Annotated in this window: 51 protein-coding genes and 2 pseudogenes (1 of these 53 running past the window's edge); 25 read left to right on the top strand and 28 right to left on the bottom strand. The window is 58.5% G+C overall.

What is annotated here, in order from left to right:
- The 6 genes from rfaD to OKC27_RS14095 form a co-directional block, all read left to right on the top strand.
- Positions 1-106, top strand: the 3' end of a protein-coding gene (gene rfaD / locus OKC27_RS14120; RefSeq protein WP_075113788.1) for an ADP-glyceromanno-heptose 6-epimerase. Its footprint begins 854 nt before the window's first position; the window shows 106 of its 960 coding nt (coding positions 855-960); its start codon lies off the left edge, out of view; its stop codon occupies positions 104-106.
- A gap of 64 nt (positions 107-170) precedes the next feature.
- Positions 171-1,355, top strand: coding sequence for a glycosyltransferase (locus tag OKC27_RS14115; RefSeq protein ID WP_182938522.1), 1,185 nt, complete (start codon positions 171-173; stop codon positions 1,353-1,355).
- A complete protein-coding gene (locus tag OKC27_RS14110) occupies positions 1,352-3,118 on the top strand; it encodes a polysaccharide deacetylase family protein (protein WP_182938521.1) in 1,767 nt (588 codons plus the stop codon). Before OKC27_RS14115 ends, OKC27_RS14110 begins: the two co-directional genes overlap by 4 nt.
- Entirely contained in the window at positions 3,115-4,317 is a 1,203-nt protein-coding gene (locus tag OKC27_RS14105) for an O-antigen ligase family protein (protein WP_270806413.1), read from the top strand. Before OKC27_RS14110 ends, OKC27_RS14105 begins: the two co-directional genes overlap by 4 nt.
- Positions 4,318-4,319: 2 nt before the next feature.
- A complete protein-coding gene (locus tag OKC27_RS14100; RefSeq protein ID WP_182938519.1) occupies positions 4,320-4,985 on the top strand; it encodes a glycosyltransferase family 25 protein in 666 nt (221 codons plus the stop codon).
- A complete protein-coding gene (locus OKC27_RS14095) occupies positions 4,982-6,067 on the top strand; it encodes a glycosyltransferase family 9 protein (RefSeq protein WP_232093588.1) in 1,086 nt (361 codons plus the stop codon). The genes OKC27_RS14100 and OKC27_RS14095 overlap by 4 nt, the downstream gene beginning before the upstream one ends.
- A 27-nt stretch (positions 6,068-6,094) precedes the next feature.
- Here OKC27_RS14095 and OKC27_RS14090 read toward each other — a convergent pair whose 3' ends face one another.
- A complete protein-coding gene (locus OKC27_RS14090; RefSeq protein ID WP_182938518.1) occupies positions 6,095-7,156 on the bottom strand; it encodes a glycosyltransferase in 1,062 nt (353 codons plus the stop codon).
- A gap of 236 nt (positions 7,157-7,392) precedes the next feature.
- Between OKC27_RS14090 and OKC27_RS14085 the strand changes: the two genes are divergently transcribed.
- The gene (locus OKC27_RS14085; protein ID WP_182939811.1) at positions 7,393-8,625 is read left to right on the top strand and encodes a 3-deoxy-D-manno-octulosonic acid transferase; all 1,233 of its coding nucleotides are present in this window, start codon (positions 7,393-7,395) and stop codon (positions 8,623-8,625) included.
- Positions 8,626-8,673: 48 nt separating this feature from the next.
- On the opposite strand, the gene OKC27_RS14080 is transcribed toward OKC27_RS14085, so the two are convergent.
- A complete protein-coding gene (locus OKC27_RS14080; protein WP_232093586.1) occupies positions 8,674-9,147 on the bottom strand; it encodes a hypothetical protein in 474 nt (157 codons plus the stop codon).
- A gap of 308 nt (positions 9,148-9,455) precedes the next feature.
- Between OKC27_RS14080 and OKC27_RS14075 the strand changes: the two genes are divergently transcribed.
- The 6 genes from OKC27_RS14075 to OKC27_RS14050 all read left to right on the top strand — a co-directional run bounded on the left by OKC27_RS14075 (position 9,456) and on the right by OKC27_RS14050 (position 14,797).
- Positions 9,456-10,214 (top strand): substrate-binding periplasmic protein, encoded by a 759-nt coding sequence (locus tag OKC27_RS14075; RefSeq protein ID WP_270806412.1) that lies wholly within the window; start codon positions 9,456-9,458, stop codon positions 10,212-10,214.
- Positions 10,215-10,274: 60 nt separating this feature from the next.
- Positions 10,275-11,096: a helix-turn-helix transcriptional regulator gene (locus OKC27_RS14070; protein ID WP_182938515.1), complete on the top strand. Its 822-nt coding sequence runs from the start codon at positions 10,275-10,277 to the stop codon at positions 11,094-11,096.
- Between the two features lie 40 nt (positions 11,097-11,136).
- Positions 11,137-11,772 carry a LysE family translocator gene (locus OKC27_RS14065; protein WP_075113781.1) on the top strand — a complete coding sequence of 212 codons (636 nt, stop codon included), beginning with the start codon at positions 11,137-11,139 and terminating at the stop codon, positions 11,770-11,772.
- A 57-nt stretch (positions 11,773-11,829) separates the two neighbouring features.
- Positions 11,830-12,960 (top strand): ABC transporter substrate-binding protein, encoded by a 1,131-nt coding sequence (locus tag OKC27_RS14060; RefSeq protein WP_270806411.1) that lies wholly within the window; start codon positions 11,830-11,832, stop codon positions 12,958-12,960.
- A 389-nt stretch (positions 12,961-13,349) separates the two neighbouring features.
- Entirely contained in the window at positions 13,350-14,015 is a 666-nt protein-coding gene (locus OKC27_RS14055; RefSeq protein ID WP_182938514.1) for a DUF3313 domain-containing protein, read from the top strand.
- Between the two features lie 269 nt (positions 14,016-14,284).
- Positions 14,285-14,797 (top strand): cupin domain-containing protein, encoded by a 513-nt coding sequence (locus tag OKC27_RS14050; RefSeq protein WP_182938513.1) that lies wholly within the window; start codon positions 14,285-14,287, stop codon positions 14,795-14,797.
- 103 nt (positions 14,798-14,900) lie between these two features.
- Here the strand turns inward: OKC27_RS14050 and OKC27_RS14045 are convergent, their stop codons facing one another.
- Positions 14,901-15,401, bottom strand: coding sequence for a DUF1993 domain-containing protein (locus tag OKC27_RS14045; protein ID WP_182938512.1), 501 nt, complete (start codon positions 15,399-15,401; stop codon positions 14,901-14,903).
- Between the two features lie 312 nt (positions 15,402-15,713).
- Between OKC27_RS14045 and ydfZ the strand changes: the two genes are divergently transcribed.
- Positions 15,714-15,911, top strand: coding sequence for a putative selenium delivery protein YdfZ (ydfZ, locus tag OKC27_RS14040; protein ID WP_042018422.1), 198 nt, complete (start codon positions 15,714-15,716; stop codon positions 15,909-15,911).
- 186 nt (positions 15,912-16,097) lie between these two features.
- On the opposite strand, the gene OKC27_RS14035 is transcribed toward ydfZ, so the two are convergent.
- Entirely contained in the window at positions 16,098-17,234 is a 1,137-nt protein-coding gene (locus OKC27_RS14035) for an anthrax toxin-like adenylyl cyclase domain-containing protein (RefSeq protein ID WP_269475276.1), read from the bottom strand.
- 279 nt (positions 17,235-17,513) lie between these two features.
- On the opposite strand from OKC27_RS14035, the gene OKC27_RS14030 reads away from it, so the two are divergent.
- The 3 genes from OKC27_RS14030 (at position 17,514) to OKC27_RS14020 (ending at position 20,229) form a co-directional block, all read left to right on the top strand.
- Positions 17,514-17,951 carry a DUF2846 domain-containing protein gene (locus OKC27_RS14030; RefSeq protein ID WP_182938511.1) on the top strand — a complete coding sequence of 146 codons (438 nt, stop codon included), beginning with the start codon at positions 17,514-17,516 and terminating at the stop codon, positions 17,949-17,951.
- Between the two features lie 212 nt (positions 17,952-18,163).
- The gene (locus tag OKC27_RS14025) at positions 18,164-18,694 is read left to right on the top strand and encodes an REP-associated tyrosine transposase (RefSeq protein WP_182938510.1); all 531 of its coding nucleotides are present in this window, start codon (positions 18,164-18,166) and stop codon (positions 18,692-18,694) included.
- A gap of 245 nt (positions 18,695-18,939) precedes the next feature.
- Positions 18,940-20,229, top strand: a complete 1,290-nt coding sequence (locus OKC27_RS14020) for a hypothetical protein (RefSeq protein ID WP_270806410.1) — start codon at positions 18,940-18,942, stop codon at positions 20,227-20,229.
- 110 nt (positions 20,230-20,339) lie between these two features.
- Here OKC27_RS14020 and uvrD (OKC27_RS14015) read toward each other — a convergent pair.
- The 4 genes and pseudogenes from uvrD (OKC27_RS14015) to OKC27_RS14000 form a co-directional block, all read right to left on the bottom strand.
- Positions 20,340-20,651: pseudogene (gene uvrD, locus OKC27_RS14015) on the bottom strand (DNA helicase II); the annotation flags it as partial.
- Positions 20,652-20,770: 119 nt separating this feature from the next.
- The gene (gene uvrD, locus OKC27_RS14010) at positions 20,771-22,942 is read right to left on the bottom strand and encodes a DNA helicase II (RefSeq protein WP_182938508.1); all 2,172 of its coding nucleotides are present in this window, start codon (positions 22,940-22,942) and stop codon (positions 20,771-20,773) included.
- A 68-nt stretch (positions 22,943-23,010) separates the two neighbouring features.
- Positions 23,011-23,412 carry a hypothetical protein gene (locus OKC27_RS14005; RefSeq protein ID WP_182938507.1) on the bottom strand — a complete coding sequence of 134 codons (402 nt, stop codon included), beginning with the start codon at positions 23,410-23,412 and terminating at the stop codon, positions 23,011-23,013.
- Between the two features lie 64 nt (positions 23,413-23,476).
- A complete protein-coding gene (locus tag OKC27_RS14000) occupies positions 23,477-25,408 on the bottom strand; it encodes a hypothetical protein (protein WP_182938506.1) in 1,932 nt (643 codons plus the stop codon).
- A 643-nt stretch (positions 25,409-26,051) separates the two neighbouring features.
- On the opposite strand from OKC27_RS14000, the gene OKC27_RS13995 reads away from it, so the two are divergent.
- The 4 genes from OKC27_RS13995 to OKC27_RS13980 all read left to right on the top strand — a co-directional run bounded on the left by OKC27_RS13995 (position 26,052) and on the right by OKC27_RS13980 (position 30,787).
- Complete coding sequence (locus tag OKC27_RS13995) at positions 26,052-27,050, top strand: BMP family lipoprotein (protein ID WP_042059443.1); 999 nt, start codon at positions 26,052-26,054, stop codon at positions 27,048-27,050.
- An 85-nt stretch (positions 27,051-27,135) separates the two neighbouring features.
- The gene (locus OKC27_RS13990) at positions 27,136-28,701 is read left to right on the top strand and encodes an ABC transporter ATP-binding protein (RefSeq protein WP_042656569.1); all 1,566 of its coding nucleotides are present in this window, start codon (positions 27,136-27,138) and stop codon (positions 28,699-28,701) included.
- Positions 28,701-29,819 (top strand): ABC transporter permease, encoded by a 1,119-nt coding sequence (locus OKC27_RS13985; protein ID WP_042656568.1) that lies wholly within the window; start codon positions 28,701-28,703, stop codon positions 29,817-29,819. The genes OKC27_RS13990 and OKC27_RS13985 overlap by 1 nt, the downstream gene beginning before the upstream one ends.
- A 2-nt stretch (positions 29,820-29,821) precedes the next feature.
- Positions 29,822-30,787 (top strand): ABC transporter permease, encoded by a 966-nt coding sequence (locus tag OKC27_RS13980; protein ID WP_005342529.1) that lies wholly within the window; start codon positions 29,822-29,824, stop codon positions 30,785-30,787.
- A gap of 84 nt (positions 30,788-30,871) precedes the next feature.
- Here OKC27_RS13980 and mgtE read toward each other — a convergent pair whose 3' ends face one another.
- The 14 genes from mgtE to argS all read right to left on the bottom strand — a co-directional run bounded on the left by mgtE (position 30,872) and on the right by argS (position 48,439).
- On the bottom strand, positions 30,872-32,296 hold the full coding sequence (mgtE, locus tag OKC27_RS13975) for a magnesium transporter (RefSeq protein WP_182938505.1): 1,425 nt from the start codon (positions 32,294-32,296) through the stop codon (positions 30,872-30,874).
- 146 nt (positions 32,297-32,442) lie between these two features.
- The gene (cysG, locus tag OKC27_RS13970) at positions 32,443-33,843 is read right to left on the bottom strand and encodes a siroheme synthase CysG (protein WP_182938504.1); all 1,401 of its coding nucleotides are present in this window, start codon (positions 33,841-33,843) and stop codon (positions 32,443-32,445) included.
- A gap of 12 nt (positions 33,844-33,855) precedes the next feature.
- Positions 33,856-34,668: a nitrite transporter NirC gene (gene nirC, locus OKC27_RS13965; protein WP_182938503.1), complete on the bottom strand. Its 813-nt coding sequence runs from the start codon at positions 34,666-34,668 to the stop codon at positions 33,856-33,858.
- A 57-nt stretch (positions 34,669-34,725) separates the two neighbouring features.
- Positions 34,726-35,043 carry a nitrite reductase small subunit NirD gene (gene nirD / locus OKC27_RS13960; protein ID WP_042012373.1) on the bottom strand — a complete coding sequence of 106 codons (318 nt, stop codon included), beginning with the start codon at positions 35,041-35,043 and terminating at the stop codon, positions 34,726-34,728.
- Positions 35,043-37,589: a nitrite reductase large subunit NirB gene (gene nirB / locus OKC27_RS13955; RefSeq protein ID WP_182938502.1), complete on the bottom strand. Its 2,547-nt coding sequence runs from the start codon at positions 37,587-37,589 to the stop codon at positions 35,043-35,045. The genes nirD and nirB overlap by 1 nt, the downstream gene beginning before the upstream one ends.
- Positions 37,590-37,895: 306 nt before the next feature.
- The gene (locus tag OKC27_RS13950; RefSeq protein ID WP_005355575.1) at positions 37,896-38,984 is read right to left on the bottom strand and encodes an ABC transporter permease; all 1,089 of its coding nucleotides are present in this window, start codon (positions 38,982-38,984) and stop codon (positions 37,896-37,898) included.
- A gap of 3 nt (positions 38,985-38,987) precedes the next feature.
- Complete coding sequence (locus tag OKC27_RS13945; RefSeq protein WP_043821453.1) at positions 38,988-40,097, bottom strand: ABC transporter permease; 1,110 nt, start codon at positions 40,095-40,097, stop codon at positions 38,988-38,990.
- Positions 40,094-41,863, bottom strand: coding sequence for an ATP-binding cassette domain-containing protein (locus OKC27_RS13940; protein ID WP_182938501.1), 1,770 nt, complete (start codon positions 41,861-41,863; stop codon positions 40,094-40,096). Before OKC27_RS13940 ends, OKC27_RS13945 begins: the two co-directional genes overlap by 4 nt.
- A complete protein-coding gene (gene hlyD, locus OKC27_RS13935; protein WP_182938500.1) occupies positions 41,860-42,828 on the bottom strand; it encodes a secretion protein HlyD in 969 nt (322 codons plus the stop codon). The genes OKC27_RS13940 and hlyD overlap by 4 nt, the downstream gene beginning before the upstream one ends.
- Positions 42,825-43,466, bottom strand: a complete 642-nt coding sequence (locus OKC27_RS13930; RefSeq protein ID WP_270806409.1) for a TetR/AcrR family transcriptional regulator — start codon at positions 43,464-43,466, stop codon at positions 42,825-42,827. Before OKC27_RS13930 ends, hlyD begins: the two co-directional genes overlap by 4 nt.
- A gap of 259 nt (positions 43,467-43,725) precedes the next feature.
- A complete protein-coding gene (hslU, locus tag OKC27_RS13925) occupies positions 43,726-45,054 on the bottom strand; it encodes an HslU--HslV peptidase ATPase subunit (RefSeq protein WP_042059467.1) in 1,329 nt (442 codons plus the stop codon).
- A gap of 68 nt (positions 45,055-45,122) precedes the next feature.
- Positions 45,123-45,656, bottom strand: a complete 534-nt coding sequence (gene hslV, locus OKC27_RS13920) for an ATP-dependent protease subunit HslV (RefSeq protein ID WP_005340772.1) — start codon at positions 45,654-45,656, stop codon at positions 45,123-45,125.
- Positions 45,657-45,844: 188 nt separating this feature from the next.
- Positions 45,845-46,690: an SPOR domain-containing protein gene (locus OKC27_RS13915; protein ID WP_182938498.1), complete on the bottom strand. Its 846-nt coding sequence runs from the start codon at positions 46,688-46,690 to the stop codon at positions 45,845-45,847.
- Between the two features lie 3 nt (positions 46,691-46,693).
- Positions 46,694-48,439, bottom strand: coding sequence for an arginine--tRNA ligase (gene argS, locus OKC27_RS13910; protein ID WP_270806408.1), 1,746 nt, complete (start codon positions 48,437-48,439; stop codon positions 46,694-46,696).
- 311 nt (positions 48,440-48,750) lie between these two features.
- Between argS and OKC27_RS13905 the strand changes: the two genes are divergently transcribed.
- From OKC27_RS13905 to OKC27_RS13895, 3 genes are all read left to right on the top strand, one after another.
- Entirely contained in the window at positions 48,751-49,317 is a 567-nt protein-coding gene (locus OKC27_RS13905; RefSeq protein WP_182938496.1) for an LON peptidase substrate-binding domain-containing protein, read from the top strand.
- 141 nt (positions 49,318-49,458) lie between these two features.
- Positions 49,459-50,028: a sigma-70 family RNA polymerase sigma factor gene (locus tag OKC27_RS13900; RefSeq protein ID WP_005355542.1), complete on the top strand. Its 570-nt coding sequence runs from the start codon at positions 49,459-49,461 to the stop codon at positions 50,026-50,028.
- Positions 50,021-50,716, top strand: a complete 696-nt coding sequence (locus tag OKC27_RS13895) for a ChrR family anti-sigma-E factor (protein WP_182938495.1) — start codon at positions 50,021-50,023, stop codon at positions 50,714-50,716. Before OKC27_RS13900 ends, OKC27_RS13895 begins: the two co-directional genes overlap by 8 nt.
- Before the next feature lie 77 nt (positions 50,717-50,793).
- On the opposite strand, the gene bacA is transcribed toward OKC27_RS13895, so the two are convergent.
- The 5 genes from bacA to galE form a co-directional block, all read right to left on the bottom strand.
- Positions 50,794-51,609: an undecaprenyl-diphosphate phosphatase gene (gene bacA / locus OKC27_RS13890; RefSeq protein ID WP_182938494.1), complete on the bottom strand. Its 816-nt coding sequence runs from the start codon at positions 51,607-51,609 to the stop codon at positions 50,794-50,796.
- Between the two features lie 113 nt (positions 51,610-51,722).
- The gene (galM, locus tag OKC27_RS13885) at positions 51,723-52,712 is read right to left on the bottom strand and encodes a galactose-1-epimerase (RefSeq protein WP_182938493.1); all 990 of its coding nucleotides are present in this window, start codon (positions 52,710-52,712) and stop codon (positions 51,723-51,725) included.
- 64 nt (positions 52,713-52,776) lie between these two features.
- Entirely contained in the window at positions 52,777-53,925 is a 1,149-nt protein-coding gene (galK, locus tag OKC27_RS13880) for a galactokinase (protein ID WP_182938492.1), read from the bottom strand.
- Complete coding sequence (locus tag OKC27_RS13875) at positions 53,922-54,980, bottom strand: UDP-glucose--hexose-1-phosphate uridylyltransferase (protein ID WP_182939809.1); 1,059 nt, start codon at positions 54,978-54,980, stop codon at positions 53,922-53,924. Before OKC27_RS13875 ends, galK begins: the two co-directional genes overlap by 4 nt.
- A gap of 60 nt (positions 54,981-55,040) precedes the next feature.
- Positions 55,041-56,054 (bottom strand): UDP-glucose 4-epimerase GalE, encoded by a 1,014-nt coding sequence (gene galE, locus OKC27_RS13870; RefSeq protein ID WP_182938491.1) that lies wholly within the window; start codon positions 56,052-56,054, stop codon positions 55,041-55,043.
- A 202-nt stretch (positions 56,055-56,256) separates the two neighbouring features.
- Here galE and OKC27_RS13865 point away from each other — a divergent pair, with 202 nt between their 5' ends.
- The gene (locus tag OKC27_RS13865; RefSeq protein WP_182938490.1) at positions 56,257-57,264 is read left to right on the top strand and encodes a substrate-binding domain-containing protein; all 1,008 of its coding nucleotides are present in this window, start codon (positions 56,257-56,259) and stop codon (positions 57,262-57,264) included.
- 173 nt (positions 57,265-57,437) lie between these two features.
- Here OKC27_RS13865 and OKC27_RS13860 read toward each other — a convergent pair.
- Positions 57,438-57,671: pseudogene (locus OKC27_RS13860) on the bottom strand (IS4 family transposase); the annotation flags it as partial.

Here is a 57,671-nt window from a genome sequence, read left to right as displayed (position 1 = left end):
CACCCAGGCTGACATGACCAAGCTGCGCAGCGTGGGTTATGACGCCGAGTTCAAAACCGTTGCCGAAGGGGTAGCGGATTACATGGCCTGGCTCAACCGGGCCTAATTATTTGCTTTTGCGGAATGGCCGCCAATCAGGCGGCTTTTTCGTTATTTTCTATGTGGTTAGCATGAAGAAAAAAGTTTTATTTATAATGGAAACATTGGGCGGAGGAGGCGCCGAAAAGGTCCTTATCGAAACGCTTAAGCGTTTGGATTTTAGTAAATACGCTATTACGCTGCTGTTATTAAGGCGTGAGGGCGTATACTTATCTCAAGTTCCAAAAAATGTAACAGTGGAATTTCTGTTGCCGACCGAACCATCGGGATTGTTTCAGCGTAGAATTTTTTTCTCTATTAAAAAACGCTGGTGGAATTTTGTGTTAAATAACAAGTGGTTAGCAAGTATCATATTTAATGAACGATATGATGTTGGTATCGCATTTTTGGAAGGGAATAGCTCTCTGTTGTTATCTCATCTGAATTCTGTTGTGCGAAAAATCGCATGGGTCCATATAGACTTGTTGTGCCATCAAATTCTTTCCAGAAAAGTTGAACGTACCGTTTATAAAAAAATGGATAACATTGTCTGTGTCTCTAAAGGTGCACAGAATGCATTGTTGAAATTGTATCCTGAAGTGAAACCATATACTCAAGTGGTTTATAACCCGGTTGATATCGAAGGCATAATTCGGAAAAGTCATGAGCCTATTACGAGTGAAGGGCAAATAAAAGTTATTGCTATCGGACGGCTATGCAATGCACAAAAAGGATTCGACATCTTACTGGCTGCTCATAAGATAAATATTGATGCAGGGGTTAAATATCACCTTGCTATTTTGGGGGAAGGTGATGATAGAGCTGGGTTAGAGGCATTTATTAATATTAATAATATTGGTGATAGTACGAGATTACTTGGGTTCAAGGAAAATCCATATCCATATCTTGCTGATAGCGATCTATTCATTATGTCCTCACACTATGAGGGTTACCCGGTTGTACTCGTAGAGGCGATGGCGTTGGGGAAGGCCATTGTATCAACAAATTGTACTGGACCTAGTGAAGCTCTCGATGGCGGAAAATATGGTGTTCTCGTTCCTGTCGGGGATGCAAATGCGCTTGCACTGGCAATACGCAAAATGATTGAAAATAAAAAAATGCTATCAACATATAGTTCCTTATCGAAGGAGCGAGCCAAGATTTTCAATCTCCGGGAGAGTATGAGGCAGATCGAGCAATTATTAGATGGGGAGAGTAAACGTCCTTCCAGCTGCATTGTTCATTCAAGTCTCGCCAATGGAGGGCGCCTAGGATGAATATATTGATGGCGCTCTCCCAGCTCGAAGTCACGGGCGCCGAGGTCTATGCCACTACGGTCGGTAACGAACTGACCCGGCGTGGTCACAACGTTTTTTACGTTTCAGACACCCTGACCAAACCGACCCTTGGCCCCGTCTTCACGCTGAGATTCAACAAGCGCAGCATTCTGCGCCGCTTCTGGCACGTCTTCTACCTCATCTATCTCATCAAGAAGCACCATATCCAGTTGGTGCATGCTCACTCCCGCGCCTCCGGCTGGAGCAGCTATGTCGCCTGCAAGCTGACTAGCACCCCGATGATCACCACGGTGCATGGTCGCCAGCCGGTGCATGCTTCGCGCAAAGCGTTCCATGCACTCGGCTATCGAGCGGTTGCTGTTTGTGAGGATATCGCCCATCAGATTGTCGACAATCTGGGGGTCGATCCTGCGATCGTGCAGGTGCTGCGTAACGGTATCGAAACTGACAAATTCCAGCCTGTGCCTGCGCCGGACAATGCCAAACCAGTGATCGCCATCATCGGGCGTCTGAGCGGCCCCAAAGGGGAGCTCTGTTACCGCTTACTCGACGAAGTGCTCGATCTCGATGCATGCAAGGTACGGATTGTCAGTGGTACCAAGGTGCCGGAGCGCTTTGCCCGTTTTGAAGAGCGCGCCGAGTTTGTTGGCTATGTCGACGATGTGCCCGCGCTGCTGGCGGGTAGCGATCTGGTGATCGGCGCTGGTCGGGTGGCGATGGAAGCCCTGTTGTGCGGTCGTCCGGCGTTTGCCATCGGCGAGGCCAAGGCCATCGGGCTGGTGACTGAACAGAATCTGGACGAGGCGCTGGCCAGCAACTTTGGTGATATTGGTCCCAAAGATTTGGCTATCGATTTTGCTGCGCTGAAGGCAGAGATTGCATCCGCACTGGCCAGTAAAACGGTGCCGGAGACCATTCGTCAGCGCATTCAGGACGAGTACGGCTTGCAGGGTGTCGTCTCCGGGCTGGAGTCCATCTATCAAGATGCGGTGGTGGAAACCCTGCGCCGCGAGATGCCGGTCATCATGTACCACCGCTTTATCGAGCAGGATAGCGAGAAAGGGGTGCACGGCACCTGGATGCCGATCGCCATGTTCGAGAAGCATCTGCGCCTGATGAAGTGGCTCGGCTATGAAACCCTGACGTTCCGTGATTTGGCGGACAAAGGTTTTATCCACCGTCTGCAATACGGCAAGAAGTACCTGATGATCACCGCCGATGACGGCTATCAGGACAACCTGACCCGCATGCTGCCGCTGCTGGAAAAATATGGTTACAAAGCTGTGGTGTACGTAGTCACCGGTGAAGGCTATAACCGTTGGGATGTGGAGCATCCGACCAATCCCGATACCAAGGTTTCGCTAATGAGTGGTGAGCAGGTCAAAGCGCTGGCCGCCAGTGGCTATGTGGAGATTGGGGGGCATACCCTGACTCATCCCCGCTTGAGTCAGCTCACAGCCGAACAACAAGCCCATGAAATTCAGGAGAATAAACGCCAACTGGAGACCCTGCTTGGCCATCCGCTGCTCTCGTTTGCCTACCCTTACGGAGATATGAACGACAGTGCCAAGGAGCAGGCTATCGCCGCCGGGTACCGTTTTGCCGTCGCTACCAACAGTGGCCCCAAAGCAATGCACCAGGACCCTTTCCAGATCCGCCGGATCGCCATCTTCCCCCGCACCGATGTGTTCGGGTTATGGCGAAAAATTCGCGGTAATTATGTGTTCAGGAAATCAAAGTGATATTAAAAAGCATTATAAATGTGGAGCGATTTACTTTTCTTATTTTTTCGCTCACCCTGCTCTTCGCATTCAGCGGAATGTTTTTCTTTATTGATGGCAAAACATATCTATCTAACCTTATTGTCATTGCATCCTTAATAGGTATGGTTTCTTTTTTCGTTCATCGCTATCCTGTGGGTATTAGAAATCGTCATATATTATGGTTTTTATTATCCTATGCCATTTGTCTTTTTGTAAACAGACAGATTCATGGTGACCAATATGGAATTATGCGTGCCATAATTTATGTCACATGTTTCGCATTTTTAATGCCACGGCATACTTTTTTACTAAAAGCTGGTTATTGTGGCATTATTTTGGGTGGGTTTGGATTGGGGGTTATTAGTATATGGCAGTATACTCATGGAGTAGCTAGAGTCGAGGGTTTTACAAACGCGATTATTTTTTCTCAAGCTGCCCTGACATTAGCAATTCTCAATATGTGGATTTCTTTTTCTTTCTCGGATACTTTTCTTGAAAAAGGGTTGTCTATCATCTCGGCACTATTCTCTCTGTGTGCACTATATCTTTCACAAAGTCGTGGTGTTTGGCTGGCGTTCATAGTTGTGATTACCTACCTGTTACTTGTTAAAATAACAAAAAAACCATTGAAATATATTTCAATCACGCTAGGGTTGTTGTTGGTATTCGGAATGCTATATTTAAACAGCAGTATAGTGAAAAATAGAATTGATGCTGGTTTTTCTGATGTTGTAAACATGGGGAATGGAAATTACAGCACATCTCTTGGGCTCAGAGCTGTAGCATGGAAAAGTGCTTGGTTAGGCTTTATCGAGTCACCATTAATAGGCGTGGGCACCGATGGTTTTGATGCGTTAAAGCAAGTGCAAGTGAAGCAAGGTCTTGTGCCGCAAGCGTTGCTAAGCCCTGAGCTAGCGCATGCACACAATCAGTATTTGCAGACTTTGGTTATTCGGGGAGGGATAGGATTCATTTTCTTGCTGGGCATGCTTATATTACCGGCAATATTTTTTGCGAAAGAAATGGGGATTGTGTCTGCTGGAGTGTTTATCCCTATATCATTCGCTGTTGGAGCTGTGTTTGATGTACCTTTTGAACACCAAAGCATGATGTATTTATACTCATTAAGCCTAATCTTTATTTTATTTTGTCATGAAATTAAGCAGGATTTATTATAACTATGATACCCGTATTTATTATTAGTTTGACACGTAGTGCTGACAGGCGGGCCATGGTAGAGCGCCAAATGTCTCATTTGGGGGTTAACTTTGAGTTTTTCGATGCTGTCGATGGCAAGTCATTGGCATCAGATAGCTTGGCGAAAGTGGATTTCAATCTGGCAAGAGAGACTTGCGGTCATGACCTTAGCTTGGGTGAGGTCGGTTGTGCCATGAGTCATATCAATATATATGAAATGATGGTGGAGAAAAATATTCCTCGTTGTGTCATTTTAGAAGATGATATTTACGTCCACATGCATTTCAAAGCTATCACCAACGAGATCATTAATAAAAACAATTCTGACATTGTATTCTTGCATCATGGCAAGGCGAAACACTTCCCAATATACTCATCTTTGCCAGAAGGATATCGTTTGGCAAAATATTTAACACCCAGTAAAAACTCACAACGAGGAATTATATCTACAGGCGGATATATTCTTACGCTGGCAGGCGCTCACAAACTGCTGAAAATAGCTTATCCAATCAGAATGCCTGCTGATTATCTCACTGGGCGGCTGCAGTGGAATAAAATGAGTGCCGCTGGTGTTGAGCCGTGCTGTCTGGATGTTGGACTATTCCAATCGACTATTGATGACAGAAATTATGGTCAACATATAGAATGATGGAGGTGATTGCTGTGATTAAAACCTTTCAATTATGGAGGGATGTCCTTCGCCGCAAGCTGGGTATTTTACTTTTTGATCGTCATCCATCAGTAAGATCGTCATCGCATGGTGTCACGGTTTTTGTTAGGTGGGATGCCAAGCTTGGTGATGCAATCGTCTCTTCCTGGGTGGCAAGGGAGATTAAACATAAATTTCCAGATCGGAAAATCTACGTTATTACCAGCACGGAAATGGCTCCGTTGTTTAGAGATTTTTTTAATTTTGATTACGTCTTTGAAATACCAAAGAGAGCTGGCTATATGGAGCTCAAAAAATTAGCAAATGAAATGGGTGATGTAGATTATCTTGTGCATTTTAGCCAAAAAATGAAGATGAAGGATCTTTATTTCATCTCCAAAGTTAGGAGCAAAAATGTAGCAGGACTCGATGATGAGCTTGACTGTATTAATATCAAGCTGGGCCAAAAAACAGCAGGGATGCACTTCGCTAAAAAATTTAAGGTGCTGTTGGAGCATATGGGGATTGCTAACCCTGATACCAGTTATATAGTGCCTTTGTTCAAGGATTCTGAGGATAGGGTTGGCTCTTGGTGGCCAAGTAATAGAACGTTGTGTTTCAATCCATATGGTAGTGGGGCATCTCGTTGTTTCAGTGTTGAGAAAAATATAGAGCTAATCAACACAATGCTTGATGCATCAAATTACAGCATTTGTCTGTTGTATCCACCTGGGCGTGAGAAGGACGTTGAACGCCTTGTATCTCATGTTTGTGACCCAGCCAGGGTTATTATTGATCATGAGAAACCGTCTCTGGCGGCGCTCTTTGCACAGGTAAGGCATTGTGCCGGTATGGTGTCTGTGGATACTGCTACAGTGCATATTGCAACAGGTTTGAGTAAACCTGTTCTTGGTATTTACAATGATAATTTCGGGATGCCAGAAAATGTGGAGTGGCATCCAAATAATCCTCACTCAAGTGTTATCTACGCAGAAACCAGGTCTGCACAACAAGACGTGAATTTTATAAATGTTGCTGAATTTAAAACAGTATTTGAAAAGTGGGTGGCTGATTATCTATAGAGAGTTGGGGTTTTCCCCAACTCTTTCTCATAAAGAGATAAATTCTTCGGTCACACTTTCACTAGAAAAAAGTTGATAATAGTTTGAATTAACGGGGATTCTTCTTTGATCCACACTTGTAATTGCCATGGCCAGTCCATTGATATCTCCCATAGGGATTAGAAATTTATCGAGTGGTGTCGTCAATATCTCTGCAGGCCCAGACGGACAATCTACACTGATAATCGGTGTATGGCATATCAGAGCTTCAATAAGCACAGTTGGCAGCCCTTCAGCATCTGATGTCAGGATAAGTGCCTGGGCAGCTTTGATATAGGGATAGGGATTCTTCTGAAAATCTATGATTTTCACCTTGCTGGCAAGGCTCATCTCCTCGATCATGGCTTCAATATGAGGACGTCGTTCCCCTTTGCCCATCAGGATGAGTGGCGTATCAACGCCACTTAGCTGATATGCCTGCAAGAGACGATCGTGGCGTTTTCGCTCTTCGAAGGTGCCGACATGGATAAAATACTTGTCGAATGGCTTGCTGAAAGGCTCATCGGCCAACGCCTGAATTTTCTCGATATCAAATGGGTTGTAGATAACCTGACATGATTTGGGGGTGGCTTTTACATTGTGCAAAATGTCGTCTGCTATACCACGGGATACACAGATCAGTTTTTTGCCATTATAGAAGCGCTTGAATTTTTCATATCCTTTGGCGTTGTTTTTGGCAAAGCCGGTGACATTACCATGGATCCAGTAATAGATATTCAGTGTTTCAGGCAGGTGTCTAGTAATTTTGTCACATGAGCATGAGATGATGACGTTAGGTGAAATCTCTTTGATTTTTTTGAGGATCAGCGACGCTTGTATTTTTTCAACCGCAATATTGGATATGGCTTTGGTCAGTTTTGTGACAATGCCAAGATCAATCGGATGAATATTGTCGGGCAACGTATGATCTATTTTTTCCCGCAAGGTAAACAAGGTTACATCGGCACCGGCATCTTTTAGTAATGATGCGGTATTGAGCAGAACCTTTTCCGCACCACCACCATACAAGTCTTCAACAATGAATAAAAACTTTTTAACTGGTGGGGTCATAATTGCTCCGCGGGTCTCATAACTGACTGGTAAATCTACTAAAAATGTGAATCGTAAACGAGCAAAATCAGGTGGCAACTGTTAAAGTCGTTAGCAATTTTTTCAATAGGTGTGGATCAATGATTGGTCTTAGTGGGCGCTACCATAACGCATTATTTGCGGCCTGTATATTTGCCGGGCTGCTGCTTTCCTGGTTGTTTTCCGATCACCAACTCCTCACCGGCGACCAGACCCAGATGCTTCACAAGGGCTACCTGGGGGCTTATGAGGGGGTCTGGCTCAGCTATGGCAATGCGGCGAGTGCGGTGGGCAATGTGCCGGGGAGTCTGTCGGCCTGGCTGATTGGCGGGCCGCTGCTGCTGTGGGATTCACCTTATGCGCCCATGCTGCTGCTGCTGGCGATGCGGTTGGTCGGTTTCCTGCTGTTTGATGCGGTGATCCGCCAGGTGTTTGATGACCGTGCATTGAATGGCAATGTATTGAATAGCAATGTGGTGCGGTTGCTGTTTTTGGTGCTCTGCTGGCTCAACCCCTGGTTCCAGTACGAGAGCCTGCTCTACAACCCCTCCTATCTGTTCCTCTTCTCCGCCATGCACTGCTGGTCGGCCTGGCATATGCGCGAGCGGGCCTCCTTCTGGCACATGATCATTCACCTGTTGGCCATCGGCATGGCGATGCAGTTGCACTACTCCTGGCCGCTGCTGGCGGTGATCTCCACCTATCTCTTCTGGCGCCGCATTCTCAAGGTGAGCTGGAGCGGGGTGGTGGTGGCGGCGCTGTTGATTGGTGCATCCCTTATCCCTTATGCCATGGAAGTGATGAGCAACAGCCACATCACCCAGAACGTCGATCCCGAAGCGCGGCAGCGCTATATCGGCTGGGGGCTGGTACACGTCTATCCGGTGCTGAAATCGGTGATCTACTGGCTGCGCTACGGCTCCTGGCTGTTTGCCAGCAAGCTGGTCAACGACACCCAGTTTATCTGGCTGGCGGGGCACGAATATCTGCAACTGGCGGCGGTCTGGTTGTGGCGGGTGGTGATCTACGGGGTAGGCTCGGCGACCGTGCTGTTGGCAGCCAAGGCCAACTGGCAACTGTGGCGTGAACTCAAGCCGCGCCTGCTGCGCAGTGATCGGGCCGAAGTGAATGGCGAGAGCTGGCTCGGTCTCTATGCGCTTGCGGCGGTGCTGGCGGTGCTGGTGAGTGCGGCGCTCTCGCCCATCATCTTCAACTACTGGCACCTGATGCTGATCTTCCCCTACGCCCTGTTCCCGATGCTGCTGTTGCTGGTGCGTTGGAGCCGTCGTTATCCGCAGTGGGTTGGCAAGGGGCTGCTGGCAGCAACTCTGTTCTGCACCGCGGTGAACCTGATTGCGGCGTGCGACAGCACCAAGTTCTCCTATCAGGCGGACTACAAAACCCAGGTGCTGGAGTATCTGCACGAGATGAAGCTGCAACCCAAGTTGTAACCTCTGGCCTGCCAGCGCCCTCGCTGTGAGGGCGCTGGCAATGGTTCACTATTCGAAACGATCCATATGGGCGAAGTTTTTGGCTTCGGCAACCCAGCCTTCACGTCCCTGCCTGTCCCTGATCTTCACCCACCACTGGCTCTTCGGCGTGGCACCATATTTGATCTGGTTGCGCTCGTAGTCATAGTCCAGGGTGTAGGTCTTTCCCTTGTACCAGAACTGCATCGCCCCTTCCCCGAGGCTGGCCAGCGTATACAGCTGTTCGCCCGCTTTCAGCTTGAGCTGCGGGCCTTCACCCTTGTCGTTATAACCGAGCGTGACCGGTTTCAGAACCTTGACTATCCCCGGCTTTTCGACGATGACCACACCGGTCAGTCCCTCTACATTCTGGCCGCGCGGCACCTTGAACAGGGTTTTGGCGGTCAGCGAAGGCTCGGCTCTGGCGACCACCTCCTGTTTGGTGGTCCATTGCTGATAGGTGCACCCTTCAAACGGACAACCGCCCCAGTCATAGTAAGGCACGGGGGGTTTTTCATTGGCGCTGGCAGTTGCAGCAAAAAAGGACAAAGCAATCAGTAACAGTCTCATAAAGATACCGGCCAAGCGGAATGGATGAATTGAGGTGGCAATATATCCAATGAGAAAAAGCCAAGCAAAACAATGATTTTGTTGATCTCATTGACAATAGTGAGTGTGGTTGATGTCGGTGGAAATTGGGGGGAACAGGGACCACAGAACGGCGGGAGCAGATAGCCCGCCCCTTTGCCTTGTGCCATGCTGATGGCTATCGGGGCATCGGGTCGGCACTTATGGGCATCTCTCGTTCGGGTATGCGTTTGGTATTACTGCTATCGGCACTTCTTCTCCCTTTTATGACCATCAGCCAAGCCGTTGCGGTCAACGCGCCACTGCGGGGATGCGCCTTCCAGCTGGCGCCGCTGGTCACCATCGATCAGCAGGGCAAGGTCTCCGGGCCGGTGATCGACTACTTTCGTCGCCATATCGAACCCGCGATCGGGCGCACCATCGAGTGGCAGGGGCTCAATGTGGCGCGGCTGCTCAGCAACCTCGAGAATGGCGAGTGCGAGCTGACCCCGCTGCTGAGTTACAGTCCCGAGCGGGCTCGCCACTTTCACTATATCGACCCCCACCTGTTGCTGCTGCGGCCGGTGCTGGTGGTACTGGTGCCATCGCGACTTCACTCGGTCGAGCGGCAGGAAGATCTCTACGGCACCACCATCGGCTGGTCGAGTCAGGCGATCGTGCCGCCGCTGTTGCAGCATCCGCAGATCCATATCGACACCCTCTCCCAGCTCAGCTGGGAGCATGGCAACATGCAGAAGTTGCTGCGCGGGCGCATCGATGCCGCGCTCTTCTCCAACGATATCTCCGCCAACCATTTTCGCGCCCGGCTCTCTGCGGTGACCCGCCTCATCTACCTTCCAGTCACTCCGCTGGAGGTGCATATCGTGCTGACCAAGTCGCTGGGGGATGCCAATCCCGAGCTGGTGCAGCATATGCGTCAGGTGGTGGAGCGGGTGCCGCTCGCTTCGCTGGTGGAGTCGACCCCGCGGCTGTGGGGGCGTTGAGAGGGGGTTGCGTGCAATAATCTACAAGTCCAACGCCCGCTTCTGGTGTATCTATAACCCATGAATACCACCGATTCCCTCATCCGCTATTGGCAATCCCCGCACCTGCCGGGTGTCGAGCTGTCGCACTCCCACCACAGGGCGTTCAGCTACGGCCGCCATGTCCATCTCGATTACCATATCGGGCTGGTGCAGCGGGGTGGTCAGAAGTTTATCCACAAGGGAAACAGTCACCATCTGGTGCGCGGGGTGCTCTCTACCGTCAACCCGGATGAGGTGCACGACGGCCTCAGCCTGCTGCCGGAAGGGTACGAGGTGCGGGTCTTCGCCATCGATCCGCAGCAGCTGGCGCTCTGGCTGCCGGAGCAGCCGGAACCCTTCTTCGACAAGGGATTGCAGAGCAGACCCGACCTTTATCAAGGCTTTGCCCAGTTGCACGGCTATCTCGACAACCCCAAGGCCGATGGCCTGCTGATCGAGAGCCAGCTGCTGGCCCTGCTGGGGGAGCTGCTGCATCTGGCCCCCGAGGTACACCCGCTGGCCGATCCCCAACTGAGATTCCTGCGCGACTACCTGATGGCCGCCCTCGACGAACCCCACTCGCTGGAAGAGCTGGCGGGGCTGCTCGGGCTCGACCGTTTCGCCTTCCTGCGCCAGTTCAAGAAACGCAGCGGCATGACCCCCTACGCCTGGCTGAAACGGCTGCGGCTGGAGCAGGGCAAGCGGCTGCTGGCGAGCGGGATGGCGGTGAGCGAGGTGGCGCTGGCGGTCGGCTTCTTCGATCAGAGTCACTTCCACCACGGCTTTCGCCAGGCATTCGGTCTGACGCCCGCCGAATTTCGTGCCCAGATGCAATCTTTTACAAGCCGCGCCCCCCGCTGATCCGCCATGCTGACTCTCCGTCGTTAAAGCGAGAGTTGTTATGCTGACCAGTCTGTTCGTTACCCTCGGCCTGATGCACCTGATTGCACTGGCCAGCCCCGGCCCCGATTTTGCCCTGATCCTGCGCACCAGCCTGCACCGGCCGACCGCCCTTGGCGCGGCGCTGGGCATCTCGCTGGCGATCATGGTACACGCCACCTTCAGCCTGACCGGGATCAGCATGCTGATCGCCAGCCACCCGCTGCTGTTTATGGTGATCAAGTGCTGCGGCGCCCTCTATCTGGGCTGGTTGGGGTGGGGCGCCTTGATGGCGGCCCGCCAGCAGAGCGGCACCGTGATGGCCAGCGCCGCCAACGAGCTGCGCGGCTGGGGCAGGGGCGTGCGTGCCGGTATCGCCACCAATCTGCTCAACCCCAAGGCGCTGGTGTTCTTTATCGGTCTGCTGGCCGCCATGGTGACGCCGCAGGTGGACGGGGTGACCCGCGGCCTGCTGGTAGGCGAGCTCTTTATCATCTCCCTCTGCTGGTTCGGGTTGCTGGCGTGGAGCCTCTCCACCGATCGCGCCCAGCGCCTGCTGCTGCGGGTGCAGCGGCCACTCAATCTGGTGACTGGCGTGTTGTTTGCGGTAGTCAGCCTCTCCATTCTGGCGAGCATGGGGGCCGAGCTGGTGGCCTGACGAGTCGGCGCAGGGGCCTATACTCCATCAAGGTTTACCTGTCAGGAGTGTCCGGCCATGCGTCTACTGCCTCTTTGCTGGTTGTTGGGGATGGCCCCGGCGCTGGCGGCCCCGGTTCAGCTCAGATTGCTGGAGTGGGGCTATCTGCCAGCGGGTTATGAACAACAGTTTGCCGACTACGCCAAAGCCCATGGGGTGGAGGCGACGGTCAGCCGGATCGAGCCGCTGCTGACCGATTTTGACAGCGTCTACCGCGCCCTGCGCACCCGCAGCGCCGATGTGGTGCTGCCGACCAGCTACTTCTACAAGGCCCATCACCAACCGCTGTTCAAGCTGTTGCTCCCTATCGATTTCAGTCGCCTGCAACACTACGCCGAGGTGAAGCCCGCCCTCAAGAACACCGAGTATGACAAGCAGGGGGAGCGCAACTACTCGGTGCCCTTCTCCTACGCCATGTTCAGCCTCGCCTACGACAGCAAACAGGTGCCGCAAGCGCCCACCAGTTGGCAGGTGCTCGCCAGCAGCCCGCCGTCGGGCCAGTTTGCCGAGTTCTGCGACCAGTTCGAACCGCTGCTGTTTTCGGTGCTGCTCTCCCTTGGCAAGTCGCCCGCCCTGTTTGCCAGCGGCGAGATGCTAGCCGACAAAACGTTGCAGCAAGAGGTGGAGCAACAGCTCACGCAGCGGCTGCAAGCCAGCCGTGGCTTCTGGTTCAATCAGGCCAACCGCTGTGAGGATCTGCGCCAGCAGACCTTTGCCACCACCTGGGGGTTGGAGCTGGTGGAGTGCAACAAGCAGTACGACCAGCAGTGGCGGATCGCCATGGTGCAGGAGGGGGCCATCTATGCCCTCGATGCGCTCTCCATCGCCCGCCATGTTGGCGATGATCCCGCACGGCTCAAGGCCGCCTACCTGCTGGTGGATTTTCTGCTGAGCGCCCCGTTGCAACGCCAGATGCTGGTGGGCACGCCCACCATCTCGGCCAGCAATGTCGGCTCCCGTCCGCCCCTCAGCCCGCAGGAGCAGGCGGTGTTGCCGGATCGCCCGCTGCCGGAGTTTGATGAGCGGCTGCTGGTGCCCGCGCTGCCTGCCCATATCAAGAATCGCTACAAACGGATGGTGCAGCAGGCGATCGTCGCCAGCGGCAAAGAGGGGCTGGTCAAGCAGTGCCCCTGGGATCTGGATAACTGATGAGTGGGTCTGCCGCGTGTCCGGCGGCAGGCCCGTTGCGCAGGATGGCTGGTGATCGGTCATCGTGGGTTCTGATGCATTCCCCCGTTCAACTCACGCCGCTCGCGGGCTCGCATCGTTTGAAAAAACTGAGCGCTTGCCGCAGCCCCATTTAGCCGGATTAAACAACCGAACCCTCGCCAGATTGCCATTCATACCCTGCCCGACCCTGTACAAACGCGCCGCAATTGTGACAACTTGGATGTGAGCTGAACAATCTTGATCTGTCGCTTGTGAGAAGGTGGCGAATAGGTTATTTCTCTGTGACATTGGCGGCTTCCGGCACGGGATCTCCAGCCATGTGGTGCGAAATCCACAGCAAAAACAAACAGTAAAATGCAGGAGCAAATATGAAAAAGGTCGTGATGGTTGCCGTGGCTGCGGTCCTTCTGGGTGGCTGCGCCGTCAAAAATCAGGTCTCCTACAGCTTGCAGTCACTGCAAACTGTTCCCTTCAGCGCCTTCCAGCCGAGCGAGAGCAACCCCAACCAGCGCGTCTACAAGGAGCCGGGTGTTGATCTGCGCCAATACAACGAGGTGCTGCTTGATCCGCTGCAGTTTATCCGGCAGGAGAATGGCCAGTGGTATCTGCTGACCGCCAACGACCAGAACCAGATTGGCCGCTACTACCACGACACCTTCCAGCGCGAGCTGATCAAGCACGGCGTCAAGATTGCCAGCGCCCCCGGCCCTAAGGTCATGCGGATCCAGGCGGCTGTCACCAACTTCGACCTGACCCGTCCCGACCCGAAACTGCGTGACCTGCTGCCCGCCAAGATCGCCATCAACGTCACTCGTGAAGTGATCGGCAAGGAGCCCTACCTGCTCAAGGTGGGCAGCATGGCCCAACTGCTCGACTCCCAGAGCGGCAAGCTGCTGGTGCGGGTGATGGATGCCCGCGAAAGCCCGGACACCACCCACAAGGATTCGCCTATCACCGCCGGGGAGATGGAGAAGATGATCGACCAGTGGGCGGCCAATCGTGCCAAGCAGCTGGCGGACAATCTTGGGAAATAAGAGTGGGAAATAGGTATCCGAAAACAGGTGCCGACAAGATCGAGAGAGGGAGCCAGCGGCTCCCTCTTTGTTGTCTGCATTTTTGTCCGCGCCACTGTCGCTGGCATGGCCGCACAGCCCTCGCCAGCCATGCGATCAGCTCGCAGCCGAGTCCGCCTTTTTGCCGTCAGCTGAGGAATGCGCCCGCCGATTTCTGCTTTTCTCCCCCGCATTCTGGCAGTTAGGATGACACTTCCCGTGACCGTATCCTCATAGCATAAGGAACCACTATGACCCGTCACCCCTGCATCAAACACTGGAGCGAGCTGCAAGAGCAGACGCCGCGCTACTACTCCGGCAGTCAGGAGCCCCTTTCTCGCGGCTGCGCCCTCGGCAAGCACTTCGGTTTTAGCCGCATCGGCATTCACCACGAGATCGTCGAGCCCGGCCATCGCACCAGCTGGCCCCATGCCGAAAAGACCGAGGACGAGTTTGTTCACGTGCTGGAAGGAACGCCCGACGTCTGGCTCGATGGGGTGCTCTATCGGCTGCAACCGGGGGATTCGGTGGGCTTCAAGGCCGGTGACGGGCTGGCCCACGCCTTTATCAACAACACCGAAGAGAGTGTCCGGCTGCTCTGCATCGGCGATACCGATCGGGAGGACAACCGCATCCACTACGCCGTCCACCCCAAGCGCAATATCACCCTCGGCCAGCTGCACTGGGATGACGTGCCCGAGCGTGAGCTGGGGGATCACGACGGCCTGCCCGACAAACTGCGCGAGAGCAACGGCCCCTTCTAGGGCGCTTGTCCTTCTGCGCACCAGCCCTGCACCACCCGACATAAAAAAGCCTGCCGCGTGGCAGGCTTTTGCTATCAGTTTGCCGCCTGTGGCGGCGCGGCGCTTATTGCAGGTTGAGCCCGCCCAGATAGTCGCGCTTGCCGAGATCGACTCCGGCGCGGCGCAGCAGGGCATAGGCCATGGTGAGGTGGAAGTAGAAGTTGGGAATGCCGTACTCATGGACGCAGGTATGGCCATCCATCCCCTTGCCGCCCGCCCAGTGGGGCACGTAGCGACCGCTGGCGTACTGGCTGTAGTCCGCGTCCAGCTTGCCCTGCAGATAGCTGATGGTCTTGCCGATATGGGCGCGCAGATCGGCGATGGTTTTGGGATCATCGCCCATGGCCGGCAGCTCGCTGTGGCTGGCGGTGGCGACCACGGCGCGGGCCGAATCGCAGCAGATCAGCACCTGCTTGGCCAGCGGCAACATATCGACGATCAGCCGCTCGCCGAAGAAGTTCTCCACGTTGAACTGCTTCGCCGCGGCGTGGGCTTCGGCCTTGGCCAGACAGTGGTCGAGGTTGGTCAGCATCTTGATAAACTGGGCGGTAATGTCGCGATTCATGGGCACTCTCCATCTTGTTGAAACAGCGGCCCGCTTGAGCGGCCACGGTGAATGAGACTGGCTAATCGGCCACCAATATACCCCATCCCCTGACAGGTTCGAGCCTGCCACGACGAAAAGGGCAGGGGAGGCGCTACTTCGCGCGACAACCGCTGGCCAAGCGGCCATGCTCGCTTTTTGAACCTGCGAGTCCCTTATCGCCCCTTTTTTGATCTGTGACATAAATCACCTTTTTTCAGGGGCGTAGGCTGAATGCCGTTGTCCTGGACACACGCCTGCGCATCCGCCAGGACACAAGAAAAGGAGAATGACATGAAGATCTATGACCGGAACCGAAATGTGCTGAACCTGGGTCAGCGCGTGATGATTGCCGCCACTGGCGCAGTCGATTTTTTGAAAGAGGCCCACACCGACCACATGACCCCCTATCAGGCGGAGCATGAGAAGTGCGTGCTGCTGGCAAACACTCAAGAGCGTTACGCGCCCATCGAGTTGATTAGACTAGGCTGATCCCTTTCCCTGTCACCCTACTCTTTACAATTCACCCGGCCGCCGGCCCCATCTGGCGGCCGGGTTTCTGATGCCGCGGCATTGTGCTGCCGCCACAGGGTTGGGCATAGGTCCGATGAGGATTCATCAATCGTTCCTGTAGCTTTGTACCGAGTGGGCAGCCCGGATGTGCTAGCCGGAATGCAGTCAGACCTTGCCGTTGAAGAAGGCGACAGCTTCCTGAAAACTGGGTCGCTGAGGTACCTGCCAATCGGGATGGGCGTTGAAGTGGTAGCCATTCCCCTTGATACACTCGACCAACAGGCTGAAGCTCTGCTGGTCCGGCACGACACATACCTCATCAAAGCGCACCACCTCATTACCATTGCGATGTTCCATGGCCCGTGGCAGATAGAAGGTGGCCGGGAAGTTATCACCCATTGACGAGACCGGGCTGCCTGCATCATCGCTGTGATGAAACATCTCTCTGTGCTCTCCTCGCCCCAGCGTGCCATTGAGGGTATCGACCAACTGCAGAGTTCGTGAGGTGATATTGCCCCGGGTAGTGTCTTCCCGGTTGTAAAAACTCGCCATGGTATGGGGATCGTTAGGCAGGGGTTGGTACTTTACCGCCGTGTTGGGTCTGGCATCACGCCCGCCATTTCCATACTCCTCGAGAGGAGGGGCCACCAGAAAAAGGTCGTAGTCTGCCGTCATGGGCAAGCCGCACTCGGGATTGGCCAGGACTTGAATTGCCTGTTGCTCCCCCTGTCGGCTGATCCGGTAGAGGCCATCGTCCTCCTGTCGGGCCACGAATTCATAAGGGGTGCCACTGGGCCCTTCGGCTCGCAGCAGGCGCACCGGCCCGACCCCCTCACCCTTGAGACCAAAATCCTGAATCAACTCCCCGATACGCTGATGGCTGATCCTGAGGTCGGCCTGGGTATAGGCACCGCTTTTCATCCCCTTCGCCACCGCCTGGTTGAGTTTGTCTATCTCGGCCGCATCACGATTTTCCCGTTTGCTCAACAGCTGATCGACACAGATAAAACCGGCCTGTGGCCCCCAGTTCGCACTTTTTCCTTTGACCGAGAACCCCTTGGTCGGATAGCCCTCTTCAATCAGAGTGGTCACCATTCCTTCAACCGGACGAATGCCAAAGACAGTATCTTTCTCCTTGGCTACCGCTTGCATACGCAGCGCATGTTCTGGCGGGATTCCCACGCCATGAGAGGTAAACAGGCTCTTCACGGCTTGAAGATCCAGACCCGCCGGACGAGTTTTCCCCTCGGGTTGCTCTACTGCTGCTGGCTGCACGTCACGAACGCCATCAATACGCATCATCTATCCCTCCACTGTGAATCAGGGGTCAGTCTAAGAAGTCGCGGAGGGTGGGGTATTGCAGAATTGGTCGTCATTTATTGAATTTTCCGGCGATATCCTGAGAAGAGAAGCTGCGCACAGGAGGGCTATGGCCGATTTAGCGGTGGTGCGTGACGTGTACGAAGCAGCCAAATGCCGAAAGATTGAACCGGGTCACACCCCGACCGATATGACCGATTGTCAGCCAGTGAAGGCTCATGCGAACCTTTATTTCCCATTAACCCACTAAAAATAAAAACTATGTTCAGGCAAATAATGATGAGTGCCGCCCTGCTGTCGGCGGCGCTGCTTTCCGGTTGTGCTTCCGTGCCCATGGCCGATGCCACCGCAGATGCGCAGGCCAAGCAGTTTGTGGCCCCCAAGGATGCGGCCAACCTCTATATCTATCGCAACGAGACCTTCGGCACGGCCGTGAAAATGCCGCTGCTGGTGGATGGTTCTGCCGTAGGCGATACCGTGGCTCACAGCTATATCCTCAAGCAGGTGACGCCGGGCAGCCACACCATCACCTCAAAGTCGGAGAACGATGCCACCCTGACCCTCAGCACCGAGGCGGGTAAAAACTACTACGTCTGGCAGGAGGTCAAGATGGGCCTGCTGATGGCCCGCTCCAAGCTGAGTCAGGTCAGTGAAGAGGAAGGCAAACAAGGGGTGATGGAAAGCAAGTTGGTTAAGTGATCAGATACCTTCACCTAACAAACACGGCGTAGCCTTATCAGCTACGCCTTTGCCCGAAAGTGGGTGTTCCAGATTTCCTGTCCATGTAGGTTCGATTAGCGAAGCGTAATCGGACGATCGCGTAATGGAACATCCGCACCATCACGACCCGCAAGCAGATCGAAGTGAGGCAAGGCTATGCTTGGCTTTTCGGTCTCAACGAGGGTAAAAGGATGGCCAATTGGCGGCGGGCATGGTGGCCCGGAGGAACCTGGTTCTTTACCGTCAACCTGCTGGAGCGACGCAACAACCGGTTGCTGGTGGAGCAGATCGACTTGCTGCGTCAAAGCGTTACCAAGGTGCAGCAGGCTCACCCCTTCGCCATTCACGCATGGGTGGTGCTGCCCGACCACCTCCACTGCATTCTATCTTTGCCGGAGGGAGACACTGATTTTCCCCTGCGTTGGCGGCTGATCAAAAGCCACTTTTCCCGCGCCCTGCCGGTCAATGAGCGGCGCAACCAGACCCGGCTACGCCACGGGGAGCGGGGCATCTGGCAGCGCCATTATTGGGAACACCTGATCCGGGATGAGCAGGATTACCGCCGCCATATGGATTACGTCCATATCAACCCGCTCAAGCATGGTCATGTTACGCGGGTGGCCGATTGGCCATATTCCACCTTCCATCGTTATGTGGCGAGTGGCATCTATCCGCAGGATTGGTGCGGGTCGGTGGATGGGCCGTTGGGGGGATTGGAGTAAACCCCTAACAGGGTTGTTCCGTTGTAAGCGTCCGATTACGCGAACGTCTTACGCGATCGTCCGATTACGCTTCGCTAATCGAACCTACGGCCCTTCAATTAAAGAAAACGGCGTAGCTTCACCAGCTACGCCATCTACTAAAAGATCGATGTCACAGATTTTATGTAAATATATCATAAGATTAGGCGTATTTTTGTTACATTAACAATCCGAAATTAAAACTGTTTTTGCCGATGGGAGTGAGAGTGGGAATATTAGAGGATATATGGAGTTCCATTAAAGGTAATGCCAGAATAAGGGTTAAAGACCCTATAATTGGCACCTTTATTTTCTCTTGGTGTATATGTAACTGGGATAAGTTGGCAACCCTCTTTTTAGGAACAGCCTCAATTGATGAAAGAATAAAATACATGGTTGATACCATGCACATCACAAATCTACTTTATGATGTAGATCTGATAATCCTTCCATTAGTGCTGACGCTATTATATCTGTTTGTATTTCCACATTTATCACTATGGGTAAAACAAAAACAGAATGCCGTTATTTTAACACAGCACAAGCAAGCTATAGAATTGGATATTAACCAGGCAAAGGCTCAGAAACAACTTAACAAAGTCAGGCTTAGAGCAAATCCTGAAAAAGAGTTTCTTACTCAAGAAATTGAAATGGATCTTCAAGAGGAGATGCGGAAAAGTGAACGCCGTAACAAGATAATGGAATATATCGATTTAAAGACAAAAAACAAACGTGCAGAGTTGGAAATAAAAAGTTCTCAGGCAGAGAAGTTACGTGTCGAGCTTGAAGTGAAAAAACGACAAGAGGACACAGAAAAAATGAAATTTGAAAGGCAAGCCGCAATTCATAGGGCAACGTTAGCTTCAAATCGCTTTCCTATCTTGTATCAATGGATGAATTTGCTTTCAAATAGCATCCAACAAGATGGCGTGACCATGAGCCTTAGTGGATTAACTAACACTATCGCTGCCATGTTTGGGTATGACACCATAGATATGCTGATCAATGATAAAAATTTCAACAACTCAAAGTTAGATGAAATAAAATTCATCTATCACGATTCAGTATATTTGGCTGATAAGCTTAGCAATATAGCAAGCGCTGAAAATGACAATGAAGAAATAATATCTGGAGAGTTACTTTTTGATCATTTTCAGATGATATTGGAGGGTTTCAACATAGATTTGTTATCTGCTGATGAATTAGCGGAAAAGATATGTGATATGGTCAATGAAACAAGTTATGACATTCTTAATAGTGAGGAATTATCAGGCCCAATGGCTGAGACTGACACTATATTTGATGACCTAGAGATAGCCGTCGATAGTTTTAAATTTAATGACGAATTTGAAGTCTCAATGAGTGGTTATGCTAGTGGTCATCATCGAAAAGAAGATGATGTTATCGGTCGAGAATTGTCAGTTAATATAATCGCTAGTTGTACACCAAAGATAGGTAGATTCGGTTTGTCAGATTACAAATTAACTATTAGTGGTTCGCCTAGAGATTATGAGTGAGTTAGCAACTTTGGATTTTTCTTATAAATAAAAATTATTGCATAATAAAGCTATGATATATAAACCAACCCGGCCTAAGCCGGGTTGGTTGTATCAAAAGACGGGAAAAATCACAGCGCCTCAAGGCGGGCATAGGCCGTAACCAGCCACTTGGCGCCGACGTCGTCGAACTGGATCTGCACCCGGCTCTGCTGGCCGACCCCTTCGAAGTTGAGTACCACCCCTTCGCCGAATTTCGGATGGAGCACCCGCTGGCCGAGCTTGATGCCGCTGGCGTCAAAGCTCTGCTGCACCTCGTTCTGGCTGAAGCGGCCGTACTGGGTGGGGCGGCTGACCTGAGTGCGCAGCCGGATCTCTTCCAGACACTCGGCGGGCATCTCGCGGATAAAGCGGCTCGGCTTGTGGAACATCTCGCGGCCGTAGCCCGTAGGTTCGAATAGCGAAGCGTATTCGGACGATCGCGTATTTAACGTTGTCGCGATAACGAATATAAAAATCAACCCGGCTTAGGCCGGGTTGATTGCATCAAGAACGGGAAAAATCAGAGCGCTTCCAATCTGGCATACGCCGTCACCAGCCACTTGGCGCCGACGTCGTCGAACTGGATCTGCACCCGGCTCTGCTGGCCGACCCCTTCGAAGTTGAGTACCACCCCTTCGCCGAATTTAGGATGGAGCACCCGCTGGCCGAGCTTGATGCCGCTGGCGTCGAAGCTTTGCTGCACCTCGTTCTGGCTAAAGCGGCCGTACTGGGTGGGGCGGCTGACCTGAGTGCGCAACCGGATCTCTTCCAGACACTCGGCGGGCATCTCGCGGATAAAGCGGCTCGGCTTGTGGAACATCTCGCGGCCGTAGATGCGGCGGCTCTCGGCATAACAGATGTAGAGCTTCTCCATGGCGCGGGTCATGCCGACGTAACAGAGGCGGCGCTCTTCTTCGAGGCGGCCCGACTCTTCGGTCGATTGCTGGCTGGGGAACATACCCTCTTCGACGCCGACCAGCAGCACCAGCGGGAACTCCAGCCCCTTGGCGCTGTGCAGGGTCATCAGCTGCACCGCATCGGCATATTCGTCCGCCTGATTCTCGCCGGATTCCAGCGCCGCGTGGGCGAGGAAGGCGGAGAGATCGCTCATCTCTTCCAGCTCGTCCGGGCGCTGGTACTGGCGGCAGGCGGTGACCAGTTCGTCCAGGTTCTCTACCCGCGCCTGGGATTTCTCGCCTTTTTCCGCCAGATACATCACCTTGAGGCCGGAGTTCTGGATGGCGATATCCGCCTGCTGGTGCAGCGGCAGCATGCCGACCTGCTCCTCCAGCGCGTCGATCAGCTCGACAAAGCCGCGCACCGCGTTGCCGGCGCGACCGGTCAGCACCTTGTCGTTGAGCAGCGCCTTGGCCGATTGCCACAGGTTGAGCCCCTGATCGCGGGCGTTGCCGCGCAGGATCTCGAGGGTGCGATCGCCGATGCCACGGGTCGGGGTGTTGACCACCCGCTCGAAGCTGGCGTCGTCGCCACGGTTGTTGATAAGACGCAGGTAGGCCATGGCGTCCTTGATCTCTTGCCGCTCGAAGAAGCGCAGGCCGCCGTAGATGCGATACGGCATGGCATCCTGCATCAGCGCCTCTTCCAGCACCCGTGACTGGGCGTTGGAGCGATAGAGGATGGCGCAGTCGGCCAAGAGGCCGCCCTTTTCTTTCCAATCCTTGAGGCGGCCGACCACGAAGCGGGCTTCATCCACCTCGTTGAAGGCGGCATACAGCGAAATCGGCTCGCCCTCGGCCCCTTCGGTCCACAGCTCCTTGCCAAGGCGCTCGGCGTTGTTGGCGATGACGCTGTTGGCGGCTTTGAGGATATTGGCGGTGGAGCGGTAGTTCTGCTCGAGGCGGATGGTCTCGGCCCCCTGATAGTCGGTCAGGAAGCGCTGGATGTTTTCGATCTTGGCGCCGCGCCAGCCGTAGATGGACTGGTCATCGTCGCCGACGATCATCACCTTGCCGCTGTTGCCCGCCAGCATCCGCAGCCAGGCGTACTGGATGCCGTTGGTATCCTGAAATTCGTCCACCAGGATGTTCTGGAAGCGGTCGCGGTAGTGCTCGAGGATGTGCGGCTTGTTGAGCCACAGTTCGTGGGCGCGCAGCAGCAGCTCGGCAAAGTCCACCAGACCGGAGCGATCGCAGGTCTCCTGATAGGTCTTGTAGATCTGCTGATAGGTGCGGGTGACGGGATCGCCGTAGAGGTCGATGTCGCCGGGGCGCAAGCCCTCGTCCTTCTTGCCGTTGATGTAGCTCATCACGGCGCGCGGGGCCCAGTGTTTCTCGTCGAGGTTGAGCGCCTTGATGACGCGGCGGATCAGCCGGTACTGGTCGTCGGAGTCGAGGATCTGGAAATCCTGCGGCAGTCCCGCATCCAGATGGTGGGCCCGCAGCAAACGGTGGGCGATGCCGTGGAAGGTGCCGATCCACATGCCGCGCACGCCGTCGCCAATCACTTTCTCGACCCGGCCGCGCATCTCGGCCGCCGCCTTGTTGGTAAAGGTGACCGCGATGATGGAGAAGGGTGAACAGCGTTCCACCTGCATCAGCCAGGCAATACGGTGCACCAGCACCCGGGTCTTGCCCGAACCGGCACCGGCCAGCACCAGCAGGTTGCTGCGGGGCGCCGCAACGGCATCTCTTTGCTTGTCGTTGAGCCCGTCGAGCAGGGTTGAAACGTCCATCACCACTCCTGTTTATTTATACAGGCGGGGATTATACGGCCTGAGCGGCCAGAGACCAACCAGCAGGATCAACGAAGGGGGCGGTGATAATCTCGATATTGGCCCAACACATCGCCAGAAAAGCTCAATAACATGGCGCGTGGGGAATCCAGCACTTGATGAACGGGATCAAAACGAAGGGTAGTTGCGTGCAAACGGCCTTCAGGTAAGGTCACTTCCGTGTTTCCCATTATGAGCTGGCCATCTTGATAATGCCCATGCTGGAAGTGCACGATGACGTCATTCACCATCAAAGAGCCTTGCTTCAGCTGCAATGACTCACGCTGCATTTCTCGCAACTCAAAGAGAGTGGACAATGAGGGACGCCCGTTGGGCATCCATTGCACATATTCACGGGTGGTTAATTGATATTGCAATTGACCCTGACGATCGAAGACACGCTCCCGATAATCCTTGTAGCGTGCCAACATACCGGTAGCTTGCGCCGTCGGTATCAGCAAAAAGAGCGCCCCCAGCAGGAGCGCTCTGCATTGTTTACAGCTGATCGGCACAGCTGACCTTGTTTCCATCCAGATCGGTACAAGATACAAAGACCTTGTCAAAGGTCGAACCGGTCAGCGGCGTCATCTGAGTTGACCAGTCATAGCTCACTCCCTTGGCATAAATGGTAGTGTGGCTGTTTTGAGCTTCTTGCATCCAGCCGATGTACTTCAGTGCACCACGACCGTTTTGGGCAAGTGCCTTGAACTCGTCGCTTGAGATAAGGCACATGGGTTCTCCGATTGCTTTGGACAGTTCGGAGTCTCGTGTACCCACGTCGCCATTACATGCGCCAGTCACCTTGATGGTCATATCGCCGCGATCCAGCATTTCGTCAAAGAACGGGATGACGTTGATGTTGAACTTGATGCCTACCTCTTTGGGTTCCCAGAACATACCGGTATTGAAGTACTTGATCTTGCTATTTTTCCACTCAACAGTGGGCTCTTTGCCTGAGAAATGATCCGCCAGTTTTGTGAGAAGAGTGGTGTTGGTGGCTATCTCATCCTGGGTCAAAGAGTCGTCAAGCTTGCCCTGATCGATGGTCAGTGCGATACCCACCGCATCCTTCAGCTGAGCTTTGGCCTTACCCAGACGCACTTTGGCGTCATCGGTCAGACGGAAGAAATCTGCGTGGTTCACCAGGTGGTCCGGTTCGATATCCATTGGGCTGAACTGGGTCTGGAAGGTGCTGGCGCTCTCTTCATAAGTGGTATGGGGTTGTTGCTCCAGTCCCCAGCTTTGCTTGATATGCATGCGAGGCAAAGTTACTTCTTCGTTCTGGGTTGCATAGGCATTATCCGGGCCGTATTGGTAGGATGCGGCAATATTGAGTGCCGATGCCATCGCCATGGCTGAGGCGCGCAGGGCCTTTGCGCTATCGAAGTTGAGGGTGATGGCGTCGTTCTCACCATAGCGCGCGTTGTACTCCGGGTCCTGGATATCGGCCAGGGTGGCGGCGACCTTGTCCATGCTGTCGGCATAGGTACCCATCAGCTTGGCTACGTCACGGGTATATCCTTTGCCATCTTTGAGAGCCACGGACGGGGTGTATGGCGTGTGGATGATGACATCGATCACTTTAGCCAGGTTGGTGCTGTAATTAACGCCGATGTCAGAAGATGTAAAGCCAAGACGTTCTGTAACAACAGGGTCGTTGGTTACTTCGAGCATGGCCAGCGCGGCCAGCACGATCTGGCGGTCAATCTTGCCATTATCTGTGGTTTCAGCCAGCAGAGTGTCTTTGTACTCCTTGAGTTTCTCTTCAACGTTAAGGGTCTTCAGGTCGGTCAGCGCTTGTAAATCCGAGAGCACCTTGTCGACCGCGACAGAGCGGCCATTAAGCACTGCCAGTGACGCCTTCATATGTGCTTCGGCTGCTTTGGTATCAACCACTTTTTTGTCGATCTGCGCCTGTTTCAGGGCTTCATTCAGGCTGGTATTAAAAGCGTCATCGCTGTCAAATTTGATCGTGTTACCCAGTTTGACAACATCTGCGGACTTCAGGGTAATGGTTTCAGGTGTTGTATCTGCATCCATGGTTTGCAGCAGGGCCGCGATACGAATGGCGCGATCTTTGTCACCCTTTTCGGCGATGGTGTATGGGGTTACCAGGGTCTGACCCTTTTTAACCTGAGTTTCTCCCAGCGGGATTGAGCCCAGTTTGAAGGCACAGGTGTCACCGTCATTAAAGAGGAACTGGCCATCTTTATCGGTGAGCGAGCTGTAGCTACCGCAGGTGTAGTTCAAACCGGCTACCGCACTATCAATAAAGGTGGCGGTCAATGCAGGTTTGGTGGCGTTTCCACCATTGCCACCGTTATTGCCATTATCGGTGCTGGCACCGTCGCCACCACCGCCACAACCTGCCAGCGCCAAGCTGGATAACGCCGTCACAACCGATAAAGCCAGAATATTTTTTTTCATTTTTATTTTCCTGAAACAACGATGCATATGTCACCGGCACCTGGCTGAGGAAGTCAGAATGGGTGGCATGAAGTGATGCAAAAGAAGCCCAATTGATGTTTTTGTCAGTTTCATTTGAGGTCTATGCGGCGGGCATCATACAGGGGCTCATATGGTTTTCAACTTGATCTGGATCTCGAGTTCACATGAATTGTGAGCTTGCTCAACAAAGTGGCGTTGAGTGGGGATTGTTGGTAAGCGAATGTTGACTGGAGCGTATTCGAGAAAGGGGCTGTGAGCTTTGGTCGTTTCCAGCTGTAGCCAACCCTTGCTCGCGTGGTTTGTGGGGATTTTGCGAGCCGGATCACGGGCTGGCAGGGGGGGCGGATGAATAAAAGGGGAAAACGGTTTACAGTAAGTTGCTGAACAATAAGTGAAATGTCGTTTGGGTCTTTTTGTTGGTAGCATAAAAAACTAAAAAGCAGCTAAAAAACAACTGCTTATAAGGTTATTTGCTTATAATTCAAACCGTTAACGCAAACGTTTTTCCCTTATCATTTGCTTGACCCGCATCGGGGCTGACTTAGAGTAAGCCTGCGTGCTAGATAGCCTGCTCTGACAGGCAAGCAAGTTCCCTCACTTAATAACAATCAAGGATACGATCGTGACTAAAGTGCTCAAGCTGGCCACCGTGGCCTCCCTCACTCTCGCTGCTCTCTCTGCTCAGGCTGCTTCCGAGCCAGCCGTCATTTATGACACCGCGGGCAAATATGACAAATCATTCAACGAAGCCGTGTTCCGTAACGGCGTCGAGCTCTACAACAAGGACAAAGGGGTCAAGGTCAAAGAGTTTGAACCCCAGAACGAAGCCCAGCGCGAGCAGGGTCTGCGTCGTCTGGCCAGCCGTGGCAACGGCCCGATCGTCGCGGTCGGTTTCAACATGGGTTCTGCCGTCGAGAAAGTGGCGACCGAGTTCCCGAAAACCCAGTTCACCATCATCGACATGGTGGTCGACAAGCCGAACGTCCAGTCCGTCATCTTCAAGGAGCATGAAGGTTCCTTCCTGGTGGGCGCGCTGGCTGCCATCGCCTCCAAGAGCGGCAAGGTCGGCTTCGTGGGCGGCATGGATATCCCGCTGATCCGCAAATTCCAGTGCGGTTACGAGCAGGGTGCCAAGTACGTCAATCCGAAGATCGAGGTGTACCAGAACATGGCGGGCTCTACCCCGGCCGCGTTTGCTGACCCGGCCAAAGGTGCCGAGCTGGCCAAGTCCCAGTTCGCCAAGGGCGCTGACGTGGTTTATGCCGCCGCAGGTGGCACCGGTATCGGTGTCTATCAGGCAGCCAAGGACAGCGGCAAGTTTGCCATCGGTGTGGACTCCAACCAGAACCACCTGCAACCGGGCACCATGCTGACCTCCATGGTCAAGTCTGTGGGTCTGGCCGCTTACCAGACCTGGGATGACGCTGCCAAAGGCGAGTGGAAGCCGGGTATCAAGAACCTGGGTCTGGCCGAAGGCGGTGTGGATTGGGCGCTCGACAAGGACAACGAGAAGCTGATCACCCCGGAAATGAAAGCCAAGGTGGATGCCATCAAGGCCGAAATCATCTCTGGCAAGGTCAAAGTTCATGACTACATGAGCGACAACACCTGCAAATACTAATTAGATAGTTGCTACGACTCTCAACGCACCACCGGCCCGCACGGGCCGGTTTTTAGTCTTATTTCATGAAACGCAGGGCTGCATCATGGACCAGACAGATCGCTATGCCATCGAATTAAGAGGTATCGATAAGCGGTTCGGCGAAGTGTACGCCAACAAGCTGATCGACCTTAAGGTTCGCAAAGGCAGTATCCACGGCATTGTCGGCGAAAATGGCGCCGGTAAGTCCACCCTGATGAGCATCATTTATGGTTTCTACCATGCCGACAAAGGCGAGATGCTGATCGACGGGAAACCGTTCAATCCCCATGGCTCACAAGATGCGATTGCCGCAGGCGTGGGCATGGTTCACCAGCACTTCATGCTGGTCAATAACTTTACCGTATTGGAAAACGTCATCCTCGGCGCTGAGAACGGCTGGCACCTTCAGCAGAGTGTGGCGTCAGCCGAAAAGCTGCTGGGCGAGCTGGCACGGGATTATGGCCTCGACGTGCCGTTGCACGAGAAGGTTGAAGATCTGCCGGTTGGCTTGCAACAGCGGGTCGAAATTCTCAAGGCGCTCTATCGCGGCGCCCGCATCCTGATCCTCGACGAGCCGACCGGGGTACTGACCCCGCAAGAGGCGGATCACCTGTTCGAGGTGCTGAAAAAGCTGCGGGATCAGGGGGCAACCATCATCCTCATCACCCACAAGCTGCGGGAGATCCTGGCCATTACCGATCAGGTCTCCATCATGCGCCGTGGCGAGATGGTGGCACACGTCGCCACCAAGGATACCGACAAGGAGCAACTGGCCGAACTGATGGTGGGCCGCAAGGTGCGCCTCAAGGTCGACAAGGGGCCAACCCAGCCCGGTGAAGCCAAGCTGAAGATCGAAGGGCTCAGCTACTTCGACGCCAGCAAGGTGGAGCGGGTCAAATCGGTCAGCTTCGAGGTGCGGGCCGGTGAAGTGGTCGGCATCGCCGGGGTATCCGGCAACGGTCAGTCCGAACTGCTCAGCCTGCTTGGCGGCATTCTCAAACCGAGCAAGGGTGGCTTCACCATCAGCAGCCGCAGCGGCGTACACAAGGTGAGTGCGGAGCAACCGGCCGATCCCGAGCTGGTGCGCAACTATGGCCTCGGTCATGTGCCGGAAGATCGCCACAAGATGGGGCTGATCAACCGCTTCGAGGCGAAAGAGGCCTTCATTCTCGGTTATCACCGCCGCCCGCAATACAACAAGGGGTGGCTGCAGAACAAGGAGGCGATCCAGCAGGATTGTCAGGCCAAGATGGAGAAGTGGGACGTGCGCCCGCCCCATCCCGATCACAAGACCGCCAACTTCTCCGGTGGCAACCAGCAGAAGCTGGTGATCGCCCGTGAAGTGGAGCAGGACCCGGATGTGCTGTTGATCGGCCAACCGACTCGCGGGGTCGATATCGGCGCCATCGAGTATATCCACCAGCAGATCATCGCCATGCGCGACAAGGGCAAGGCTGTCTTGCTGGTCTCGGTGGAGCTGGACGAGATCATGAGCCTCGCTGACCGGATTCTGGTCATTGCCGATGGTCGCATCGTCGGCGAGCTGGATGGTGCCAAGGCGGATGAACGCACCATTGGTTTGATGATGGCGAACATAGTGCCGGACGAAGTTGCCAAGGAGGCCCACTGATGAGCCAAGTACGTATTCCTGCCTGGGTCTCCGTAGGCGTCTTGTCTGCGGTCAATATCCTGCTGGCCTTCCTGGTGTCGGCCATTCTGTTCTACTACCTCGACATCAACCCGGTCGATGCCGCCAAGATCATGTGGTACGGCGCGTTCGGCACCGGTGAAGGGGTCGGTTTCACCCTCTACTACGCAACCGGCTTTATCTTTACCGGTCTGTCGGTGGCGGTCGCCTTCCACGCCGGTCTGTTCAATATCGGTGGTGAAGGTCAGGCCTATATCGGCGGCCTCGGTGTCGGTCTGGTCTGTCTGACGCTCGGCGATGTGCTGCCGTTTGCCTTGCTGTTGCCGCTCTCCATCATTGCCGGTGGTCTGTTCGGTGCGGCCTGGGCCTTTATTCCGGCCTGGCTGCAAGCCAAGCGCGGCAGCCATATCGTGATCACCACCATCATGTTCAACTTCATCGCCGCCTCGCTGATGGCCTATCTGCTGGTGGAGGTGTTCAAGCCCCCCGGCTCGATGGCGACCGAGAGCAAGGTGTTTGCCGAGGCAAGCTGGCTGCCCAAGATGAGCGGGATGGCGAGCCTGTTCGGGATGGATATCCCCAACAGCCCCCTCAACATCAGCTTCTTCTGGGCGCTGATCTGTGCGGCGCTGGTGTGGGTCTTTATCTGGCACACCCGCTGGGGTTACGAGATCCGCTCGGTTGGCGCCAGCCAAAGCGCCTCCGCCTATGCCGGTATCTCCTATCCCAAGGTGGTGATCCTGGCGATGGTGATCTCTGGCATGCTGTCGGGCTTCTTCGCTCTCAACGTGCTGCAGGGTGAACTGCACCAGATCAAGCTCAACTTCGTGGAAGGGTTCGGCTTCACCGGTATCGCGGTGGCGCTGATGGGGCGCAACCATCCGGTCGGCGTCATCATCGCCAGCCTGCTGTTCGGTTTCCTCTATCAGGGGGGCGCCGAGCTCAGCTTCGAGTTCGGTGTCGACCGCAACATCGTCGTGGTGTTGCAGGGTCTGGTGATCCTGTTCTGTGGCGCCCTTGAGCACATGATGCGTCCGCGCATCGAGCAGCTCTATCTGGCATTTGCCAACCGCTCAGCCGCGCAAGCTAAAGGAGTCTGATCATGTTTGAAATTCTGATCCTGATGCTGGATGCGACCATCCGTACCGCGCCGCCGCTCATTCTGGCCGCCATGGCGGGCATGTTCTGCGAGCGCTCCGGGGTGGTCAACATTGCGCTGGAAGGCAAACTGCTGGCGGCAGCGTTCGCCAGTGGTGCGGCGGCTGCGGTCTCCGGTTCTGCCTGGGTAGGTCTGGGTGCCGGGGTGGGTGTCTCCATACTGTTTGCCCTGATGCACGGCTTTGCCACCATCACCCACCGCGGTGATCAGGTGGTGAGCGGCATGGCCATCAACATTCTGGCGGCCGGTCTGACCGTGACCCTGGGCCGTTACTGGTTCGATCAGGGTGGCCAGACCCCTGCGCTCTCCGGTGATGCCCGTTTCGCCCCCATCGATCTGCCCTATGCCAAGGAGCTGTGGGATGTGCCGGTGATCGGCCAGCTCTACAGCGAGCTGTTGAGCGGCCACTCCCTGCTGGAGTACGTGGCGTTTGCCTGCGTGCCGCTGGCCTGGTGGGTGATGTTCCGAACCCGCTTCGGTCTGCGTCTGCGGGCGGTGGGCGAGGCACCGGCTGCGGTCGATACTGCCGGTATCTCGGTGGTGCGGATGCGCTACACCGCGCTCATCATCGGCGGCCTGCTGGCCGGTATCGGTGGCACCTATCTGGCGGTTGCCCAGACGGCTCAGTTCATCCCCAACATGAGTGCGGGCAAGGGCTTTATGGCGCTGGCGGCGCTGGTGTTCGGTAAATGGCGCCCCTGGAATGCCATGGCTGCCTGCCTGCTGTTCGGCTTCCTCGATGCAGTCGCCATCCGCCTGCAAGGGGTCAGCATCGGTGGCTTCGCCATTCCGGTGCAGGCCATCGAGGCACTGCCCTACATCCTGACCGTGTTCCTGTTGGCCGGCTTTATCGGCCGTGCGGTAGCACCCAAGGCGCTCGGTACACCTTATGTGAAGGAGCGGGAGTAGCGCCTTTTATCTCGATATTCCCGACCACACAGATAGCAGCAGGCCCACTTCGGTGGGCCTGTTTTTTATGGATTGAGTGACTGGTTATAGCAGGAAAATGGTCGCCAGCCCGAGGAAGATAAAGAAGCCACCGGTGTCGGTAATGGCGGTGATCATCACGCTGGCCCCCACTGCCGGGTCGCGGCCGAGGCGGGTCATGGTCATGGGGATGATGACCCCCATCAGGGCCGCCACCAGCAGGTTGAGCATCATGGCCAGGGTCATCACCGCGCCGAGCGCCGCATCCTGATAGAGCAGATAGGTGGCAATGCCCATGGTGCCGCCCCACACCAGCCCGTTGATAAAGGCGACCCCGAGTTCCCGCAGCAGCAGGAAGGAGAGGTTGCCCGCCTGAATGTGCTGCAGCGCCAGCGCTCGCACTATCATGGTGATGGTCTGGTTGCCGGTGTTGCCGCCGATCCCGGCGACGATGGGCATCAGGGCTGCCAGCGCCACTAGCTGGGAGATGGTGTGCTCGAACATGCCGATCACCCGTGAGGCGACAAAAGCTGTGCAGAGGTTCAGCGCCAGCCAGGCCCAGCGGGTCTTGACCGCCTTGGAGACAGGGGCGAACACGTCCTCATCCTCGCTGATACCCCCCATCCGGCGCAGGTCGGTGTCACTCTCCTCATAGACCAGATCCACCACCTCTTCGACGGTGAGGCGGCCCATCAGCTTGCCCTTGCCATCCACCACGGCGGCGGAGAGCAGGTCATCCCGCTCGAAGGTGCGGGCGGCTGCTTCATCGTTATCTTCCGGATCGAAGGTGACCGGATCCCGCTCCATCACATCGCTCACCAGGGTGGCGGGCTTGTGCAGCAGCACTGTGGTGAGGGCCAGCTCCCCCAGCAGGTGGTTACGCCTGTCGATGACGAACAGCTTGTCGGTGTTGGCGGGGATCTTGCCGCGCAGCCGCAGATAGCGCTGCACCGTGGCCAGACTCACCTCGGGGCGGATGGTGATGATCTCGAAGTCCATCATGGCGCCGACGGTGTGCTTGCCGTAGCGGATCACCTCCCGCACCCGATCCCGCTCCTCGGGGGCCATATAGGTGAGCAGCCGCCCCATCAGGTTGCGCGGCAGGTATTGGCCCAGATAGATCTGGTCGTCGATATCCAGGGTGCGCAGGGCGTGCAGCAGTTCCTTGTCGCTCATCCCGCTGATCAGGCTGTCCCACACCGTCTCCGACGCCTCGACCAGAATCTGGCCGCGCTTCTCCTCCTCCACCAGCGCCCAGAGGGCATGACGCTCATCGGGCGGCAGCGACTCCAGCGCATCGGCGACGTCGGCGGCGGGCAGCCCGTTGACCAGCGCGGTGAGTTCGCTGGTCTGATCGCGCTGCTCGGCATCCTGCACCACCTGCGGGTCGAGCAAGCTGTCGGTGAGGGCGTCATCGCGCAGCAGCAGGGTGAGAATGCGAGATCTGTCATCCGCGCGCTGCCTGGCGCTGTTCTTGATGGGAAGAGACATGGGATGAATTCCTGAGAGGGTAGCCAAGGGCTCAATGCCCATAGGATACCAGACTTAAAACAGCAGGTTATGACCGTGATGGGAGAAGAGGGAGGTAAAAGTGAGGCCACCTGCAGGTGGCCTCATTGTTATTTGCCGAGAATCCCTCAGGCGAGGGCTCGCTGGCACTGTGGTGCCGCGCCAAACCAGGCGAGCCGGTCGGCCAGGGTCACCACCGAGCCCACCATGATCAGCGCCGGACTCTCGACCCCCACCGCCAGCGCGGGCAACTCTTCGAGAGTGCCGCGAATGACCCGCTGGCAGGGTTGGGTGCCGCGCTCGATCAGCGCCACCGGCGTGTCGCCCGCCTTGCCGTGGGCCAGCAGCTGTTCACGGATGGTGGCGCAGGAGGAGAGCCCCATGTAGAACACCAGCGTCTGCCGATCTTTGGCCAGCAGTGGCCAGTCGAGATCCCGGGCGCCCCCCTTGCCGTGAGCGGTGACGAAGCGCACGCTCTGGGCGTGATCGCGGTGGGTCAGCGGAATACCGGCGTAGGCGGCGCAGCCACTGGCCGCGGTGATCCCCGGCACCACCTGAAAGCCGATGCCGCTGCCGACCAGCGTCTCCAGCTCCTCGCCACCACGGCCGAAGATAAAGGGGTCGCCTCCCTTCAGCCGCACCACTCGCTGGCCCTTCTTCGCCTCCTCCAGCAAGAGCTGGTTGATCCCCTCCTGCGGTACGCAGTGGTTGCCCGCCTGCTTACCGACGAAGATGCGTTTGGCATCGCGGCGCACCAGCGCCATCACCTCGTCGGAGACCAGTCGGTCATAGACCACCACGTCCGCCTGCTGCATCTGGCGCAGGGCGTGCAGGGTGAGCAGGCCCGGATCGCCGGGGCCAGCTCCCACCAGTACCACCTCGCCAGCGCTCTGGCTCTCGTCGGCAAACAGGCTGTCGGCTAGCTGGTGGGCAGAGGCGCTATCCCCCCGCGCCAACGCCTGCCCGAGTCGGTCTGCCCCGAGCAGCCGCTCCCAGAAGCGGCGCCGCTCGCCCATGGTGGTGAAGCGGGCCTTGACCCGATCCCGCAGGCTGCCAGCGAAGGTCGCCATGGCGCCCAGATGTTGCGGCAGCAGGGCTTCCAGTTTTTCCCGCAGCAAGCGGGCCAGCACCGGCGTCTTGCCACCGGAGGAGATGGCCACCATCAGCGGCGAGCGATCGATGATCGACGGCATGATGAAGCTGGAGCGTTTCGGGTCATCCACCACGTTGGCGAAGATCCGCGCCTGATTGGCGCTCTGGTAGACCAGCGCGTTCACCTCGCGCCGATCGGTGGCGGCCACCACCAGCCACTTGCCCGCCAGTTGCTGCGGCGCGAATTCACCGGCCAGCCACTCGATGCTCCCGTTGGCAGCCAGTTCCGCCAGCTCGGGGTCGAGCTCGGGCGCGACTACTGTGAGCTGGGCACCGGCATCCAGCAGCAGGCGCGCCTTGCGCTCCGCCACCTCGCCGCCGCCGACCAGCAGCACAGGTTTGTTGTCGAGTCGGCAAAAGATGGGCAAGTAGTCCATGGGGCCTCCTGATCAGGCGGTTTGGGTCTGGCTGGCGGTGGTGGTGGCGTTGCTCACCGCAACCGGGCGCTCAGCCTTGGGGGTGGCATACCAGTAGCCGAGGCCCATAAAGAGGGCGCCGGAGACTGTGTTGCCCAGGGTCACCCACAGCAGGTTGTGGCCGATGCCGCCCAGGGTGTAGGCCTCGGAGTGGGCGCCAAACCAGGAGAGAGCGAACAGGGTCATGTTGGCGATGGAGTGCTCGTAGCCGGAGGCGATAAAGGCCAGCAGGCACCACCAGATGGCGATGAACTTGGCGGCCCCTTCGGTGCGCAGCGCCATCCAGATGGCGAGGCAGACCAGCCAGTTGCAGAGGATCCCCTTCATAAACAGGGTCAGCGCCGGTGCCTGGGTCTTGGCCAGCGCCACCTTGTGGGCCAGACTGCCCGCGTCCGGCAGCAGGCTGCCGCCGTAGGAGTAGATGAGCGCCACCACGATGGAGCCAATCAGGTTGCCCGCCCAGGTCTGCGGCAGGATGCGCAGCAGGTCGGTCATGGTGATCTTGCCGGTTTTCACTCCGAAGGTGAGGAACATGGTGTGGCCGGTAAACAGCTCCGAGCCGGCGATGATGACCAGCGTCAGGGCGATGCCGAAGGTGGCCCCCATTACCAGCGGACGCACGCTGGCATCCACCAGATTGCCGAGGGTGAAGATCACGATGATGCCGAGGCCCACATAGGCCCCTGCCATGGCGGAGCTGAGCCAGAAGCCGAGCTTGTCATCCCGCTCGAAGCGGTTGATGCGGGCCGCGTTGGCGGCGCACTTGTTGATGGTTTCCGTGTACATCTTGTGAGTCCTTGAAAGGGCTACCCTCTGGCAGCCCGAAAGAGAGTGAATTTGGTTTTAGACGGCGACCCAGACCTGCTGGTCGCGCACGTCAACGGGGTAGCTCTGCACCGACATCGCAGGGTTGTCGAAACAGTGGCCATCGCTCAGGCGAAAGCGCTGCTTCTTGAGCGGGCTGGCCACCCAGAGCTCACCGTCGTGTTCGCAGATCAGGCCCCGCGACAGCACGTTGGCGGCGAAGAAGGGATCCCGGTTGTCGATGGCGAACACCTCGGCGGCTGCGCTCGGGCGGAACAGGGCGATCTGGCGCCCTTCCAGCAGGGCGCAGACGCCGGTTCCCGGCAGGATGTCGTTGAGTTGGCAGGCTAGTTTCATCATTTGGTTTCCACCTCAATCTGGTAGACGGGGATGCGCTCGGCCGGGGTCGCCGGTCGGTGCTGGTCGCGCTCGGCGACGAACTGGACGTCCGGATCGCGCTTGTCGCTGTTGATGAAGTGGCTGAAGCGCTTGAGCGCCTCCTCTTCGTTGAGGGTGCGCGACCATTCGCACTCGTAGCTGTCGATCAGGGTCTGGATATCGCGCTCCAGCGTCTCGGCCAGTCCCAGCTTGTCGTCGACGATCACCTCGCGCAGGTAGTCGACGCCCCCTTCCAGATTGCCGAGCCAGACCGAGGTGCGCTGCAGTTTGTCGGCGCTGGTGACGTAGAACATCATAAAGCGGTCAATCAGCTTGATGAGGGTCTCGCGGTCGAGGTCAGAGGCCAGCAGGTCGGCGTGGCGCGGCTTCATGCCGCCGTTGCCGCCCACATAGAGGTTCCAGCCCGCGTCGGTGGCGATGATGCCGACATCCTTGCCCTGGGCTTCCGCACATTCGCGGGTGCAACCGGAGACACCGAACTTCATCTTGTGCGGGGTGCGAATGCCCTTGTAGCGGTTCTCGAGGAAGACCCCGAGGCCGACGCTGTCCTGCACGCCGAAGCGGCACCAGGTGCTGCCGACGCAGGTCTTGGCCATGCGCAGCGCCTTGGCGTAGGCCTGACCGGTCTCGAAACCCGCCGCCAGCAGCTTGCGCCAGATGGCGGGCAGATCATCCTTCTGGGCCCCGAACAGACCGATGCGCTGGGCGCCGGTGATCTTGGTGTAGAGCTTGTAGTCGCGGGCCACTTCGGCCACCGCCAGCAGCCCTTCCGGCGTCACCTCGCCACCGGCCATGCGCGGGATGACGGAGTAGCTGCCGTCCTTCTGCATGTTGCCGAGGAAGATGTCGTTGGTGTCCTGCAGCGGGATATTGCGCGGGCTCAGCACATGCTCGTTCCAGCAGGAGGCGAGGATGGAGCCGACAGTCGGTTTGCACACCTCGCAGCCATAGCCTTGGCCATGCTTGGCCAGCAGCTCGTCGAAGCTCTTGATCCCCTCCACCTTGACCAGATGGAACAGCTCCTGACGGGAGTGGGGGAAGTGGGCGCAGAGGTGGTTGTTGACCTCGATGCCCTGCTTCACCAGTTCGGCGTTGAGCACCTGACTGATGAGCGGCACGCAGCCGCCGCAGCCGGTACCGGCCTTGGTGTGCTGCTTGATGGCGGCCAGGGTGGTGTGACCCTCGGCCACCGCCTTGGCGATGTCACCCTTGGCGACGTCGAAGCAGGAGCAGATCTGGGCGCTTTCCGGCAGGGCATCCACCCCCAGCGTCGGCTTGGCACCGGCGTAGGCGGGCAGGATCAGGGTGTCCGGGTGGCTCGGCAGCGGCAGGGCGTTGAGCATCATCTGCAGCAGGTTGCCGTAATCTTCCACGTCACCCACCAGCACGGCGCCGAGCAATCGGCTGTTGTCCTCGCTCACCACGATCTTCTTGTAGACGCCAGCCTGATCGTCCTGAAACACATAGCTGTGGCTGCCCGGGGTGCGGCCGTGGGCATCACCGATGGAGCCGACGGAGACGCCGAGCAGCTTGAGCTTGGCGCTCATGTCTGCCCCCTCGAAACGGCTGTCGCCGCCGAGCAGATGGTCGACGGTGATCTGGGCCATCTTGTAGCCCGGTGCCACCAGCCCGAAGAAGCGGCCCTGCCAGGCGGCGCACTCGCCGATGGCATAGATGTCGGGGTCTGAGGTGAGGCAGTGATCGTCGATGACGATGCCGCCGCGCTCGGCGATGGCCAGATCACCGTAACGGCCCAGGGTATCTTGCGGGCGAATACCGGTGGAGAAGACCACTACGTCTACTTCCAGCTGGCTGCCATCGGCAAAGGCGAGGCGGTGTTTCGCCTGCTCACCGCCATGCATCAGGATCTCGCTGGTGCTCTTGCTGGTGTGTACCTGCACGCCCATGGATTCAATCTTGCGGCGCAGCAGCTGGCCGCCCTGACCATCGAGCTGCTCGGCCATCAGCACCGGCGCAAACTCCACCACATGGGTCTCGAGGCCCAGTGCCTTGAGGGCACCGGCCGCTTCGAGGCCAAGCAGACCGCCCCCGATCACCACCCCGCTCTTGCCGCTCTTGGCGGCGCTGCGGATGGCTTTCAGATCCTCGATGGTGCGATAGACGAAGCACTCGTGGTGCTGGCTGCCCGCAATGGAGGGCACCCAGGGGTAGGAACCGGTGGCCAGCACCAGCTTGTCGTACCCGACCACAGTGCCCTTGTTGGAGTGCACTTCGCGGTTGGCCCTGTCGATTGTTTTCACCGCTTCGCCGAGCAGCAGGCGGATGCCGTGCTTGTCGTAGAAGCCGGGTTTGACGAGGGAGAGATCTTCGCTGGTGTGATGGGAGAAGTAGGAGGAGAGATGGACGCGATCGTAGGCGGGGCGGGGTTCTGCACCGAAGACGGTGATCTCGTAGCGGCCCGGGTCGGCCCGCTCGATCAGCTCTTCGATGAAGCGGTGCCCCACCATGCCGTTGCCCACAACGACCAGTCTGACTTTGCTCATAGTTGCCTCAAGTTTGGAGTAATAAAACATCATTCTGGGGCTAGGCTACCCAGTCAGTCGGGGCAGGCGATTGATGCAAATCAAGTGTCTATTTATATATCTCGTCAGGGGTAATTCGATAAAATTCAAAGATATACAAAAATAGGTATACCAGTTGATGATTTCTGCGCGGGTGTAGAGTGAGGGGTGTCTGAGAGCAAGCCCGCTTTAGCAAAAGCCGGGGAGTGAAAACTTCTGTCGGAAAAAAACCGGCCTCGCACTGGGCTAGACCGGCATCAATGGGCATCAGCTGAGCAAGGTGGCGCGTCAGGCGATATGGCGGCGGAACATGGCGAGCGCCAGTGACAGGGTGACCCCGGCGATGGCGAGTAGCGGCCAGAGCAGGGGCCAGGCGGCCGACCAGTCAAACCCCTTGAGGAATACCCCCTTGAGCAGCACGATAAAGTGGGTGAGGGGGTCGATGGCTGCCAGCCACTGGAACACCTGCGGCATGTTCTCCACCGGCGAGATGTAGCCCGAGAGGATCACCGCCGGTACTGTGAAGGAGAAGACTCCGAGAAAGGCCTGCTGCTGGGTCGAGCAGAACGACGAGATGAAGAGCCCGATCCCGGCCAGTGCCAGCCCGTAGCAGACCATGCCCGCCATCAGCAGGCTGAGGCTGCCGGCAAAGGGGAGGTGAAAGACAAAACGGGCGGCCAGCGCGACTATGCACCCTTGTCCCACCGCCACCATGATGCCGGGCACCGCCTTGCCCGCCATGATCCAGCCTGCGGTGAGGGGGGAGACCAGCAGTTGATCGAAGGTGCCTTCTTCCCGCTCCCGCGCGACCGAGAGGGCGGTGACAATCAGACAGCCGGTGGTGGTGATGATGGCCACCAGTGCAGGCAGGATATGCCAGTGGAACTCGACGTTGGGGTTGTAGAGGTTGCGTACCGCCAGCTCGGGTTGCCCCTTGCCCTCACTTTGCCAGCGGGCGATCACCTGACTGATGTAGCCAGCCGCCACCTGACCGCCGTTGGAGCGGCGGCCGTCGATAATCAGCTGCACCTTAGCCGGTTCGCCCCGCGCCAGCCGGCGCGAGAAATCCCCCGGAATAATCAGCCCGAGCAGTGCCTGCTGCCCGGTGATGGCCTCGGTCATGCCCGCCTCGCCCTGCACCGGGATGATGGTGGTAAAGGCGGGCATATGGGTGAGGCGCTCCAGCAGCTCGCGGCTCTGGGCACCGCCATCCTGGTTGTAGATGGCCAGCGTGTTGCCGGTCACCTCCAGAGTGGCGGCGAACGGGAAGAGGGCGGTTTGCAGCAGCACCGGCATGATGAGCAGAAAGCGCCCCTGAGTATTGCCCATCAGGGCCTGCAGCTCTTTTCGGATCAGCCACCAGAGTCGGATCAGCATGGGTTACTCCAGAGTGCGCCGCGTCTTGCGGGCGGTCAGGGCCAGCCAGAAACCCGCCAGCAGCAGCAGACAGAAACCGTTGACCAGCAGGATCGAGAAGACGCTGCCCGCCTGATAGAGGGTCTGCAGGGAGCTGGCGAAGTAGCGGGCCGGAATGAGGTGAGTGATGGCCCGCAGCAGCGGCGGCATGCTGGCGATCTCGAACACGAAGCCCGACAGCATCACCGCGGGCAGAAAGGCGGCGATCAGCGCTGCCTGTGCGGCGTTGAACTGGCTGCGCATCACGGTGGAGAGGAACAGCCCGAGCCCGAGGGCGCTGCCGAGAAAGACGCTGGTGACCAGAAAGAGCAGCAGCAGGGAGCCGCGCCACGGCACGCCCATCACCGCCACAGAGAAGAGCAGGCAGAGCAGCATGGCGATGATGCCAAGGCCGTAGTAGGGCAGCAGCTTGGAGAGCAGCAGCTCCCCCTTGGTGACCGGGGTGGCGAGCAGCGCCTCCATGGTGCCGCGCTCCCACTCCCGCGCCACCACCAGCGAGGTGAGCAGGGCCCCTATGATGGTCATCACCACCGCAATGGAGCCCGGCACCAGAAAGTTGCGGCTCACCAGCGCCGGATTGAACCAGGCGCGGCTCTCTATCGACACCGGCATGGCGACCCCCTCGCCAGCGAGCCACCCCTGCCAAATCCCCTGCACATAGTTGGTGACAAAGTTGGCGGTGTTGGGCTCGGAGCCATCGGTCAGCAGCAGCGCCTGCGGCGTGCCATTGCCCTGACCGGCCATGGCGCGGGAGAAGCCGTCATCGATCACCAGCAGGCCGCGGATCTCGCCACGGGCCAGACTGGCGAGCAGGGACTCCTTGCTCGGGCCGCTGTGGATCTCCAGCGCGGTAGAGCCGCGCAGGGCCTGCTCCAGCCGCACCGCCGGGGCGCCGCTGTCGGTACGCCAGATGCCGAGGCGCAGGTGGTCCACATCCAGATTGATGGCGTAACCCATCACCACCAGCAGCACCACCGGCATGATGAAGGCAATGAGAATGCTGCTCGGGTCACGGACGATTTGCAGCGTCTCCTTGCGACAGAGGGCCAGCAGTCGCCGACGGTTGATGCTCATGCGTCCTCCTCGCTGGCCCGCTCGACCAGGGTGATAAAGGCCTCTTCCATTGTTGGTAATGAAGAGGTTGGCAAGGAGCCGGTTGGCAAAGAGGTCGCCGCCTCTTTGGCGGCCAGCTCCTTGAGATCGTCCGGGGTGCCGAGCGCCAGCAGCTTGCCGCGATAGATGAGGGCGATGCGGTCGCAATACTCAGCCTCATCCATAAAGTGGGTAGTGACCAGCACGGTGACGCCGTGGTCGGCCAGCGCGTTGATGTGCGACCAGAACTCGCGCCGGGTGACAGGGTCGACCCCGGAGGTGGGCTCGTCGAGAAACAGCAGCGGCGGTTCGTGCAGCAGGGCGCAGGCCAGCGATAAGCGCTGGCGCAGGCCGAGCGGCAGGGACTCTGCCTTCTGATCGAGCCAGGGGGCGAGGGCAAAGGCGGTCACCATGGCGTCGATCCGTGTCTGCTGGTGGCGGCCGAACAGGCCGTAGATACCGGCGAAGAAGGAGAGGTTCTGGGCCACGGTAAGTTGCTTGTAGAGGGAGAACTTCTGCGCCATGTAGCCCAGCCGCTGGCGTGCCGCCGAGGGGCTGTGGGCCAGATCGATGCCGGTCACCAGCGCCTGCCCCTCGCTCGGGCGCAGCAGGCCGCACTCCATCTTGAAGGTGGTGGACTTGCCCGCCCCGTTGGGGCCGAGCAGGCCGAAGATCTCGCCGCGGCGCACCGCAAAGCTGACATCATCGGTGGCGGCAAAATCACCGAAACGCTTGGTGAGGTGGCGCGCCTCGATCACCGCCTCGGGGGAGACCCCTTGCGGCAGTTCGGCTTCCCGCATCCCGGTCGCCAGACTCGATTCCCCGCCGGGGCCGCCGCCGAGCAGGTCGATAAAGGCATCCTCCAGCCGGGGTTGGGCCGGTTGAAAGGCGCCGTTGGCGAGATGCAGCTCCGGGAGCGGCGGTGGTGTCATGCCCGGGTGCAGCAGCAGACGAACCCGCTCCCCCGCCACCGCGCCATCCATCACCGCCGGGTGGGCCAGTGCCCGGCGCAGCAGGGCACGCCGCTCGCGGCCATCCAGTTGCCCCGCCTCCAGCAGCCAGCAGCGGCTGGCCATGGCCCCCATCAGGTCGGCTGGTGTGCCGCTGGTGCGCACCTCGCCATCTGCCATCAGCAGCACGTGGTCGCACAGCTCCGCCTCGTCGAGATAGGCGGTACTCCAGAGCACAGTCATCCCCCCCTTGGCCAGCTCCCGCACCATCTGCCAGAGGGCGCGGCGAGAGATGGGATCGACCCCGACCCCCGGTTCGTCCAGCAGCAGCACATCCGGGGTGCCGAGCAGGGCGCAGGCCAGTCCGAGTTTCTGTTTCATCCCGCCAGAGAGCTTGCCCGCCGGTCGTGCGGTGAAGCGGGCGAGATCGGTGAAGGCGAGCAGCCGCGCGAAGGTGGGCGTGCGTTCGGGATCCAGTACGCCGCGCAAGTCAGCGTAGAGGGTGAGGTTCTCCAGCACGCTGAGATCCTCGTAGAGGCCGAACTGCTGGGGCATGTAGCCAAGGCGCTGGCGCAGCAGATCCCCCTCGCTCACCGGATCCAGCCCCAGCACCCGGATGGTGCCCGCTTCGGGGATCAGCAGACCGGCCAGCAGGCGCAGCAGGGTGCTCTTGCCCGCGCCGTCGGGGCCCACCAGCCCGGTGATGCCGCCAGTCGGAATGGTGGCCGAGATGGCGTTGAGGGCGACCCGCTCGCCAAAGCGTTTGGTGAGCCCCTCAAGGGAGATGGCGCTGTTCATGGCGCCAGCCTGACGGTGACCGGCATCCCTTGGCGCAGGGCCGGGTCGGGGTCCTGCACCACGATGCGCAGCCGGTAGACGAGGTGAGTGCGCAGGTCCGGCGTCTCCACCGATTTCGGGGTGAACTCGGCGGTCGGCGAGACAAAGCCCACCACCCCGTGATAGGGCTGATCAGGCCGCGAGTCGGTGGTGAGGGTCACCTTGGCGCCGCTCGGGAAGTGGCCGAGCCAGGGCTCCTCCACATAGGCGCGCACCCAGACCGGCGCGGTCAGGGAGAGGTTGAAGGCGGTTGCTCCGCTCTGCACCATGCTGCCGTTCTCGATGGCGCGGCTGATGATGATGCCGTCGCTGGGGGCGGTCAGGCGGGCGTCTGCCAGCGCCAGTTCGGCACTGGCGAGCGCCGCTTTGGCCCCTTCCAGCTGGGCATCGGACTGGGCTATCTCTTCCGGGCGGTAGCCGGTTTCGAGCTGGGCGAGCTGCTCGCGGGCGGAGCGTACCTGCGCCTGGGTTTGATCCCGCTGGGAGCGGGCGGTATCGAGCTGACCGCGGGAGATGGCGCCGGTGGCTGCCAGTGCGCTCTGACGGCGCCACTGCTGGTCGGCCTCCAGCGCAGCGGCTTCGGCGGCGGCCAGTGCGGCCCGGGCGCGGTCGGTCTCTTCGCTGCGATAGCCTTTGTGGATCAAGGCGTTGGCGGCAGTGAGCGCGGCCAGATTGGCGCGGGCGCTGTCGCGGCTGTGGGTGAGGGGAACCGGATCGAGGCGGGCCAGCAGTTGACCGGCTTTTATGCTATCCCCCTCATCGACCAGCACCTGATCGACGCGGCCGCCGACCCGAAAGGCCAGATTGACGTCGCGAATATCGACGTTGCCGTAGAGGACGGAGCCGTCGGCCGGGCGCCCCTGCCACCAGAGGTAGCCACCGATAACAGTTAGCAGCAGGGCCACGATTGCAATGCGTTGCTTCATACCGCTTCTCCTTCTTTCATGCCGGTGGGGCGCAGGCCGCGCAGGGCCCATACCAGCCGCTGTCTGGCGGCCTCGGGGTTGTCTATCTGGCTGATAAAGGGGGCGGCCTGTTCAGGCAGCCAGCCGAGCTGACGACCGCTGCCGGCGATCACCAGCGGCAGGCCGACCGAGCCCATGATGAAGATCATCAGCTGGAGCGGGTGACCGGCGACCAGCGACCCTTCCGCCTGTGCCATCCGTACCTGCTCGATCAGCAGCAGAGGGTGGCGGCGCGGCAGGCTGAGCAGGAAGCGCTGAGCCGCCCCTTCGCCCGCCTGTGCATCGCCAAACAGGTGGTTGATGAAGCCGCGCTGGCGCGCCACCAGCCCGATCAGCGCCTCCATGGTGGCCTCGAAGGTGGCGATGGCAGAGGGGTAGGAGCCTTTGGCTGCCACCGCCTTGAGCTCGTCATAGAGGGGGGCGTACCAGAGCTCGACCAGCTCGTCGATAAAGGCGTCGCGGTTGCCGAAGTGGTAGACGAAGGAGCCGAGGTTCACCTCGGCCGCCGCCGCCAGCTCGCGCACCGTCAGGCCGCGCAGCCCCTTCTCGGTGGCGATGGCGAGGCCGGTATCGAGCAGTTTTTGCCGGGTCGGATTCATCTTTCTGGTTCCTGTTGCGCAGATGTCGATCTGATTTATACGTATGTATAAATCAATTGCGCAAAAGTAGAAAGATCTTTTTTTGAGCAGATTTCAGCAGGAATGAAAAACGACGGGCGTTGGCAAGGGGAGGTTTGGAAATGCGCTGGGATTGAACGGGTTGCCGCAGATAAGGGCCAGAATTCGGGCAGATGACGGAGGCGGTGGAGAAATAAAAAACGCCTCCGCGAAGGGAGGCGTTTTATCGGGAGGGGCGCGCTTACAGAATAAAGCGGCTCAGATCTTCGTCTTCAATCAGCTTGCCGAGGTGGGCATTGACGTAGTCGGTGTCGATGACAAAGGTCTCGCCGGACTTCTCGGAGGCATCGTAGGAGATATCTTCCATCAGGCGCTCCATCACGGTGTGCAGACGACGGGCACCGATGTTCTCGGTACGCTCGTTGACCTGCCAGGCCGCTTCGGCCAGACGGCGGATGCCATCCTTGGTGAACTCGATATTGACCCCTTCGGTGGCCATCAGCGCCTTGTACTGATCGGTCAGGGAGGCGTTCGGTTCGGTCAGAATGCGCTCGAAGTCATCTGTGGTCAGCGCGGTCAGCTCGACCCGGATCGGCAGACGGCCCTGCAGCTCGGGGATGAGATCTGACGGCTTGGCGATCTGGAAGGCGCCGGAGGCGACAAACAGTATATGGTCGGTCTTGACCATGCCGTGCTTGGTGTTGACGGTGCAACCTTCAACCAGCGGCAGCAGGTCGCGCTGTACCCCTTCACGGGAAACATCCGGGCCGGAGCTCTCGCCACGCTTGCAGATCTTGTCGATCTCGTCGAGGAAGACGATGCCGTTGTTCTCGACTGCGGCGATCGCTTTCTGCTTCAGCTCTTCCGGATTGACCAGACGGGCCGCTTCCTCTTCGATCAGCGCCTTCATGGCCTCTTTGACCTTGATCTTGCGCTTCTTCTTCTGGTTCTGGCCCAGGTTCTGGAACAGCCCCTGCAGCTGGTTGGCCATCTCTTCCATGCCCGGCGGGGTCATGATTTCGACGCCCATCGGGGAGGCGGAGAGCTCCAGCTCGATCTCCTTGTCATCCAGCTGACCTTCCCGCAGTTTCTTGCGGAAGATCTGGCGGGTGTTGGAGTTGTCGGCTTTCTCTTCCTCCCCCCAGGTGTTGCGCGGGTTGGGCAGCAGGGCGTCGAGGATGCGCTCTTCGGCGGCCTCCTCGGCGCGGTATTTCATCTTCTCCATCTCGGTTTCGCGCACCAGCTTGATGGCGGCATCGGTCAGATCGCGGATGATGCTGTCCACTTCCTTGCCGACATAGCCCACTTCGGTGAACTTGGTCGCTTCCACCTTGATGAAGGGGGCGTTGGCCAGCTTGGCCAGACGACGGGCGATCTCGGTCTTGCCGACACCGGTCGGGCCGATCATCAGGATGTTCTTCGGGGTCACTTCATGACGCATCTCTTCATCGAGTTGCATCCGGCGCCAGCGGTTGCGCAGGGCAACGGCAACGGCGCGCTTGGCATCGGCCTGACCAATGATGTGTCTGTCCAGCTCGTGGACGATTTCTCTCGGGGTCATCTCGGACATGATGGAGTTCCTGTATCCGGGGCGGGCAGGGCCCACCCCTTGGAGAATGAGTTGGCTGACGGGCGCCCTTACTTGGCGCTGTAGTCCAGCACTTCGATGGTGTGGTTGCCGTTGGTGAAGACGCAGATGTCGCCCGCAATCTTGAGGGACTTCTCGACAATGGTCCTGGCATCCAGCTCGGTGTTTTCCAGCAGCGCGATGGCGGCGGACTGGGCAAAGTTGCCGCCGCTGCCGATGGCGATGAGATCGTGCTCCGGCTGCACCACGTCACCGTTGCCGGTGATGATGAAAGATTTGTGTTCGTCGGCCACGGCCAGCAGTGCTTCGAGGCGGCGCAGGGCGCGATCGGTGCGCCAATCTTTGGCCAGCGCCACGGCGGCGCGCTCCAGATTACCCTGATGGGCCTGCAGTTTTGCTTCGAAACGCTCGAGCAGGGTGAAGGCGTCGGCGGTACCGCCAGCGAAACCGGCCAGCACCTTGCCGTTATAGAGGCGATGAACCTTGCGGGCGTTGCCCTTCATGACGGTGTTGCCAAGAGAGACCTGGCCATCGCCACCGATGACGACCTGACCGTTGCGGCGAACTGAAACTATGGTAGTCACTTTACTTACCTCGCTTGAGCCGAATGACGGCCTGACTGTGCATGGCAAGAAAGATGGGGATGGCAAACGGGCTTTTCAACCCTGCCTTTGGTCGGGATAAACGGGGGGAGCAAACAGCGTGGGTGCGCGTGGCACCAAAAGAACAGGGCCGGGTGTTGCCACCCGGCCCTGCGTCATCGGTAAGCGGATTACCCTTTCTTGGGAATGCAGCCGCTGATGCCGGAGCTCTGCAGCTTGCTGTTGGCCGCGTCGGCGGCCGCCTTGCCGTTGAAGGGGCCGACCATCACCTTGTAGACGGTGCCGTTGGCGCCATTGATCACCTGCAGGCTGGAAGAGAGACCTGCGGTGAAGGCGATGCGTGCCTTGAGCGACTCTGCAGAATCCTGCGAGCGCAGGGCGGCGCACTGCATCATGTAGCGACCACTGTCGGTGGCTGCGGTCTGGGCTGGCGGGGTGGCCGCTTTGGTCTTGGCCGCCTCGGCACGCTCCCGTTCCAGCTCGGCGCGGATCTCCCGCTCCATCCGTTCCCGTTCGGCCTTGCGGTCGATCTCCTGCTCTTGCGCGCTGGCAACCGGTGCACCGGAGGTGGAAGGGGTGGTCGCCGGATTGGGCTGATAGGGCTTGGGCTGGCCGATGGGCGTTCCCGGTTGGGGAATGTCGGTCGGCACCGGCTGCGGCAGTTTTTCCGGCTGCAGGGTCATGGTCTCTGCCGGTGGCGGCGGCAGCACACCCGGCTGGGTCGGCGGCTCTATGATATCGACCTGCTTGTTTTCAAGCCGCTCGATATAGCTCCACTTCTCCTGAGGCAGCCCGTTATTCTGCGCTTTTGGCTTGTTGGCCTTTACCTGCTCCTCAATGGTGGGGGCGTCGTTACCCTTGCCATTGATCATGTAAAGGAAGCCACCAAAGCCTGCCAGCAGTGCCACGACCAGCAGCACTGGAATAACAGGAAAGCGGCGAGGGGCCGCTTTCTTGGTATTGCGGCCACCCGCCCGACGTCGCGGGCGGCTGCCGACATAATCCCGGGTTGCCATCTATTACATGCGCTCCAGGGTATGGATGCCCAGTACGCCGAGGCCCAGTTTCAGCACCTTGGCGGTGGCGGCGCACAGCAGCAGACGGCTCTGACGGGTTGCTTCGTCCACGCCATCCTTGTTGATCGGGCAGGCTTCATAGAAGGTCATGAAGTTGCCGGACAACTCGTACAGGTAGGTACAGAGCAGGTGCGGCATGCCTTTGTCTGTCACGCCGTTGACCGCGTCGGAGAACTGGATCAGCTTCTGGGCCAGCACCTCTTCGGCTTCCTCGTTCAGGGTCACGTTGCCGGTCAGCGTCTCGGCATCGATGTTGGCCTTGCGGAAGATGGACTGGATACGGGTGTAGGCATACTGCAGGTAAGGGGCAGTGTTGCCTTCAAACGACAGCATCATGTCCCAGTCGAAGATGTAGTCGGTGGTACGGTTCTTGGAAAGATCCGCATACTTCACCGCGCCCATGGCGATGGCGTTGACCACGTTGGCCTTCTCTTCGGCGGAGAGGTCGCTGTTGCGGCTCTCCAGCAGAGCAGCGGCGCGCTCTTCGGCTTCGTTCAGCAGATCAACCAGCTTGACGGTGCCACCGGAGCGGGTCTTGTAGGGACGACCATCCTTGCCCAGCATCATGCCGAAGGCGTGGTGCTCGAGCGGTACGGATTCCGGCACATAGCCCGCCTTGCGGGTGATGGTCCAGGCCTGCATCAGGTGCTGGTGCTGACGGGAGTCGATGAAGTACATGACACGGTCGGCGCCCAGGGTTTCATAACGGTATTTGGCACAGGCGATGTCGGTGGTGGTGTAGAGGAAACCGCCATCGCTCTTCTGGATGATGACGCCCATGGCCTCGCCATCCTTGTTTTTGAACTCCTCCAGGAAGACAACGGTAGCGCCTTCGCTCTCGACCGCCAGCCCCTTGGCTTTCAGGTCGGCAACGATCTCCGGCAGCATGTCGTTGTACATGGACTCGCCCATGATGTCCTTGTTGGTCAGGGAGACATTCAGGCGGTCGTAGTTGATCTGGTTCTGTTCCATGGTCATGTCGACCAGCTTCTTCCACATGGTACGGCAGTACTCATCGCCGCCCTGCAGCTTGACCACGTAATTACGGGCACGCTCGGCGAAGGCTTCGTCTTCGTCGTAGCAACGCTTGGCCTGGGTGTAGAAGGCTTCCAGATCCTTGAGCGCCATGTCGCTGGCGTGCTCGTTGGACATCTTCTCCAGATAGGCGATCAGCATGCCGAACTGGGTGCCCCAGTCGCCAATGTGGTTGGCACGGATCACTTTGTGGCCGAGGAACTCCAGCGCACGCGCAGCCACGTCACCGAGTACGGTGGAGCGGATATGGTGCACCGCCATCTCTTTGGCCACGTTGGGGGCGGAGTAGTCCACCACCACGGTCTGCGGGGTCGGCAACTTCACGTTGGCGTTGGCAGAGGTCACCATGGCCTCGACCTGACCGGCCAGCCAGCGCTGGTCGAAGAAGAAGTTGATGAAGCCGGGACCGGCGATCTCGACCTTGGCGATCAGGTCGGAGGCGGGCAGGTGCTCGATGATGGCCGCTGCCAGCTCACGGGGATTCTTGCGGGCCGGTTTGGCCAGCAGCATGGCCAGGTTGGTAGCCAGGTCGCCGTGAGCTTTTTCCTTGCATCGGTCTACTTGCACGCGGGCTTCCAGGTCCGCCGGCAGGACGCCTGCTGACTTGAGATTGGCTACCGTTTGTTCAAGTAGATGATGAATATGCTCTTTCATAACTGACCACCAAGGTTGCGCGTCGAAAAATGACTGATATATAAGGGCGTGAATTTTACCCGCATCGGCCCGAGAAAACTATAGGGATGACCCGCCGCTCGCTGTCGGGCGGATATTTCACTGCGTTTGGCGCCATATTCCAGAATATTGGGCGGAAATTATGGTGCTTATCCATTTCTACTGCATATCGAAGCGGCTTGTCCAGGCTATTTTCCCCTGATTGTTAAGGGTTTTTCCTTTCCCGATGACGGGAATGATCTCCTCCCTCTGGCCCGGCGTATCAACAGAGGTTCCCAACCGAGGAGTTTGCGATGCGACTGGCGCTGTTTCCCCTATCTGCCCACCTGCTGCCTGGCGGCATCATGCCGCTGCGGATCTTCGAACCGAGATACCAGCGGATGATCGCCGAGGCGGGGGAGGCCGGCTTTGCCCTCTGCATGGTGGACCCTCGCCAGCCCGATGCCCTGCGCAACATGCTGCCCATCGCCACCCGGGTCACCATCATCGATTTCGACCGGCTGCCGGATGGCATGCTGGGGATCACGGTGCAGGGGATGGAGCGGGTGCAGATAGAAGATCTGTGGCAGGAGCAGGATGGCCTGCGCATCGGCGAGGTGACGCCGCTGACGGCCTGGCCGCCCCGGCGGCTCCATCCCGATCAGTTGCCGCTGGTCGAGGCGCTGCGGGAGGTGTTTGCCGACTATCCCGACTATGCCGCCCTCTATCCCGCGCCCCGCTGGGACGATGGCAACTGGGTGGCCCAGCGCTGGCTGGAGGTGCTGCCGATCCCCCCCGAACAGAAACAACTGCTGCTGGCCGCCGCCGACAATCAGCCTGCCATCGCCCTGCTCAAGGGGGTGCTGGTAGCCAGCCACTGATTTTTTCCTGACCCGCTGATCCGTCACTGCCGCAGCGCCGTACAAGTCATTACCACAGCATGTTCGACAGCACACCAAAGGGATGGCGCAATGGCATATACTGGCCAACCACACTCGACCATACGCAGGACCTCGCCCGTGATGGATAACCCGGATGGCGACCTCAAATCTCTGCTGATCAGGGTGGCAGAGCAGGCCGACAAGGCTGCGTTTGCCCGCCTGTTCCAACATTTTGCGCCGCGCATTCGCAGCTATGGCCTGCGCCACCTCGGCAGCGAGGCCAACGCCATGGAGCTGGTGCAGGAGACCATGCTGCTGGTGTGGCAGAAGGCGCGTCTCTACCACCCCGAGAAGGGGGCGCCGACCACCTGGATCTATACCGTGATGCGCAACCAGTGCTTCGACATGCTGCGCCGTCGTCGCGCCAGCAAGGAGGATCTCTGTGCCGAGGAGCTGTGGCCGGTGCTGGAGTTTCAGGCCGAAGAGGAGCATCTGAGCGGGGGGGAAGATGCGGTGCTGACCCGTCAGATGGCCCACTATCTGGGCACCCTGCCGGAGCCGCAACAGCAGGTGGTGCGCGGCATCTATCTGCAGGAGTTCTCCCAGCAGGAGCTGGCGGAGCGACTCGGCGTGCCGCTCGGTACCATCAAGTCCCGCCTCCGGCTGGCGTTACAGAAACTGAAAGAGCAAGTGGAGCAAGGCCATGATTAAAGCCCATCCGACCGACCCTATGCTGCGCGCCTTCGCCGCCGACGAGCTGCCTCTGCCGCTGGCGGTGGGGCTCTCCGCCCACTGTGAACTCTGCCCCGATTGCGCTGCCCGACTGAAAACATTCGAAGAGGAGTTGGCGCAGCAATATCTTGCCTCGCCAGCAGAGCCCGAGCTGGCTCCCAGCGATGAAGTGGCGCTGGATGCCGGATTTGACGCCATGCTGGCGGATATTCTGGCGCAGCCGCTGGTGGAGCCCCTCTCCGAGCCAACACATGACCGGCCCCGAGCCCAGCCCGGCGAGCTGGAAGTGGCCGGTCACGCCTACCGCTTGCCACGGGTGCTGGCCCGCTACCGTTCGCCCAAGTGGCGCCATATCGGGGCCATTCGTCAGCAGAGTTTGCCGCTGGACGAGATGGGGGCGCGCGCCAGCCTGCTCCATATCGAGGCCGGTGGCCGCATCCCCGAGCACACCCATCAGGGCTATGAGCTGACCCTGCTGCTGGCGGGCACTATCGAGGATGGCGATACCCTTTACAAGGCGGGAGATTTTATCTGGCGCGATGCCAGCCACTCCCACAGTCCGCACACGCCGGACGGCTGCCTCTGCTACACGGTGCAGGATGCGCCGGTGCAGTTCACCAGGGGCTTGTCACGGCTGTTGAACGGCATTAGCCAGCACCTCTACTGAGCTCAACCTCTCCATAGATTCGCCATAGAAAAAGGGACCAGATTGGTCCCTTTTGTCATTTCATTGCTTGCTGGCGGTCAGGCGACAAACACCAGATAGACGGCGAACGCCACGATAAAGCGGTAGATGGCGAACGGGATGAAGTCGAGGCGACGGATCAGCGCCAGGAAGGTCTTGATGGCAAACATGGCCACCACGAAGGCGGTGATAAAGCCCACCGCAAACATCGGGAAGTCGGCCATGGAGAGGAAGTCGCGGCTCTTGTAGAGATCCAGCGTGCTTGCCGCCATCATCATGGGCACCGCCATGATGAAGGAGAACTCGGCCGCCGCGTGACGGCTGATCCCCATCAACATGCCACCACTGATGGTGGCGCCGGAGCGGGAGAAGCCGGGCCACAGTGCCAGACACTGGAACAGACCGATACCGAACGCTTGCTTGTAGCTGATGTCATCCAGCGTTTCGGCGCTGACGGCCGGGCGGAACTTCTCGGCGATGATCAGCAGGATGCCCCCCGCGATCAACGCATACATTACTGTCTCTGGCCCGAAAAGATGGGCCTTGATCCAGCTGTGGATGGCCAGACCGACCACGATGGCGGGCATCATGCCGAGGATGACGTGGATCAGCGACAGGGTGGCATGATCCTGAGAGGGCTTCTGGCCAAAGTGGATGCCAATCAGGCCAAACAGGCGGCGCCAGAACACGGCGACCACGGCGAGGATGGAGCCCAGCTGGATCACCACTTCGAAGGTGGCGGCCTTGGGCCCTTCAAAGCCCAGCAGATGGCCGACGATGATCATGTGGCCGGTGGAGGAGACGGGGAGGAACTCGGTCAGCCCCTCGACGACGCCCAGAATAAAGGCGACCAGCAGGCTATAAGTGTCAGTCATCGAACAGAATCCTTGCTACGTTGATGCAAAAAAGCCCCGACAGATCGCTCGGGGCGGCTTATCTTGCTCGAATGTGACTGCTGAGGCTATGTAAAAATCATGAAACCTTTAAGTCAGTCGCGGATAAAACGGTAGCGGGTCTGGTGGTGATAACGCTCGCCCGGCAGCAGCCAGGGGTTGCCCAGCTCGGGGCGATTGGGGCTGTCCGGCAGCTGTTGCGCTTCAAGACAGAAGCCGTCGTGATCCTGATGCGCCAGCCCCTGGCGATTTGGGGTGTTGCCCAGCCAGTTGCCGGTGTAGAACTGCAGCGAAGGCTGGTTGGTATAGACCTCCATCGCCAGCTGGCGATCCCCCGAGACCACCCGCGCCGCACACTCGGCAGCCGGTCCGTTGAGTACAAAGGCGTGATCGTACCCCTTGGCCTGTTGCTGCTGGGGATGGCTCAACCACTCCTGGCCGATAAGGCGCTCGTGACGCAGATCGAAAGACCCCTCCACCGGAGTGACCGCGAGTGGCAGGCCACTCGGGTCGGTCGGCAGGAAGTGATCGGCATGGATGCTGATGAGGTGGTCACGCACATCGCCGCCGTCCGGGTTCTCATCGAGATTGAAGTAGGCGTGGCTGGTGAGGCTGACCGGCGTCGCTGCATCTGTGCTGGCGACAAAATCGACCACCAGATCGCTCTGCTCCAGCCGGTACTCCAGCGTCACCCGCAGATTGCCGGGAAAGCCCTGATCCCCCGCCCGGGAGAGCAACGCCAGCTTGACCCGATCTGCCTCCAGCTCCTTGATTTGCCAGCGCTGGCGATGAAAGCCTGCCTGCCCGCCATGCAGGCAGTTGGGTGTCTGATTGGCATCCAGCGGCCAGCGCTCGCCATCGCGTACCAGCTCGGCGCCGCCAATGCGGTTGGCAAAGCGGCCAGCCACCGCACCCAGCCACACCTGCTGATTGAGATAAGCCTCATCGGCGCAGCCCAGCAGCACTTCGCGCCGTTTGCCCGCCACCGGCAAGGTGAGGGAGGTGAGGGTGGCGCCAAAGTCGAGGCCGCGCAGGCGCAGCCCCTCCTCGTTTTCCAGCTCGAATGGGGTCATGGCGCTGCTCATAACTTGCCTGCACCTGTGTTGCCGATCCGGCAGACGTAGCCGTCGGCCTGCATCATAAATGGGCTCATAGTTTTCCCGCCCCCGCGCTGGCGCGGCAGACGTAGCAGTCGGCCTTGCGGCCGGAGAGGGCCGGATACTCTGCCTCGACGGCGGCGATCACCTCGGCAACTTTTTCCGGGCGCAGCAGGGCGACCACGCAGCCGCCGAAGCCGCCACCGGTCATCCGTACGCCGCCATCGGTGCCGATCCGGGCCTTGATGATCTCCACCAGACCGTCGATGGCGGGCACTGTGATCTCGAAGTCATCGCGCATGGTTGCGTGTGAATCCGCCATCAGCTCGCCGAGGCGTACCAGATCCCCTTGGGCCAGTGCATCGGCTGCCGCCAGGGTGCGGGTATTGTCGCCCACCACGTGGCGAGCACGGCGGTAGCAGACCTCATCCAATCCGGCCTTGCCCGCTTCCAGAGCCGCCAGATCGAGATCGCGCAGCGCCTTGACCCCGTAGTGACGGGCGGCCGCTTCGCACTGCTGACGGCGGGTGTTGTATTCGCTGTCCACCAGACCGCGGCGCACGTTGGAGTTGACGATCAGCACCGCCAGATCCGCCGGCATGGGGATGAGGCGGGTCTCCAGCGAGCGGCAGTCGAGCAGCAGGGCGTGGTCGCTCTTGCCGCTGGCAGAGATCATTTGGTCCATGATGCCGCAGTTACAGCCGACGAACTTGTTCTCCGCCTGCTGGCCGTTGAGGGCGATCTCCGCCTGGCTGATGTCGAGCCCCAGCGCCTCCTTGAAGGCCTGACCGATGGCCACTTCCAGCGAGGCGGAAGATGAGAGCCCCGCTCCCTGCGGCACGTTGCCAGAGACCACCAGATCGAGGCCGCGCAGGGCATGACCACGCTCTTGCAGATATTTCACTACACCGCGGATGTAGTCGCTCCAGCGCTGGTCGGCGTGGTGTTCGATGGGCTGGCCGAGATCGAACTGGTCGCGCTGGTTGTCATAGTCGGCAGCGATCACCTGCACCAGCTGGTCATCGCGCAGGCCGATGGCGACGCAGGTCTCGTAGTCGATGGCGCAGGGCAGCACGAAGCCGTCGTTGTAGTCGGTATGTTCACCGATGAGGTTGACGCGACCGGGGGCGCGCACCAGCAGATCGGGCGCTTTGGCAAATTGCTCGGCAAAAACGGTGCTGACGCGTTGGCTGGGGGTCATAGGGCCTCCTCATTGGTGTGGCTGGTCTGGGTGTAGTGAATGGGGCTCAGGGCGCGCAGCCGTTCGGCGGCTTGCTCGGGGGTAAGGTCACGCTGGGTCTCTGCCAGCATCTCGAAGCCGACCATGAATTTACGCACGGTGGCGGAGCGCAGCAGGGGCGGATAGAAGTGGGCATGCAACTGCCACGCCTCGGGGCAGTCCGATTTGGGCGGTGCAAAGTGCCAGCCCATGGAGTAGGGGAAGCTGCACTCGAACAGGTTGTCGTAACGGCTGGTGAGCTCCTTGAGCGCCACCGCCAGATCCTGTTGCTGAGCCTGGGTCAGATTGAGCATGGAGGGGACGTGCGCCTTGGGCAGCAGCAGGGTTTCGAACGGCCAGGCGGCCCAGAAGGGGACCACAGCGAGCCAGTGCTCGGTCTCTACCACGATGCGCGAGCGATCCGCCAGCTCCCGCTCCACATACTCCAGCAGCATGGGGCGGCCATGCTCGGCCAGCCAGCCGTGCTGGTGCTGCTCTTCGCGGGCGATCTCGTTGGGCAGGAAGTCGCTGCCCCAGATCTGGCCGTGGGGGTGCGGGTTGGAGCAGCCCATGACGGCCCCTTTGTTTTCAAAGACCTGCACCCACTCCCACTGGGCCGACAGCTCGGCGACCTGATCCATCCAGGTGGTGATCACCCCTTCGATGGCGGGCAGTGGCAGCTCGGGCAGGGTCTTGCCGTGATCCGGCGAGAAGCAGATGACCCGGCTGGTGCCGCGGGCGGCCTCCAGCTTCAGCAGGGGGTCGCCTGCGTTATCGGCGGCCGGGGTGTCCTGCATCAGGGCTGCGAAGTCGTTGGTAAAAACGAAGGTGCCCTGGTAGTCGGGGTTGATGTCACCGGTGACCCGGGTATTTCCGGCGCAGAGGAAGCAGTCGGGATCGTGGGCCTGTTTGGGGGCCTGGCTTACCTTCTCCACCTGCCCCTGCCAGGGGCGCTTGGCCCGATGGGGGGAGACCAGCACATACTGGCCAGTCAGCGGGTTGAAGCGGCGATGGGGATGATCGACGGGGTTGAACATCATCTCTCCTGAATAAGATATGGAAAATTAAAGTCGTTTATTTAAGGGGAGCAGGCAGGCCTACTCCTCGTAACCGTTCGGATTGGCGGATTGCCAGCGCCAGCTGTCGGCGCACATGGCGTCGATGTCGCGGGTCGCCTGCCAGCCCAGCTCGCGCTCGGCCTTGGCCGGATCGGCCCAGCAGGCGGCGATGTCGCCCGGGCGACGCGGTTCGATGCGAAATGGCAGCGGCTTGCCACAGGCCGCAGAGAAAGCGGCGACCAGTTGCAACACGCTCTGGCCCTGACCGGTGCCGAGGTTGTAGGTGTGCACGCCACCCTTGCCAGCGCAGTGTTGCAACGCCTTGACGTGCCCCTCGGCGAGATCCATCACGTGGATGTAGTCGCGTACGCCGGTGCCGTCCGGGGTGGAGTAATCGTTTCCAAAGACCGAGAGGCAGTCGCGACGGCCGATGGCCACCTGGGTGATATAGGGCATCAGATTGTTGGGGATCCCTTGCGGGTCTTCACCCATGGTGCCCGATTCATGGGCGCCGACCGGATTGAAATAGCGCAGCAGGGTCATGCTCCAGTGCGGTTCGGCGAGCTGCAGATCCTCGAGGATTTCCTCGATGATCAGCTTGGATCGCCCGTAGGGGTTGGTGGCGCTGCGGGGGAAATCCTCGCGGATCGGCAGGCTGGCGGGATCGCCGTAGACGGTAGCTGATGAGCTGAACACCAGATTGTGCACGCCAGCCCGCTTCATCGCCTGCAGCAGGGTGAGGGTGCCACCGAGGTTGTTCTCGTAATAATCCAGTGGAATGCGGGTCGATTCACCGACCGCTTTGAGGGCGGCAAAGTGGATCACCGCATCGATCTGCTGTTCGGCAAAGATCCGGTCCAGCAGGGTCGCATCGCGAATATCCCCTTGATAGAACACGGGTTGCTGGCCGCTGATAGCGGCGACTCGCGTCAGCACGCTGCGTTTGCTGTTGCCGAGGTTGTCGACCACCACGGGATTCATGCCTGCCGCTTGCAGGGCCAGACAGGTGTGGCTGCCGATATATCCGCAGCCGCCGGTGACCAGAACGTTCATCTTGCTCTCCACTGAAAAAGTGTCTGGAAGGAGTCTAGCCGAGGGTGTGGCGACCAAACTGTGAGCTTGCTTGCAAAACAGTGTAAACGATTACACTGTTTTTGTGATTATCCCGATGGCAGATATTTATTTCACCCCTGTTTTCAATGGGTTTGCTGGGTATAATGGCGCTCTATTGCACAGTGAAAGAAGTGAAAACAGCATGAGCACCATCAAGGATGTCGCCCGTTTGGCCAATGTGTCGGTGGCAACGGTTTCACGGGTGATGAACAACTCCCCCAAGGCCAGCGCCGCGTCTCGCGAAGTGGTGCAGAAGGCCATGGCCGAACTGGGCTACACCCCCAACGCCAACGCGCGGGCTCTGGTCAGCCAGACCTGTGACACCATGGGCGTCGTGGTAGGTGACGTGGCGGATCCCTTCTTCGGTGCACTGGTGAAGGGGGTCTCCGGCATCGCCGTCGAGCAGAACCTCCACCTGCTGATGGGTAACGGTTTTCACAAAGCGCGTCAGGAGCGTGAAGCGATCGAGCTGCTGCTCGGCAAGCGTTGCGAGGCGCTGGTGGTGCACAGCAAGGCGCTGAGCGACGAGGAATTGTGCGATTACGCCATGCGGGTGCCCGGTATGGTGCTGATCAACCGCGATATTCCGGCCCTCAAGGGGCGCTGCATCGCTCTCAACAACCGGCAGGGGGCCGCCACGGCGACCCGTCATCTGATCGAGCTGGGCCACCGCCATATCGCCTTTATCAGCTCGGATCACGCCATCGAGGATGCCACCTTGCGCCTGCAGGGTTATCAGGATGGGCTGATGGAGGCTGGGCTGGCAGCCGATCCCGAGCTTATCGAGAGCGGCACACCGAACGAGGAGGGGGGCGAGCGCGCCATGCTCAACCTGCTGGCCAAGGGGCTCAAGGTGACCGCCGTGGTTGCCTATAACGATGCCATGGCGGCTGGCGCCATCTCCGTGCTGGCGGACAACGGCCTGCGAGTGCCGGAGGAGGTCTCGGTGGTGGGCTTCGATGACATCATCTATGCCAGATACCTGAGGCCCAAGCTCTCCACCATGCGCTATCCCATCGAGCTGATGGCGGCCCAGGCGGCCAAGCTGGCTATTCAGCTGGCGGCGGGGGAGAGTGAAGCGACCCAAAGCCGGATCTATACCCCCACCCTGATCAATCGCCACTCGGTGGCACCGGTTCGGGCCGGATAGCCCCCTTTTGCGGCCCTGTTCGGGGCCGTTTCTTGCACAATTATTGTTTTACCTATTTTTAATCATTTTTACTCCGCTTTACTTAACAAATTCAGTGTAATCGTTTACATCTGTGTGAGCGAGATCGCCGTTCCCTGCGTCATACTTCTCTAGACTGAATCATATACAGGACCTTAAGCGTTGAGTCCCTTTAAAACTCCTTCCAAGGTCCTGTTCTGTATCGATTTTCTCTGCTTGGTTCGGCAAGCGTTCTTGGCCAAATAATCAGCTGCCCATTCCAGTCGTTCCCTTATTTCTGTCAGCGCTCTATGAGCCACTGCTTCCAATAGCGGCAACCACCATGTCGTACTGTTCTTTGACGCTTTCAACATCGATAGCTTCCCTGTCATCACACTCTGCGCGACCCG

The sequence above is a fragment of the Aeromonas sp. QDB62 genome, assembly GCF_027705695.1.
Lineage (GTDB): Bacteria > Pseudomonadota > Gammaproteobacteria > Enterobacterales > Aeromonadaceae > Aeromonas > Aeromonas allosaccharophila.
Note: the sequence above shows the minus strand (reverse complement) of the source record. Positions and strands in the feature narration are given on the sequence as shown.

Coding starts and splice junctions, on each gene's coding strand:
- OKC27_RS14115 (WP_182938522.1), top strand. CDS start 171: ATGAAGAAAAAAGTTTTATTTATAATGGAAACATTGGGCGGAGGAGGC.
- OKC27_RS14110 (WP_182938521.1), top strand. CDS start 1,352: ATGAATATATTGATGGCGCTCTCCCAGCTCGAAGTCACGGGCGCCGAG.
- OKC27_RS14100 (WP_182938519.1), top strand. CDS start 4,320: ATGATACCCGTATTTATTATTAGTTTGACACGTAGTGCTGACAGGCGG.
- OKC27_RS14095 (WP_232093588.1), top strand. CDS start 4,982: ATGATGGAGGTGATTGCTGTGATTAAAACCTTTCAATTATGGAGGGAT.
- OKC27_RS14090 (WP_182938518.1), bottom strand. CDS start 7,156: ATGACCCCACCAGTTAAAAAGTTTTTATTCATTGTTGAAGACTTGTAT.
- OKC27_RS14085 (WP_182939811.1), top strand. CDS start 7,393: ATGCTTCACAAGGGCTACCTGGGGGCTTATGAGGGGGTCTGGCTCAGC.
- OKC27_RS14075 (WP_270806412.1), top strand. CDS start 9,456: ATGCGTTTGGTATTACTGCTATCGGCACTTCTTCTCCCTTTTATGACC.
- OKC27_RS14070 (WP_182938515.1), top strand. CDS start 10,275: ATGAATACCACCGATTCCCTCATCCGCTATTGGCAATCCCCGCACCTG.
- OKC27_RS14065 (WP_075113781.1), top strand. CDS start 11,137: ATGCTGACCAGTCTGTTCGTTACCCTCGGCCTGATGCACCTGATTGCA.
- OKC27_RS14060 (WP_270806411.1), top strand. CDS start 11,830: ATGCGTCTACTGCCTCTTTGCTGGTTGTTGGGGATGGCCCCGGCGCTG.
- OKC27_RS14055 (WP_182938514.1), top strand. CDS start 13,350: ATGAAAAAGGTCGTGATGGTTGCCGTGGCTGCGGTCCTTCTGGGTGGC.
- OKC27_RS14050 (WP_182938513.1), top strand. CDS start 14,285: ATGACCCGTCACCCCTGCATCAAACACTGGAGCGAGCTGCAAGAGCAG.
- OKC27_RS14045 (WP_182938512.1), bottom strand. CDS start 15,401: ATGAATCGCGACATTACCGCCCAGTTTATCAAGATGCTGACCAACCTC.
- ydfZ (WP_042018422.1), top strand. CDS start 15,714: ATGAAGATCTATGACCGGAACCGAAATGTGCTGAACCTGGGTCAGCGC.
- OKC27_RS14035 (WP_269475276.1), bottom strand. CDS start 17,234: ATGATGCGTATTGATGGCGTTCGTGACGTGCAGCCAGCAGCAGTAGAG.
- OKC27_RS14030 (WP_182938511.1), top strand. CDS start 17,514: ATGTTCAGGCAAATAATGATGAGTGCCGCCCTGCTGTCGGCGGCGCTG.
- OKC27_RS14025 (WP_182938510.1), top strand. CDS start 18,164: ATGGCCAATTGGCGGCGGGCATGGTGGCCCGGAGGAACCTGGTTCTTT.
- uvrD (WP_182938508.1), bottom strand. CDS start 22,942: ATGGACGTTTCAACCCTGCTCGACGGGCTCAACGACAAGCAAAGAGAT.
- OKC27_RS14005 (WP_182938507.1), bottom strand. CDS start 23,412: ATGTTGGCACGCTACAAGGATTATCGGGAGCGTGTCTTCGATCGTCAG.
- OKC27_RS14000 (WP_182938506.1), bottom strand. CDS start 25,408: ATGAAAAAAAATATTCTGGCTTTATCGGTTGTGACGGCGTTATCCAGC.
- OKC27_RS13990 (WP_042656569.1), top strand. CDS start 27,136: ATGGACCAGACAGATCGCTATGCCATCGAATTAAGAGGTATCGATAAG.
- OKC27_RS13985 (WP_042656568.1), top strand. CDS start 28,701: ATGAGCCAAGTACGTATTCCTGCCTGGGTCTCCGTAGGCGTCTTGTCT.
- OKC27_RS13980 (WP_005342529.1), top strand. CDS start 29,822: ATGTTTGAAATTCTGATCCTGATGCTGGATGCGACCATCCGTACCGCG.
- mgtE (WP_182938505.1), bottom strand. CDS start 32,296: ATGTCTCTTCCCATCAAGAACAGCGCCAGGCAGCGCGCGGATGACAGA.
- cysG (WP_182938504.1), bottom strand. CDS start 33,843: ATGGACTACTTGCCCATCTTTTGCCGACTCGACAACAAACCTGTGCTG.
- nirC (WP_182938503.1), bottom strand. CDS start 34,668: ATGTACACGGAAACCATCAACAAGTGCGCCGCCAACGCGGCCCGCATC.
- nirD (WP_042012373.1), bottom strand. CDS start 35,043: ATGAAACTAGCCTGCCAACTCAACGACATCCTGCCGGGAACCGGCGTC.
- nirB (WP_182938502.1), bottom strand. CDS start 37,589: ATGAGCAAAGTCAGACTGGTCGTTGTGGGCAACGGCATGGTGGGGCAC.
- OKC27_RS13950 (WP_005355575.1), bottom strand. CDS start 38,984: ATGCTGATCCGACTCTGGTGGCTGATCCGAAAAGAGCTGCAGGCCCTG.
- OKC27_RS13945 (WP_043821453.1), bottom strand. CDS start 40,097: ATGAGCATCAACCGTCGGCGACTGCTGGCCCTCTGTCGCAAGGAGACG.
- OKC27_RS13940 (WP_182938501.1), bottom strand. CDS start 41,863: ATGAACAGCGCCATCTCCCTTGAGGGGCTCACCAAACGCTTTGGCGAG.
- hlyD (WP_182938500.1), bottom strand. CDS start 42,828: ATGAAGCAACGCATTGCAATCGTGGCCCTGCTGCTAACTGTTATCGGT.
- OKC27_RS13930 (WP_270806409.1), bottom strand. CDS start 43,466: ATGAATCCGACCCGGCAAAAACTGCTCGATACCGGCCTCGCCATCGCC.
- hslU (WP_042059467.1), bottom strand. CDS start 45,054: ATGTCCGAGATGACCCCGAGAGAAATCGTCCACGAGCTGGACAGACAC.
- OKC27_RS13915 (WP_182938498.1), bottom strand. CDS start 46,690: ATGGCAACCCGGGATTATGTCGGCAGCCGCCCGCGACGTCGGGCGGGT.
- argS (WP_270806408.1), bottom strand. CDS start 48,439: ATGAAAGAGCATATTCATCATCTACTTGAACAAACGGTAGCCAATCTC.
- OKC27_RS13905 (WP_182938496.1), top strand. CDS start 48,751: ATGCGACTGGCGCTGTTTCCCCTATCTGCCCACCTGCTGCCTGGCGGC.
- OKC27_RS13900 (WP_005355542.1), top strand. CDS start 49,459: ATGGATAACCCGGATGGCGACCTCAAATCTCTGCTGATCAGGGTGGCA.
- OKC27_RS13895 (WP_182938495.1), top strand. CDS start 50,021: ATGATTAAAGCCCATCCGACCGACCCTATGCTGCGCGCCTTCGCCGCC.
- bacA (WP_182938494.1), bottom strand. CDS start 51,609: ATGACTGACACTTATAGCCTGCTGGTCGCCTTTATTCTGGGCGTCGTC.
- galM (WP_182938493.1), bottom strand. CDS start 52,712: ATGAGCAGCGCCATGACCCCATTCGAGCTGGAAAACGAGGAGGGGCTG.
- galK (WP_182938492.1), bottom strand. CDS start 53,925: ATGACCCCCAGCCAACGCGTCAGCACCGTTTTTGCCGAGCAATTTGCC.
- OKC27_RS13875 (WP_182939809.1), bottom strand. CDS start 54,980: ATGTTCAACCCCGTCGATCATCCCCATCGCCGCTTCAACCCGCTGACT.
- galE (WP_182938491.1), bottom strand. CDS start 56,054: ATGAACGTTCTGGTCACCGGCGGCTGCGGATATATCGGCAGCCACACC.
- OKC27_RS13865 (WP_182938490.1), top strand. CDS start 56,257: ATGAGCACCATCAAGGATGTCGCCCGTTTGGCCAATGTGTCGGTGGCA.